Origin of the sequence: Sorangium sp. So ce281 (assembly GCF_051527395.1) — a bacterium.
Lineage (GTDB): Bacteria > Myxococcota_A > Polyangia > Polyangiales > Polyangiaceae > Sorangium > Sorangium cellulosum_B.
The window spans coordinates 2820967-2877801 of record NZ_CP150322.1 but is presented as its reverse complement, the minus strand read 5'-3'; the positions used below and the strand labels follow the sequence as shown (position 1 = coordinate 2877801).

General features: G+C 70.7%; 54 protein-coding genes and 1 pseudogene (1 of these 55 only partly in view). 26 read left to right on the top strand and 29 right to left on the bottom strand.

Annotation, left to right across the window (positions count from 1 at the left end; translation table 11 throughout):
• Positions 1-213 precede the first annotated feature (213 nt).
• From WMF27_RS11050 to WMF27_RS11040, 3 genes are all read right to left on the bottom strand, one after another.
• Positions 214-528 (bottom strand): hypothetical protein, encoded by a 315-nt coding sequence (locus tag WMF27_RS11050; RefSeq protein ID WP_437768897.1) that lies wholly within the window; start codon positions 526-528, stop codon positions 214-216.
• Positions 529-803: 275 nt separating this feature from the next.
• Positions 804-1508: a glutathione S-transferase family protein gene (locus tag WMF27_RS11045; protein WP_437768898.1), complete on the bottom strand. Its 705-nt coding sequence runs from the start codon at positions 1506-1508 to the stop codon at positions 804-806.
• Positions 1505-3040 carry an isochorismatase family protein gene (locus tag WMF27_RS11040; protein WP_437768899.1) on the bottom strand — a complete coding sequence of 512 codons (1536 nt, stop codon included), beginning with the start codon at positions 3038-3040 and terminating at the stop codon, positions 1505-1507. The genes WMF27_RS11045 and WMF27_RS11040 overlap by 4 nt, the downstream gene beginning before the upstream one ends.
• Before the next feature lie 719 nt (positions 3041-3759).
• Here WMF27_RS11040 and WMF27_RS11035 point away from each other — a divergent pair.
• The 4 genes from WMF27_RS11035 to WMF27_RS11020 all read left to right on the top strand — a co-directional run bounded on the left by WMF27_RS11035 (position 3760) and on the right by WMF27_RS11020 (position 8691).
• Complete coding sequence (locus tag WMF27_RS11035; protein WP_437768900.1) at positions 3760-4428, top strand: hypothetical protein; 669 nt, start codon at positions 3760-3762, stop codon at positions 4426-4428.
• Entirely contained in the window at positions 4425-5906 is a 1482-nt protein-coding gene (locus WMF27_RS11030; protein WP_437768901.1) for a calcium-binding EGF-like domain-containing protein, read from the top strand. Before WMF27_RS11035 ends, WMF27_RS11030 begins: the two co-directional genes overlap by 4 nt.
• Complete coding sequence (locus WMF27_RS11025; protein ID WP_437768902.1) at positions 5903-7906, top strand: calcium-binding EGF-like domain-containing protein; 2004 nt, start codon at positions 5903-5905, stop codon at positions 7904-7906. The genes WMF27_RS11030 and WMF27_RS11025 overlap by 4 nt, the downstream gene beginning before the upstream one ends.
• Positions 7907-8235: 329 nt before the next feature.
• Complete coding sequence (locus tag WMF27_RS11020; RefSeq protein WP_437769866.1) at positions 8236-8691, top strand: chemotaxis protein CheW; 456 nt, start codon at positions 8236-8238, stop codon at positions 8689-8691.
• Positions 8692-8707: 16 nt separating this feature from the next.
• Here the strand turns inward: WMF27_RS11020 and WMF27_RS11015 are convergent, their stop codons facing one another.
• The 4 genes from WMF27_RS11015 to WMF27_RS11000 form a co-directional block, all read right to left on the bottom strand.
• Positions 8708-9244: a hypothetical protein gene (locus WMF27_RS11015; RefSeq protein WP_437768903.1), complete on the bottom strand. Its 537-nt coding sequence runs from the start codon at positions 9242-9244 to the stop codon at positions 8708-8710.
• A 117-nt stretch (positions 9245-9361) separates the two neighbouring features.
• Positions 9362-9739, bottom strand: a complete 378-nt coding sequence (locus WMF27_RS11010; protein ID WP_437768904.1) for a hypothetical protein — start codon at positions 9737-9739, stop codon at positions 9362-9364.
• A 390-nt stretch (positions 9740-10129) separates the two neighbouring features.
• Entirely contained in the window at positions 10130-10489 is a 360-nt protein-coding gene (locus WMF27_RS11005; RefSeq protein ID WP_437768905.1) for an immunity 8 family protein, read from the bottom strand.
• A 162-nt stretch (positions 10490-10651) separates the two neighbouring features.
• Positions 10652-11035 (bottom strand): VOC family protein, encoded by a 384-nt coding sequence (locus tag WMF27_RS11000; RefSeq protein WP_437768906.1) that lies wholly within the window; start codon positions 11033-11035, stop codon positions 10652-10654.
• A gap of 467 nt (positions 11036-11502) precedes the next feature.
• Here WMF27_RS11000 and WMF27_RS10995 point away from each other — a divergent pair, with 467 nt between their 5' ends.
• The 3 genes from WMF27_RS10995 to WMF27_RS10985 all read left to right on the top strand — a co-directional run bounded on the left by WMF27_RS10995 (position 11503) and on the right by WMF27_RS10985 (position 17170).
• A complete protein-coding gene (locus WMF27_RS10995; RefSeq protein ID WP_437768907.1) occupies positions 11503-12123 on the top strand; it encodes a glutathione S-transferase family protein in 621 nt (206 codons plus the stop codon).
• Positions 12124-12188: 65 nt separating this feature from the next.
• A complete protein-coding gene (locus tag WMF27_RS10990) occupies positions 12189-15386 on the top strand; it encodes a DNA methyltransferase (RefSeq protein ID WP_437768908.1) in 3198 nt (1065 codons plus the stop codon).
• Positions 15387-16039: 653 nt separating this feature from the next.
• On the top strand, positions 16040-17170 hold the full coding sequence (locus tag WMF27_RS10985) for a hypothetical protein (RefSeq protein ID WP_437944131.1): 1131 nt from the start codon (positions 16040-16042) through the stop codon (positions 17168-17170).
• A 136-nt stretch (positions 17171-17306) separates the two neighbouring features.
• Here the strand turns inward: WMF27_RS10985 and WMF27_RS10980 are convergent, their stop codons facing one another.
• Entirely contained in the window at positions 17307-18110 is an 804-nt protein-coding gene (locus WMF27_RS10980; protein ID WP_437768910.1) for an alpha/beta hydrolase family protein, read from the bottom strand.
• Between the two features lie 120 nt (positions 18111-18230).
• On the opposite strand from WMF27_RS10980, the gene WMF27_RS10975 reads away from it, so the two are divergent.
• Both WMF27_RS10975 and WMF27_RS10970 read left to right on the top strand, forming a co-directional pair.
• Positions 18231-19202, top strand: a complete 972-nt coding sequence (locus WMF27_RS10975) for a lectin-like domain-containing protein (protein WP_437768911.1) — start codon at positions 18231-18233, stop codon at positions 19200-19202.
• A gap of 378 nt (positions 19203-19580) precedes the next feature.
• Complete coding sequence (locus tag WMF27_RS10970) at positions 19581-20933, top strand: endo-1,4-beta-xylanase (protein WP_437768912.1); 1353 nt, start codon at positions 19581-19583, stop codon at positions 20931-20933.
• A 225-nt stretch (positions 20934-21158) separates the two neighbouring features.
• Here the strand turns inward: WMF27_RS10970 and WMF27_RS10965 are convergent, their stop codons facing one another.
• From WMF27_RS10965 to WMF27_RS10950, 4 genes are all read right to left on the bottom strand, one after another.
• Positions 21159-22301 carry a hypothetical protein gene (locus WMF27_RS10965; RefSeq protein ID WP_437944130.1) on the bottom strand — a complete coding sequence of 381 codons (1143 nt, stop codon included), beginning with the start codon at positions 22299-22301 and terminating at the stop codon, positions 21159-21161.
• Between the two features lie 159 nt (positions 22302-22460).
• The gene (locus tag WMF27_RS10960; protein WP_437768914.1) at positions 22461-23693 is read right to left on the bottom strand and encodes a FecR domain-containing protein; all 1233 of its coding nucleotides are present in this window, start codon (positions 23691-23693) and stop codon (positions 22461-22463) included.
• Positions 23690-24388, bottom strand: a complete 699-nt coding sequence (locus WMF27_RS10955; protein ID WP_437768915.1) for an RNA polymerase sigma factor — start codon at positions 24386-24388, stop codon at positions 23690-23692. The genes WMF27_RS10960 and WMF27_RS10955 overlap by 4 nt, the downstream gene beginning before the upstream one ends.
• Positions 24389-24427: 39 nt before the next feature.
• Positions 24428-24757 carry a hypothetical protein gene (locus WMF27_RS10950; protein ID WP_437768916.1) on the bottom strand — a complete coding sequence of 110 codons (330 nt, stop codon included), beginning with the start codon at positions 24755-24757 and terminating at the stop codon, positions 24428-24430.
• Positions 24758-25129: 372 nt separating this feature from the next.
• Between WMF27_RS10950 and WMF27_RS10945 the strand changes: the two genes are divergently transcribed.
• Positions 25130-25702, top strand: coding sequence for a hypothetical protein (locus WMF27_RS10945; RefSeq protein WP_437944129.1), 573 nt, complete (start codon positions 25130-25132; stop codon positions 25700-25702).
• Between the two features lie 93 nt (positions 25703-25795).
• Here WMF27_RS10945 and WMF27_RS10940 read toward each other — a convergent pair whose 3' ends face one another.
• The 6 genes from WMF27_RS10940 to WMF27_RS10915 form a co-directional block, all read right to left on the bottom strand.
• Positions 25796-27094: a hypothetical protein gene (locus WMF27_RS10940; RefSeq protein ID WP_437768918.1), complete on the bottom strand. Its 1299-nt coding sequence runs from the start codon at positions 27092-27094 to the stop codon at positions 25796-25798.
• A 460-nt stretch (positions 27095-27554) separates the two neighbouring features.
• Positions 27555-28718: an NAD(P)/FAD-dependent oxidoreductase gene (locus tag WMF27_RS10935; RefSeq protein ID WP_437768919.1), complete on the bottom strand. Its 1164-nt coding sequence runs from the start codon at positions 28716-28718 to the stop codon at positions 27555-27557.
• Positions 28715-29440: a methyltransferase domain-containing protein gene (locus WMF27_RS10930; RefSeq protein WP_437768920.1), complete on the bottom strand. Its 726-nt coding sequence runs from the start codon at positions 29438-29440 to the stop codon at positions 28715-28717. The genes WMF27_RS10935 and WMF27_RS10930 overlap by 4 nt, the downstream gene beginning before the upstream one ends.
• 4 nt (positions 29441-29444) lie before the next feature.
• Positions 29445-30560 carry a type III polyketide synthase gene (locus WMF27_RS10925; RefSeq protein ID WP_437768921.1) on the bottom strand — a complete coding sequence of 372 codons (1116 nt, stop codon included), beginning with the start codon at positions 30558-30560 and terminating at the stop codon, positions 29445-29447.
• A 240-nt stretch (positions 30561-30800) separates the two neighbouring features.
• Positions 30801-31193 carry a hypothetical protein gene (locus tag WMF27_RS10920; protein WP_437768922.1) on the bottom strand — a complete coding sequence of 131 codons (393 nt, stop codon included), beginning with the start codon at positions 31191-31193 and terminating at the stop codon, positions 30801-30803.
• A 207-nt stretch (positions 31194-31400) separates the two neighbouring features.
• Positions 31401-32123, bottom strand: a complete 723-nt coding sequence (locus WMF27_RS10915; RefSeq protein ID WP_437768923.1) for an SAM-dependent methyltransferase — start codon at positions 32121-32123, stop codon at positions 31401-31403.
• 142 nt (positions 32124-32265) lie between these two features.
• Between WMF27_RS10915 and WMF27_RS10910 the strand changes: the two genes are divergently transcribed.
• From WMF27_RS10910 to WMF27_RS10900, 3 genes are all read left to right on the top strand, one after another.
• On the top strand, positions 32266-32520 hold the full coding sequence (locus WMF27_RS10910) for a hypothetical protein (RefSeq protein ID WP_437768924.1): 255 nt from the start codon (positions 32266-32268) through the stop codon (positions 32518-32520).
• A gap of 667 nt (positions 32521-33187) precedes the next feature.
• Positions 33188-34663 carry a glucuronyl esterase domain-containing protein gene (locus tag WMF27_RS10905; protein WP_437768925.1) on the top strand — a complete coding sequence of 492 codons (1476 nt, stop codon included), beginning with the start codon at positions 33188-33190 and terminating at the stop codon, positions 34661-34663.
• Positions 34664-34683: 20 nt separating this feature from the next.
• On the top strand, positions 34684-35763 hold the full coding sequence (locus WMF27_RS10900; protein ID WP_437768926.1) for a hypothetical protein: 1080 nt from the start codon (positions 34684-34686) through the stop codon (positions 35761-35763).
• Between the two features lie 61 nt (positions 35764-35824).
• Here the strand turns inward: WMF27_RS10900 and WMF27_RS10895 are convergent, their stop codons facing one another.
• Entirely contained in the window at positions 35825-36094 is a 270-nt protein-coding gene (locus WMF27_RS10895; RefSeq protein WP_437768927.1) for a hypothetical protein, read from the bottom strand.
• Entirely contained in the window at positions 36030-36653 is a 624-nt protein-coding gene (locus WMF27_RS10890) for a tetratricopeptide repeat protein (protein ID WP_437768928.1), read from the bottom strand. Before WMF27_RS10890 ends, WMF27_RS10895 begins: the two co-directional genes overlap by 65 nt.
• A gap of 697 nt (positions 36654-37350) precedes the next feature.
• Between WMF27_RS10890 and WMF27_RS10885 the strand changes: the two genes are divergently transcribed.
• Positions 37351-38316 carry a hypothetical protein gene (locus tag WMF27_RS10885; protein WP_437768929.1) on the top strand — a complete coding sequence of 322 codons (966 nt, stop codon included), beginning with the start codon at positions 37351-37353 and terminating at the stop codon, positions 38314-38316.
• A 424-nt stretch (positions 38317-38740) separates the two neighbouring features.
• The gene (locus tag WMF27_RS10880) at positions 38741-39154 is read left to right on the top strand and encodes an Imm10 family immunity protein (RefSeq protein ID WP_437768930.1); all 414 of its coding nucleotides are present in this window, start codon (positions 38741-38743) and stop codon (positions 39152-39154) included.
• A gap of 64 nt (positions 39155-39218) precedes the next feature.
• On the opposite strand, the gene WMF27_RS10875 is transcribed toward WMF27_RS10880, so the two are convergent.
• Positions 39219-39377, bottom strand: a complete 159-nt coding sequence (locus WMF27_RS10875) for a hypothetical protein (RefSeq protein WP_162143945.1) — start codon at positions 39375-39377, stop codon at positions 39219-39221.
• Between the two features lie 508 nt (positions 39378-39885).
• Positions 39886-40218, bottom strand: a pseudogene (locus WMF27_RS10870) (alcohol dehydrogenase catalytic domain-containing protein); the annotation flags it as partial.
• 136 nt (positions 40219-40354) lie between these two features.
• Here WMF27_RS10870 and WMF27_RS10865 point away from each other — a divergent pair.
• The 8 genes from WMF27_RS10865 to WMF27_RS10830 all read left to right on the top strand — a co-directional run bounded on the left by WMF27_RS10865 (position 40355) and on the right by WMF27_RS10830 (position 48542).
• Positions 40355-41257, top strand: a complete 903-nt coding sequence (locus WMF27_RS10865) for a haloalkane dehalogenase (RefSeq protein WP_437768931.1) — start codon at positions 40355-40357, stop codon at positions 41255-41257.
• On the top strand, positions 41254-42093 hold the full coding sequence (locus WMF27_RS10860) for an RNA polymerase sigma factor (protein ID WP_437768932.1): 840 nt from the start codon (positions 41254-41256) through the stop codon (positions 42091-42093). The genes WMF27_RS10865 and WMF27_RS10860 overlap by 4 nt, the downstream gene beginning before the upstream one ends.
• Positions 42094-42207: 114 nt before the next feature.
• Positions 42208-42573 (top strand): hypothetical protein, encoded by a 366-nt coding sequence (locus WMF27_RS10855; protein ID WP_437768933.1) that lies wholly within the window; start codon positions 42208-42210, stop codon positions 42571-42573.
• Positions 42574-42703: 130 nt separating this feature from the next.
• Complete coding sequence (locus tag WMF27_RS10850; protein WP_437768934.1) at positions 42704-43459, top strand: hypothetical protein; 756 nt, start codon at positions 42704-42706, stop codon at positions 43457-43459.
• A 4-nt stretch (positions 43460-43463) separates the two neighbouring features.
• Positions 43464-45047 carry an aldehyde dehydrogenase family protein gene (locus WMF27_RS10845; protein WP_437768935.1) on the top strand — a complete coding sequence of 528 codons (1584 nt, stop codon included), beginning with the start codon at positions 43464-43466 and terminating at the stop codon, positions 45045-45047.
• Positions 45044-45901: a class I SAM-dependent methyltransferase gene (locus WMF27_RS10840; protein ID WP_437768936.1), complete on the top strand. Its 858-nt coding sequence runs from the start codon at positions 45044-45046 to the stop codon at positions 45899-45901. Before WMF27_RS10845 ends, WMF27_RS10840 begins: the two co-directional genes overlap by 4 nt.
• Positions 45902-45939: 38 nt before the next feature.
• Entirely contained in the window at positions 45940-46170 is a 231-nt protein-coding gene (locus tag WMF27_RS10835; protein WP_437768937.1) for a response regulator, read from the top strand.
• A gap of 812 nt (positions 46171-46982) precedes the next feature.
• A complete protein-coding gene (locus WMF27_RS10830; RefSeq protein WP_437768938.1) occupies positions 46983-48542 on the top strand; it encodes an RICIN domain-containing protein in 1560 nt (519 codons plus the stop codon).
• Between the two features lie 64 nt (positions 48543-48606).
• Here the strand turns inward: WMF27_RS10830 and WMF27_RS10825 are convergent, their stop codons facing one another.
• The 6 genes from WMF27_RS10825 to WMF27_RS10800 form a co-directional block, all read right to left on the bottom strand.
• Entirely contained in the window at positions 48607-48903 is a 297-nt protein-coding gene (locus WMF27_RS10825; RefSeq protein ID WP_437768939.1) for a hypothetical protein, read from the bottom strand.
• 347 nt (positions 48904-49250) lie between these two features.
• The gene (locus WMF27_RS10820) at positions 49251-50531 is read right to left on the bottom strand and encodes an aminotransferase class I/II-fold pyridoxal phosphate-dependent enzyme (RefSeq protein ID WP_437768940.1); all 1281 of its coding nucleotides are present in this window, start codon (positions 50529-50531) and stop codon (positions 49251-49253) included.
• Positions 50528-52168, bottom strand: a complete 1641-nt coding sequence (locus WMF27_RS10815; RefSeq protein WP_437768941.1) for an amino acid adenylation domain-containing protein — start codon at positions 52166-52168, stop codon at positions 50528-50530. Before WMF27_RS10815 ends, WMF27_RS10820 begins: the two co-directional genes overlap by 4 nt.
• A 22-nt stretch (positions 52169-52190) precedes the next feature.
• Positions 52191-52952, bottom strand: a complete 762-nt coding sequence (locus tag WMF27_RS10810) for a hypothetical protein (protein ID WP_437768942.1) — start codon at positions 52950-52952, stop codon at positions 52191-52193.
• A 19-nt stretch (positions 52953-52971) separates the two neighbouring features.
• Positions 52972-53805 (bottom strand): GNAT family N-acetyltransferase, encoded by an 834-nt coding sequence (locus WMF27_RS10805; RefSeq protein ID WP_437768943.1) that lies wholly within the window; start codon positions 53803-53805, stop codon positions 52972-52974.
• A gap of 310 nt (positions 53806-54115) precedes the next feature.
• The gene (locus tag WMF27_RS10800; protein ID WP_437768944.1) at positions 54116-55054 is read right to left on the bottom strand and encodes a hypothetical protein; all 939 of its coding nucleotides are present in this window, start codon (positions 55052-55054) and stop codon (positions 54116-54118) included.
• Between the two features lie 125 nt (positions 55055-55179).
• Between WMF27_RS10800 and WMF27_RS10795 the strand changes: the two genes are divergently transcribed.
• From WMF27_RS10795 to WMF27_RS10785, 3 genes are all read left to right on the top strand, one after another.
• On the top strand, positions 55180-55305 hold the full coding sequence (locus tag WMF27_RS10795; RefSeq protein WP_437768945.1) for a hypothetical protein: 126 nt from the start codon (positions 55180-55182) through the stop codon (positions 55303-55305).
• A 302-nt stretch (positions 55306-55607) separates the two neighbouring features.
• Positions 55608-55868, top strand: a complete 261-nt coding sequence (locus tag WMF27_RS10790; RefSeq protein ID WP_437944526.1) for a DUF6194 family protein — start codon at positions 55608-55610, stop codon at positions 55866-55868.
• A 280-nt stretch (positions 55869-56148) separates the two neighbouring features.
• On the top strand, positions 56149-56580 hold the full coding sequence (locus tag WMF27_RS10785) for a Uma2 family endonuclease (RefSeq protein WP_437768946.1): 432 nt from the start codon (positions 56149-56151) through the stop codon (positions 56578-56580).
• A 42-nt stretch (positions 56581-56622) separates the two neighbouring features.
• On the opposite strand, the gene WMF27_RS10780 is transcribed toward WMF27_RS10785, so the two are convergent.
• A protein-coding gene (locus WMF27_RS10780) for a Uma2 family endonuclease (protein ID WP_437768947.1) crosses the window boundary here: on the bottom strand, positions 56623-56835 show its 3' portion. 366 nt of this gene lie beyond the right edge of the window; the window shows 213 of its 579 coding nt (coding positions 367-579); its start codon lies off the right edge, out of view; it ends in the stop codon at positions 56623-56625.

Sequence of the window (56835 nt, the reverse complement as noted above, 5' to 3'; positions counted from 1 at the left end):
CGCGCAGGATCGCGACGCGTCCTCGCCCCGCGTCCTGCCGCGCAGGGTGCAGCTTCAGTGCCAACGCCGCGACCCGCGCATCGTCTGGTTGGAGCGCGCATCGACGCGCCGCTCCGGCCCGATCCATGACAGCGACGTCAGAGCGCAGGCGCGCTCAGGTGAGCCATCCCTCGCGACGACCGCGCCGGCTCAAGCACCCTGAATCCATCGGAATCACGCGCTTGCGGAGCCGGGCGCCGCCCAGGTCAGGCTGTGGGTGACTTCAGGCAGGGCGGCGACCTCGCAATCGGCGCTCTCGTTCTCGACAGGGGTGTCGTCCGGACCCGCGCCCGAGCTCGAGCTCGACGTCGTATCGACGCCCGAGCTCGAGCTCGACGTCGTGCCGCCGCTGCTGGCCGCGCTCTCGCCGCCCGAGCCGCCGCCCGCACCTCCCTGCCCGGAGAGGTTCGGCTCGGGCTGCCCGCAGGCAGCGGCTGCGAGGCAAAGACCGAGGGCAGCGCAAGCGGCTCGAGTGGCAAGCGTTCGCATGGATGGACCTCCTGGAGCGAGCATAATCAACGTTCATCGGTTGGATTTGCACTCACCGGAACGGCAGCTGGCACCGCGGCGCAATAGGACGTTCAAACGCGCTTTCATGTCAAGCACAGGGTAGTGCAACCATTCAGCTCACCGCGCAACGGACGGCGGACGATCCTGTCCGATGAGTCCCGGTCGAATGACGGCTCTGGGAGGTTCAGTGATAATGGTCAACTTCAGCCCGGATGACGTGCCGCGTTCACTCCACGGCCAGCGGGGCGGCCGCGTTACGTCGCGGCGGCGAGCGCACGCGCCTGCGCGAACAGGTCGGGGCGCGCCCGGTCGTGGGACCAGCCCTCGGGGTACGAGGCCACGGCCGAGGGGCGATCGCGCACGCGGCGCTCGTAGGCGTCGAGCGCCGGATAACCGGCGAGCGACAGCCCGCGCCGCTGCATGTAGGCGAGCACCGGGTAGAACGCGCAGTCGGCGAGCGTGAAGGCATCCGAGGCGATGAACCGTGTCTTCTGGGCCCGCGCATCCCACAGCGCGAGCTCCCGCTCCACGCCCGAGAGCGCGCCCAGGATGGCAGCTCGCCGGTCCGGCGACACGGCCTCCGGGCCGGCCTCGAAGAGGCCCTCCAGCGGGTCGTAGACACACGCGGTGGCCTCCGACTCCTGCGCGAAGGCGAGCGCGCGGGCGAGCGCGCCGGGCTCGGCGAGCGGCGGGAGGAGCGGCGGGTCGGGATACCGCAGCTCGAGGTACGTCAGGATGGCCAGCGACTCGTTCATGGCGGTGCCGTCGGGCTCGACGAGCACCGGGGCCTGGCCGCGCGGGTTGAGGGCAAGGAACTCCGGGGTGCGCGTCTCGCGGGGCTCCCGCATCACGCGCAGGCGGCGCGGCTCGAAGGCGAGGCCCTTCTCGTGAGCCGCCATCAGGACGCGCCAGCTCGAGATCGAGCCGTTCACGAAATACACCGCGCGCCGAGCGCTCATCGGTCGCCTCCGGGCTCCTGCGACGCGCGGAGCGTGCGAAAATTGAGCGCCTCGAAGCCGGGGCGGTACGCGGCGACATCGAAGGTGGGGTCGATGTTCTCGGCGCGGAAGAGCTGCAACATCCGCTCTGCCTCGCCGCGCTCCGCCGCCTCGCGCTCCGGCGCGGGGACCGCGGCTCGGGCTCGGGCGCGCGCCTCGGCCTCGGCGCGCTCCGACGCGGGCGCGCCGACGCCCCAGACAGCGCCGGTCGCCGGATCGTGAAACGTGCCGATGTGCCGGAACGTGAGCGAGATGCGCGATGGCGACGCCGGGCCATCGCCATCGCCGCCCACGCCGCCCTCGCCCCCAGCGTCCCCCTCCTGCCGGATGGCGTGATAGAATCGGCGGTTCGTCTCCAGGTCCATGACGAGCAGCGAGCCGTGCGGCAGAGGGACCTTCTGGATGGCATCCCCGTCCTCGGCGCGCTTCGGCCGGAGCACCATGGTGCGCTGTCGTCCGAGCGAGACATTGACGATGAACGACGGGCGCACGAGGTCGAGCGTCTTGTCGGAGTGCTCGCTGATCCAGTCGCGCCCCGTGCGGTAGAGCTGGAGCAGGCAATGGTTGAGCGGGTGTCCGACGCGGCGCTCGACCTCCCTGCGAATGCGGTCGACGGCGGAGGTGAAGGGGCAGAGCTCGGGCTGCTCGTCGACCGGGTGCCGATAGAGCGGCATGGCGCCGTCGGGCGAGCGCTCGCCCTGGATCGCGACGAGGCGCGGCACCTCCCCGCCGCGGTGGCGCATCGTCGTCCAGGCGACCTCGCGCTCGACGGCGGCGAAGGCGCCGGCCTCCCCGGCGAGGCGCTCGTCGAGGGCGCCGCACCACAGCGCCGTCTCGCCCGCGCCGATGCCGGCGACGTGCACGGGCCCCGGTCCCTCGGAGAGCAGGTCGGCCCAGCTGCGGCGCCGGCCGCCGAGGCCCTCGATCTCGCGCAGCGCCACGGCGTGTTTGCCCGCGGTCCCCGCCGCGGTCGCGTCCCCGAGGATGTCGACGTCATAGCCGAGCCGGCGCGCGTCGCGGGCGGCGGCGAGGACACACACGTTGGTCGCGACGCCGCACAGGACCACCGCGGTCACGCCCGCCTGCGCCAGCCGGGCGTGCAGCTCGGTCTCTCGGAACGCCGAATACCAGCGCTTCTCGACGTGCCACTCTGCGGTCCCCGCCGGGCGCTCGGCGCGTAGCGGGGCGAGCGCGGGGAACAGCTCGGCGCCCCACGTGCCGCGGGCGCAGCACGCGCTGCCGGTGTGCGTCTGCCCGTGGAGCGCGTCCGGGGCCGCGTCGATCTCGCCGTAGGCCGACGTCACCCACACCACGACCCGCCCCTGCGCGCGCGCCGCGCGCGCGAGCCAGGCCACGGTCTGCGCGAGCTGGCGCGGATCGCAGTGGCGCTTCGAGAACGCGCCTCCCTCCGCGAGGAAGTCGTTCTGCATGTCGATGATCAGCAGCGCCGTGCGCGCAGGATCCTGGGAGGGCGCCCCAGCTCTCACATCCATCGTGTCCTGGTACCACCGGTCGGTCGCTCGGCCAAGCTCCGGGGCCTCGACGCGGGACGCGGAGCAGAGCACGCCTGGCAGAGCTCATCCGGGATCATCGAGGTTCCAGCGTCGAACAGGGCAGCGCGGGCATCCATGACGATCGAAGAGGTCGAAGCTGGGACTCGACAGCTCGTCGAGAGAGCCAACGACACGGATGTCGTGGTCTTCGCGAGGCGCGAGGCGGGTTTGCAGCAGATTCGCCGCTGGCTTGGCCCTTGCCTCAGCTCGCGCCCGAGCCCTAGGATGAGGAAGTGGTGAAAACCCGACGGCGGCGCACCTCGCGAAGGAGTGTCTTCTGGCACGTGCAGTGCCTCGGCTTGATCATGAGCGCGCGGGCGTTCGCTCAGGCCCCCGACTCGAGCGCCATGGAGCCCGCCCCCGCGCCCCCTGCACCGGCACAGCCCGCGCCCGCGCCGCCTCCACCGCCACAGCCCGCGCCCGCGGAAGCCCCGCCGCCCGCCCCCGCACAGCCTGAACCGGCGCAGCCCGCGCCGCCTCCTCCGAGCGCCGCTCAGCCGTATCCGTATCCGTATCCGTATCCGTATCCGTACCCGCATCCGTATACCTATCCATCCCAGCCTCACCCGCCCGGGCCTCCACCGTTCATACCCCCGCCGGCCCCCACCGCTGCCGCGCCGTCGAAGCCAGCGCCTCCGGCCAAGAGGAAGCCGCGGAGCGTGCCGTTGTCCGTGTTTCGCTTCGGCTACGGCGCCTACGGGAGCGGCACGCTGGACTTTCAGGGCCAGTGCGCCGGCACTTGCCCGCTGTCCTTGCGCTCCGGGCGGGAGGACGTCGACGATCACACGCCGGTGCTGCTCGGCTTCGATCTGATGTTCGGGCCTGAGCCTGTGAGCCTCGGGTTTGGCTTCTGGTTCACCACGGGCACGACCCTCGAAGGACGAGCGCCCACCGTGCCGGAGCGGGGCATCGGCTGGGAGTTCGCGACCCCCTTCATGCTCGGCGCCGCGCTCCCCGTGGTGGAGTCCCTCGCGCTTCGATTCGGCGCCTTCGCCGGTCCGGAGTTCCTGTTCGCGCACGACGGCAGCGCGCAAGGCAGGGACGGCGAGGCCTACGAGAGCTTGTGTGACGACTTGCGGGCCAGCGGGCAAGTCAGCGCGTGCGACGTGACCTATCCGACCCGCTTCAGCTGGATCTACGGGTTCCAGGTCGGCCCTGTCTTCCGCACGTCGCGCCTCAACACCATCGGCGCCGAGCTCCTTGTCCAGCATGTCGATTATCGCCTGTTCGGGATCGACGCGGAGGGACCGAGCTGGCGAGCGAAGCAGACGTACGACTACAGCGCGTGGAGGTTCTGGCTCATGGTCACCGTCGGGATAGGGAAATGACGTTGCGCTACCGGCTCTGGGCGACGGCCCTGGCGCTGGTCGTCGGGTGTGCAGACGACGGCGGCGAGGCCCCGCCGCTCGACTGCGGCGAAGGCCGCGTCTGCACCTGCGCGCCGGGAGACGACCGGCCCGAATGCAATCCGTGCCGGGAGGGCTACCGACCCGCGCTGATCGGGTCCGACTGTGTCCCGACCTGCAACGCCCCCGACGTCGACTGCGGTGAGTCCGGAGCCTGCGAGGAGACGGCTATCGGAGCTGCGTGTCGCTGCGATCCGGGGCACACGGGCGCCAGCTGTGAGCGCTGCGAGCCAGGGCTCACGCCCAACGCCGCCGGCCAGTGCGTCGCCGCGCTCTCGGCGCCAGCGCTGCTGACGCTGTCCGTCATCGGCTCCGAGCGCGTCCTCGGCGCGCTCGTCCCGCCCGACTGGTCGTTCCGCCCTCTGGCGAGCGTGCCGAGCACCGTGACGGACGTCGCCTATGACGCGGGCTCCGGTCGCGTGTTCGCGCTGAACGGCGGGCGCCTGGCGACCCTCGATCTCGCGTCCGGTGCGGTCATGGATCTCACGGACGCGGACGCCGATCTGGGGAGCGCGCTGTCGCTGGATCCAGCCGGAAACAGGGCGCTCTCCGCGTCGGCGGACGCCATTTATGAGATCGATCTCGAGACGTTCCAGGCCGAGGAGCTCTCCGCGGTAGGCGCTCGCGCGCTCGAGTACGACCCGAGCCGCGCGAGGATCCTCGGGCTGGACGAGGCGGGCGGGACCTTCGAGCTCGCTGATTCCGCGCCGGAGCTCGTCGGCCAGACGCAGGGCTCCGACTGGCTCGCCATGGCCTTCGATCCCGGAAGCGCGCGCGCCTACTTGCTCGGCAGCGAGGCGGAGAGCCGTGAGGACCGACTCCTGCGTTATTGCGCTGGAGTCCTCGCGCGCTTCGGCGCCGTCCCGGCGTGGCACGCGAACCTCGTCGTCGACGCCGGCGGCGGGACCGCGGCGCCGCTCACGCTGGCGTACGAGGGCGCGGATCCGGCGCTGATCGTCGCCGATCTGGGCACCCAGCCGATCGACGCGGTGACCATCGCCGTCGACCACCCCGACGCGGCCGTGTGTGTCGTCGACGACGGCGGCGGGGCGGCCGAGCTCGAGATCGCGCTGTCCGCGAGCCTCCGGGCCGGCTTCCTCCTGATCGCCGCGCCGGGCCGAGCGGTGAGCGTCGACGCGACGGCGCGCCCCGCCGACGCGAGCTACAGCTTCATCGTCCACACCGACGAGGGCCTCGGCGTCTCGGGGCCGATCGAAGGCATCACCGGGCACGACACGGCCTCGTGGGAGGCGCTGGCCCTCGACAGCATCACGAGCTTTCCCGAGCGGCGCGCCGCCACCCTCGCGCTGATGGACTGGGCGTCTCAGGCCACGCTCGAGGTTCGCCTCGCGCACGAGCCTGCGGGCAACGCGCTTGCGTGGGTAGCGGAGGTGCCATGAGGGCCCTGCGCGTCTCGTGGCCGCTCCTGCTCCTCTCCCTTCAGGGGTGCGAGGACTCGGTCTCGGGCTTTCTGAGCTGCGGCGTCGAGATGTGCAGCGCCCGGCAGGAGTGCGTCAGCTCGGCTCTGGGCCCGACCTGCGTGTGCACCGAGGGGTTCGTCGGCACCGAGTGCACGACGTGCGCGTCCGGTTACAAGCAGGTCGGCAACCGGTGCGCGCTCATCCCGCTCGACTGCGCTGTCAATCCGGAGCTCTGCGGTCCGCACGGCACGTGCGTCGCGACGGCCGGCGCAGACGAATGCACGTGCGAGGCGCTGTACGAAGGTCGCCTGTGCGATCAGTGCGAGAGCGGCTACCAGGACAACGACGCGAACGGCGACTGCCGCCCCACCTGCGCGGAGGCCCAGCTCGACTGCAAGGCGCCGAGCCGCTGCTCGGACGCGGGCGGCACCGCGCTGTGTGCGTGTCCGACGGGGTACACCGGGGACGACTGCTCGCGCTGCGCGCTCGGCTATCGGGACAGCGAGACGGGCTGCGTGCCCACGTGCGCCGCCTCCGGCTTCACCTGCAGCACCAACCAGATCTGCGTCGACACGGAGACGGGCGCCCGCTGCGAGTGCGCCGAGGGGTACGCCGGGATCGGCTGTGCGAGCTGCGCCGGAGGCTACCTGCAGGATGCGACGACGGGCGCTTGCCTGCCCTCCTGCGACGGGGCCGGCGTCCGCTGCGGCGAGCACGGGAGGTGCGACGATTCGATCGGCTTCGCGCGCTGCGTCTGCGTCCTTGGATACACGGGGGAGAGCTGTGACCTCTGCGCCGCGAACTTCGAGCAACACGAAGGCGGGACGTGCGGCCGTACGCCCACGGCGGGCGAAGCCCTGGTGATGGCGGGCTCCTTCGAGGGGCGTTCGGTGCTCGCCACGCTCGATCCGGGCTCGGGCAGCGCGCTGCCGCTGGTTGAAATCGAGATCACGGGGCTGTCGGGCGGCGCGACCCCACAGGCGCTCTTCGTCAACCGCGCCGGGTCGATCTCATCCTACTCGCTCGCGACCGGCGCCATCGAGGACGCCGTGGATGGCAGCGGCGCCGTGGGTCCGCTCGCCTGGGATGGGGCGACGAATCGGCTCTACGCGCTCGGTGGACCGAGGTCGTTCTCTCTGCTGAGCATCGATCCCGCCGCGAAGACGGTGGTGCCGCGGTTCGAGACGGGGCTGGCCGGGGCGGCGGATCTCGCCCTCGACGCCGCAAACCAGCGGGTGCTCGTGCTGCGCGACACCTTGTTCGCGGTGAGCCTCGCCGACGGCGCGCTGACCGAGCTCGCGCCGCTGCCCCCGGCCACGCTGGGCATCGAGATCGGCGCCGACGGCGCGCTCCTCGCGCTGTCGGCGACCGACGCGGACGAGGCCGCCGCCCGCGTGCAAGCCTGTCGCTCGACCGCGGCCGAGCTCGGCCTCGACGGCTACGCGGGCGCTACCGGCCGCTTCGTACAGCCGGACGCCGACGTGGACCAGGTGACCCTCGCAGCCGCGACGCCGGACAAGCTGGAGGTGCAAAGTTATCTGGGCCGAGGCGGCGACAGCGCCCCGCGGACCGTGCGGATCACCGCGGACAACCCCGACGTGTTCCTCTGCCTGGCCCTCGAGGAGGCGACCCTGGTCAGCGTGGCGGCCGGGGCGAGGTTTCGGGCGCTCGTCATCTACGCGGCGGACGACCCGATCGAGCTGCAGATCGAGGACGGATTCGCGGACGGAGCGGTGCCCCTCATCCATCTGGGCGGCTACGCTCCGGCCTTCACGCGCCCGGATCGACAGGACATCGTTGTCTACACACCAGAGGAGTGGGCCGCGCGCGGGCTGGCCGTCGATCCGCGCTTCCACCGCCCAGGGCCGGGCGTCCTGCACACGCTGGACGGCGCGTTCGCCGTGAGATCGAGCGTGCCCCTCTCGGGAGGCGTCATCCCCAGAGGGCCGCTGGCCCGCTGGGAGCCGGTCGCGCCATGAAGCGGGATCATCCATGACGATCGAAGAGGTCGACGCTGCGACTCGACAGCTCGTCGAGAGAGCCAGCGCTGCCCGGCCACTGCCCTGAGGCGACGCAAAGCGCGCCTGCTCTATCACCTCCGCCCCTGACGGCTCGCGCGCTTCGTTCTGACCACGGCGCACGTACGCCGCGCGGGCACGTCCACGTCGAACGCGACGACTGACCGCCTGCGCTCACCAGAGAACACCGTCTCCCGACCCATGGGAGCCCGGATCTCCGGCGTGTCCGCCCACGTCGTAAGCGGCCGTACAACACGCGTGCCTTTGTTGCGTCCCATTCCAAAGGGTCTCTGCACCTCCGCCGGCCACCTCCTGGAGCGCGGGTGCCGAGGATGCCGCGGGCCGTGCTCGGCGTGCTCAACCTGAGGGGCCGCGTGATCCCGGTCATCGCCCTCGCCGTCCGGCTCGGGCTCCCGGCGTCGGTGATCACGCGGCGGAGCTGCATCCTCATCGTCGAGACAGAGCTCGACGGCGAGCTCACCCGGATGGGCCTCTTCATCGACGCCGTGGACCTCGACGCGGCGGCGATCGAGCCGCCGCCGCCGTTCGGCGCGCGGGCCCGCCAGGGCCACCTCGTCGGCCTCGGCAAGGTGGGCGACAGGCTCCTTTTGCTGCTCGACATCGACCGGATCCTCTCGCCGGAGGAGCTCTTCGCGGCCGCGTCGCTCGAGGCCGAAGGCGGCGCCCGCGCGGCGCTGCCGGGCGCGCCGCCGCAGGGCGAGCCCGCGGGCGTCGGCTCATCGTGAGCGACAACGTTCGCGCTCAGCGGCGAGGTCGGTGCAGAGCCCCGGCCTCGTCGGCCGCCGCGGGTTGTCCGGCCACACCGACCGCCGCGACGCGCAGCTCGGACATCGCTTCGTTGTATGCAGGACTGCCGGGGGCGCAGAGCGCTACACTTCGCGGCCCCGACAACGGATTGCTCTCCAGCGCGCGGATGGCGCTGTCGATCGTGTCGAAGTGAGAGAACCACCGCCTCGCGGCTGCCACGACCCGAGGGGCGAGCAGCCGGAGGACCTCGGCCTGCTCCGATTCCGAGAGGCGAAACGACCAGGGGATGTCCTCCCAGTTGAACGAATGCCCCGGCTGCGTGCGGAACTGGCAATGCCAGGGAGCCGGATTGTTTCGGACGGCTTTGCGCAGCCCACAACCAAACTCGACCTGGAAGATGCCGGCCCGAGGGCAATGAAACCAGACGACGTCAACGAAGCACGGGCGAAGCCGCCACATGGCACGGCCCGGGTTGCGGAACCCGAGATCGACCAGCCGCGGGCCGACGAGCTGGGAGATCAGCCGCTTCACTTCAGCCCATGCAAGCATCGCCTCCCCTTTCCTGCCGAACGGGGCCTCTGCCGCGAGCGGGGACGCGTGCTCACCCTCTCATCGGCAGCAGGCCCAGGTCGTCAGGCGCTCCACCCGTCAAGTCTGTGGCTTCTGGCATCGCGGATCCCATCTTCGATCCTCTCTTCCGTCGAGGTCGGCTCTGACCTGCCCGGACTCGTCGAATTGCCAGGCTGAATATCCATAGAAGAACCACTTCTTGATCGGGATCGGTCGCATCTCGCGGAGCTCCTCCGGCGTGTGATGCCAGTGAGGTGGAATCACCGAGAAGAAGAGGTCGTTCGCGATTCGCTTCGCTCGAAGGGACATCGACAAGAAACAGTGCTTGACCGTCCCTCGCGGCGCGACATCGTCACAGTCCGGATGAGAGTAGAAGTACCGGACGCCTTGCATCACTTGCCCGACGTTGAGCGCCGTGTGCTTCGCGTACTCCTCCAGAAAGATTGTCAGCCTCATTTCTCTATCCTCGGACGAGCGGCGCAAAGAAGAACCGCCATGGCGCCAAGGTCGCCAAGGGAGAAGAAGAAGTGCCGTCCCGGCATTCTCCCCTCTCATTTCCCTGGTTTCTTGGCGCCCTTGGCGTCATGGCGGTTCGCTTCCCCCTCCGACTTCCCGCAGTAGTTCTGGGACCTCCCCCCGCACAAAATCTCACAGCCCGGCTCTGCGCCGCAAGGCCCAAATGGTGTCCAGCGCGGTCGCGTAGACGCGCCTGACACCGGCGGTGATCGCCGCCTTTCCGGGGGGCCGCGAGCGCCGGCTGGGCGGCCGGGCCGGAGGAGCCGCCGCGCGCGTCGAACGCCGGCGCTGCGGAGCGCAGCGGGGGCGAACAGGAGAGCGCGCGCCGTGTCACGGCTCCCGGTAGCTCTCGTACTCCCAGGCGAAGTAGCGCCGGAGGTTCTCGACGCAGGCGGGCCAGGTCTCGGCCTCGCAGGACGCGACGGTCTGCTCGAGCCAGCGCCAGAGATCGTCGAAGTCGTACCGGCGCATCACGAGCAGGGGGCGGGTGGCCAGGATGCCATCGCGCGCCTCCAGCCGGTCCAGCCCCGCGGGCGTGGCCACCCTGAGGGTGAAGGAATCCGCGCCCGCCCCCTTTCTGGGCCCGACGTCCAGCATCACGAGCTCGGCGAACGCGTCGGGATCGTCGGGCGCCCACGTCCGGAGATTGGGATGCCCCCAGACGCCAGCGGAGCGGATGACGAGCTTCATGGTCGGGGAAAGCGAAGAGCAAACCGGCCCTCTGGTCAAGGGCGTCAAGGGCGTCACGCGTGTTTCGCCGGTGAGGCGCTCGACTCGACCTGCGCGCGAGGCGTGGAGCGCGGAGCCGCGAGCGCCGAGGCGACCCCGCCGGCGGAAGGGACGCGTGCACGTTCAAGCGAGCGCGCTGACCATGACGTAGTAACCGTCCGGATCGCGGAGAGCGAACTCTCGGGTCCCGGTGGCCGGATTCGTCTGAGGCTCCTCCGCGAGCTGGCCGACAAGCGCTCTGGCGCGCGACAGCGCTTCGTCGAAATCATCCACCCGGAAGAAGAGCAACAGTCCATTGCCAGGCTCCGCTCGATCGGGGCTGAGCAGCGTTGGGTGCTCATGGTCTCCCCACTTGTGAAGACAAAGCAAGACCGTCCCGTCCGTGTCGAGGATCTGCCCGAAATAATCATGAGCAGGCACCGATGCTGGCTGACCGAAGAGCGATTGATACCAGTTGAAGCTGCGAGCCACATCAGCAACCCCAATGATTGTCCACGTGCGTTTCATCGGCTTCTCCTGCGGCCCAACGAGCGGTCGACTGGTCAACCGAAGCCGCGGGACCAGGTCTGTCCAGCTCGTCGCCTTCTGGGACCCCCTCACGAAAGATCTCACAGACCAGCTCTGCGCCGCAAGGCCCAAATGGTGTTCAGCGCCGTGGAGCAGCGCCGTCTGACGCCGGCCGCAGTCGCCACCGTTCCAGGGATCCGGGGGCGCCCGGAGGGGGCCACGGCGGACGCGCAGCCGGAGGCGTCGCACCGCGTCGCGCCAGCATGATACGCGGCCGTGGCATCAGCGGCATGCTGAGCGCGCACGGCGCCTCGCACGCGCGAGCTCGCTCGGGTGAAATCGAGGTGCCGCGCGAGGGGGAGCGCGAGGACCTCAGCCCTCGCTTGACCTCCGCGGGTCACCCGGGGACCATCCCCGCGGCTACCGGGACGGGTGCCGGGGGCACCGCCGATGGGAGGGAGCACCAGATGATCGACCTGTACACGTGGACCACGCCGAACGGCTACAAGCCCATCATTCTCCTCGAGGAGCTCGGGCTCGCCTACCAGATCAAGCCGATCGACATCGGGTCCGGCGCGCAGAAAACGCCGGAGTACCTGCGCATCAACCCCAACGGGAAGATCCCTGCGCTGCAGGATCACGACCCTCCGAACGGGCCAGTGACCGTCTTCGAGTCGGGCGCGATCCTCATCTACCTCGCCGAGAAGACGGGCAAGCTCTTGCCCGCGAGCGAGCCGGGCCGGTCGCGCGTCATCGAGTGGCTGATGTTCCAGATGGGCGCGGTGGGGCCGATGCTCGGCCAGCTCGGCCATTTCCGCAGCGCCGCGCCCGAGAAGATCCCCTACGCGATCGAGCGCTATCAGAACGAGCAGGACCGCATCTACAAGGTGCTCGATGGCCGCCTCGCCGAGTCCGAGTACCTCGCCGACGAGTACTCCATCGCGGATGTCGCCACGTTTCCATGGATCTCCATGGCCGCGCGCATGGGGGTAGACGTCGAGCCGTATCCGAACCTCGCGCGCTGGGAGAAGGCGATCAAGGCGAGGCCGGCGGTCACGCGAGCGTTCGCGGCGAAGATCAAGCCCTGAACGCCGCGCGCAGGTAGAACCTGCAGCAAAGCGCGCCGCGCTCGCGTACACTCCGGGCGCTCGGCATGGATCAGCCCGTCCCCGGGGACAGCAGGGCGCAGCAGGCAGACGTCGCGGGCGCGCTCGCGGATCGGGCCTTCGACGCGCTCGGTATCCTGCTCCGCGGCTTCGAGGACGCGGCCGAGCGCGACGGCGCGGGCGCGCTCGAGGACGCGCTCGCCCGCGGCCCGGAGCACCTCCACGGCGGCCTGCTCACCGCGATCCTCCGGCTCGTGTTCGTGCTGCACGCCGAGGACCGCGGGCTCCTGCCGGCCTCGGACCCGTACTACGCGGCGCACCTCGGCGTGCGCCCGCTCTTCCAGGAGCTCGCGGCGGAGCGCGGCGCGCGCCCGGGCGCGCAGCGGCGGCGCTTCCGGGCGTGGCCGCGGCTCGTCGCGCTGTTCCGCGCCATCTTCCACGGGCTCCGCCGCCCCGAGCTGACCCTGCCGGCGCGGGGAGGGCAGCTCTTCGACCCCGAGCGATACCCGTTCCTGGAACACGCGGCCCCGGCGGAACGCGCGGCGCCGGACGCCCCCGCGGCGCCGCGCGCGCCGTCGGTGGACGACGGCACGGTGCACGCGGTGCTCGAGCGGCTCCTCGTGCTCGATGGGCGCCCGCTGTCGTACCGGGCGATCGACGTCGAGCAGCTCGGCGGCCTCTACGAGGCGCTCATGGGCTACCGGGTCGAGCGCGCCGCCGGGCCGACGGTGTGCCTCCGGCCCGACAGGGTCTGGGTGGGCGCGGCCGAGGCGCTCGCGCAGCCGACGGCGCGGCGGGCGGCGTGGCTCGCGGAGCGGGCGGGCATCTCGCGGCGGGAGGCGGGGCGGCTCGGTGTGGCGCTCGCCGCCGCGGAGACCGCGGCCGGCGTCCTCGAGGCGCTCGGACCGCTGCGCGCGAGGGACACGGACGTGCTCGGGGCGGGGCGGCTGTTCCTCCAGCCGATCGCCGAGCGGCGGCGGACGAGCTCGCATTACACCCCGAGGAGCCTGTCCGCGCCGATCGTCGCGCGGACGCTCGAGCCGCTGCTCCGGCAGCTGGGCGAGGAGCCCGCGTCCGAGGCGCTCCTCCGGCTCGCGATCTGCGATCCGGCGATGGGCTCCGGCGCGTTCCTCATGGAGGCGTGCCGGTACCTGGCCGACCAGGTGGTGGCCGCCTGGACGCGCGAGGCCGCGCGCGGCGACGCGGCGGCGGCGGCGCGGCTCGCCCTGCCGGGCGAGGGCGCCGTGAGCCACGCGCGGCGGCTCGTCGCGCGGCGCTGCCTCTACGGCGCCGACAAGAACCCCTTCGCCGCGAGCCTGGCGAGGCTGTCGCTCTGGCTCGTGACGCGCGCGCAGGACGAGCCGTTCACGTTCGTCGATCACGCCCTCCGGCACGGCGACTCGCTCGTCGGCCTCGACCTCGCCCAGCTGCGCGGCTTCCACTGGAAGCCCGCGGCGCCGGCGCCGCCGTTCTGCGAGGCGATAGACGCCGCGGTGGCGCGGGCGCTCGAGCTGCGGCGGCGGCTCGTCGAGGAGGCGGACGAGGCGATCACCCGGGCGCGGCTGCTCGGCGACCTCGTCGTGGGGGCGTTCTTCGCGCACGAGAAGGACCGTGACCGGCTGAAGGAGCGCGACCGGCGGGCCGAGCTCGCGATCGCGTGGCTCCGCGGCGGCGGGCCGCCTTCGGAAGAGCTCCTGTCGATGCAGCGGGCGCTCCGCGAGGGGGCGCCCGGGGGGCCGCCGCCGCTGCCTGCGTTCCACTGGCCGCTGGAGCTCCCGGAGGTGTTCCAGGGGCCGCGCCCGGACGAGCAGGACGGCGCCCGCGCGCCGCGGCCGGCGCGGCTCGGCGCCTTCGTCGGGAACCCGCCGTTCCTCGGCGGGAAGCGGATCTCGACGGATCACGGCGAGCTCTACGCCGCGTGGCTCGAGCAGCTGCACGGCGCCACGAAGAACACCGATCTGGCCGCCCACTTCTTCCGCCGCGCGGCCGCGCTGCTCGGGCGCCGCGGGACGGTGGGGCTCATCGCCACGAACACGATAGCCCAGGGCGACACCCGGCGTTCGGGCCTCAGGCCGCTCGTCGAGGCGGGGGGCGCGATCATCTACCACGCCGTGCGCAGCGTCCCGTGGCCTGGAGACGCCGCGGTCCACGTCGCCGTCGTGCACCTCGCGCTGGGCATGTCGCCGGGCGACGGCGTGCCGCCGCCGCGGCTCGACGGCGTGCCCGTGGGCCACATCAACTCGCACCTGCGCGCGATGCCCGAGCGCCCCGACCCGCGCCCGCTCGGGGCCAGCCGGGATCTGTGCTTCATCGGCTGCTTCCTCCGGGGCGACGGCTTCGTCCTGACCGACGGCGAGGCGCGCGCGCTCTCCGCGGCCGATCCTGCGGCCGGCGAGGTGCTCCGCCCGTTCCTCGGCGGCGAGGAGGTCAACTCGTCCCCTTCGCACAGCCCGCACCGTCACGTGATCGACTTCGGCGAGCGCGGGCTCGCGGAGGCCGGCCGGTGGCCCGCGCTGCTCTCGATCGTGCGGACCCGGGTGAAGCCGGCGCGGGATCGCCTGAAGGGCACCGGCATCGACGCGGGCCACCGGGCGCGGTGGTGGCAGTTCGCCAACACGCGGCCCGAGCTCCGGCGCAAGATCGCGCCGCTCGAGCGGTGCCTCGTCGCGGCACGGGTGACGAAGCACCTGTGCTTCGCCTTCCAGCCCGCGGGCCGGACGTTCTCGGACCAGCTGTGTGTGTTCGCGATCGACGACCATGCGCGCTTCGCCGTCCTCCAGTCGCGCGCGCACGAGACGTGGGCACGGCTGCTCTCCTCGACGATGGGAGAGGGCCTCCGGTACGCGCCGTCGGACTGCGTGGAGACGTTCCCCTTCCCTCGCCCGGACCACCTCGCCGAGGGCGGCCGCGTCGAGGCCGCCGGCGAGCGCCTCTACGCGGCCCGCGCGCGTTGGATGCTGGCGTCGCGGCTGGGGCTGACGGAGACATACAATCTCATCAAGGACCCGAGGTGCAAGGAGCCGAGCATCGTCGAGCTGCGCGGCCTCCACGAGGAGATGGACCGGGCCGTCCTTTCGGCCTACGGGTTCGACGGCGTGGAGGTCCCCCCGTACGTGGAGCCCGCGACCCCGGGAGAGCGGCAGGCGCGGAGCGCGTTCGAGGACGCGCTGATCGACCGGCTGTTCGCGCTGAATGAGGCGCGCGCCGCGGAGGAGAAGCAGGCTGGAGCAGAGGGCGAGCCGTAGCCCAAGAAGCCTCAGCAGGCAGCGCAGGACACAGCCACAGCCGAATTATCTGGCGCAATGAGCACCTGCAGGCTTCAAGTTGAATCGGGACTCTCCCCGGCAGGTGTCGATACCCGCCTGGCTGAATTTCAATTGTCCGCGGAGCGTGTCGACCCCCTCCAGGTTGGATTTCAATTGTCCCTGGAGGGTATCGACACCCTCCAGATCGAATTTCAACTCTCCGGCAAGGTGTCGACCCCCCTCCGGGGAGAGCTTCAATTCTCCAGGCAAACCCGGCGCGTCGACGTCCGACGCTGTGGGCCAAACGCAAGCCCTGCGAGAGATCAAGAACCGCGCAGCACGCTTCCGGCGCCCGCACTCCCGACCGTTCCCCCAGCACCGCTTTCTTTCGCCCACATCACACGCACCCGCGGCCACACGTGCGCATAGCTGCGCCCAAGACACCGCGAGGGTCGATCGCCACCCCTCGTATCCTTGCTCGCGCTCGCGCCTGTCCGGCCGGTAGAGCATGGGGCGACTCTCACGCCGGCGCTGTCGCGCCGGGAGCTCGCGCGGCTGGAGCTGGAAATCAAGCAGCCTGGAGCGCTTCGGGTGGAGCGCCTCCCCCATTTTGGATCTCCAGCCAGGCGCGGGGAGTGGTAGTCTCATCGATCATGACAACACTTCATTTCGCGACGCGTTGCTGCGCTGTGCTCGCGGCGCTCTGGCTGCCCGTCATCGCCTGTTCATCGGGCGGCAACGGCAACACCACGGGGAATGGCGCGGTCGGCCAGGGTGCCGGCGGCGCCGGCGGCGGCAGCGTCAGCAGCGTCAGCAGCACCAGCACCGGCGACGATATCGGCGGCGAGATCGGGCTGACGAGCACGGGGCCGGGCGGCGAGCCGCCGCCCGACGCCGGCCACCAGACGACCTGCGACGACGCCGGCAACTGCACCTGCATCAACATCGCGTCGATCGGCCGCGAAGGCGTCTGGGGCCCGTGCAGCAGCGACAGCACCACGGCGCTCCAGGACTGGCTGAACACGCAGAGCACGGCCCAGGTCGACAACTACAACCGAGAGAAGCCCACGCTCACGGCGGAGTTTCTCGCCAAGTACGACGTGATCCTCCTCCAGTGGATGGTGACGAAGGGCGCCCAGAACGACGACGGGGCGCCGTGGCAGTTCACGCCGGACGAGGTGAACGCGCTCAAGGACTGGGTCAACGACGGCGGCGGCCTCATCGCGCTGAGCGGTTATCAGTGCGATGGGCAGGGATGCACCATCCACGACATCACGGCGACCAACCAGCTCCTCTCGTTCACCGACATCCAGTTCAACGCCGACGGCCTCCTGGATCCCGCGCGGAGCGGCTGCGCGAACTGCAACTGCTGGGGCGGCTCGCTGCCGCTCGGCGGCGACCTCCCCGTGGCCGTGGGCAACTGGAACCAGGACTCGCCGCTCGGCAGGAACATCCAGAGCGTGGGCGCCTACATCGCGCGCTCGATCAAATCGACGACCGCGACCGTCGACAGCACCGACGGCAGGAACAATTTCGCGGTGCACGAGGAGATCGGCAAGGGCCATGTCGTCGCGTTCGGCGACGAGTGGGTGACCTACTCGGGCCAGTGGCGCGGGACGGCCGCGTGCCTCAATCCGCAGATGTACACGGACCCGAACAGCCCCTGCTACGAGAGATCCGCGGCGCAGGTCTTCCAGATCTCGCAGTTCTGGTACAACGCGATCAAGTACGCGGCGTCGTCCGTCGAGTGCTTCACGATCGAGGACCCGGCCATCATCAATTGACGCCGCGCCGCGCCGCGCCGCGAGCGCGACGACGGCGGCGGCTCATCGGCTCATCGAGCGCGCCGCTCGTCGCGAAGGCTGGCCAGAAGGCGCAGCTCGGCATCGTAGACGCCTTCCTCGCTCGAGAAGAGGATCGTCACGGCGCCCTCGGGCGCGCGGCGAGGACCCGCGCCTTCAACCAGCCGTCGATCGCCAGGTCGATCTCCTCGAGCACGCTCTCCCTGGTCCGCCCCGCGGACTTGAGGAGATCGAGCGAGTGGTCGCCGCCCTCGATCACGTGCAGGCTGGCCCGCTCCCCGAGGCGCTTCAGGACGGGCCGGAGGAGCGCGAGATCACACAGCGGGTCGCGCGTGCCCTGAAGGAACAGGAGCGGCGCGGGGATCGCGGGCAGGTGCGCGTCCCGGAGCGGGGCGCGCGTGCCCGCGGGGTGGAGCGGATAGCCGAGGAACAGCAGCCCGTCCGCGCGGACGCCGCGGGCAGCGAGGAGCGACGCGATGCGCCCGCCCATCGATTTGCCGCCGATCACGAGGTGCTCCGGCCCGTGCTCGAGCGCCCTCTCGATCGCCGCCGCGAACGCCTTCTCGAGGAGCGGCTGCCGGTCGGGCGCCTTCCGGCCGAGCTCCTTGTAGACGAAATTGAAGCGGAGCACGGTGTGCCCGCGCGCCAAGAGCCGCCCGGCGACGTCGACCACGAGGGGCGCGTTCATGTCGTTGCCGGCGCCATGGCCGAGGACGACGGCCACGCCGGAGCGCTTCGCCCGCGTCCTCGGGACGTGGATCACGCCTGAGACAGGGCTGCTGTCGACGATCGGGATCGAGATGGAGCGCTCGGCCATGAGGCCCATCCATGCCATGGACCGGCGCCGCTCGTCGAGGCGCACGCCGGTCGAACGCCGGGAGAGGGCGCGGCGCGCCGTGCTCGGCAGGATCCCGACCTTCATCCCCCCGGATTCCTGGAGGTGCGATCGCCTCGATCTGGTAGGCTGCGGCGCATGCGGGCTGGCGCGAGGGTGTTCCGCATCATCCACGCGATCCGTGGTCGCGCCGAGGGTCGAGAGGACATGCCATCTTCACAGCCACTCCGCGCTTCACACGCGGCGGCAGGCGCAGGCCGGCGAGCGCGCGCAAAGGCCCTCTTCCTGCTCCCGGCGCTCGCCGCCGCCGTGTCCATGTGCGGCGGTCGGAGCGACATCCTCCTGGAGCCAGGCCCGGAAGCGCCAGTCCCCGACGAGCCGGGCCCCGACGAGCCGGGCCCCGACGAGCCAGGCCCCGACGAGCCAGGCCCCGACGAGCCAGGCCCCGGGTGTGTCCCGGCGCCGGAAGTGTGCGACCTCGTCGACAACGATTGCGATGGGCAGACCGACGAGGGCACGTGCCCCGCTGGAACCGCCTGCGGCGTGAGCCTCGCCGCGGACATGGCCTCACCGCCGGAGGGGTGGTCCTTCAATGGAAACGCCTTCTGGGATGCCGACAGGCGGTCTGGCGTGCTCACCGAGGCCAGACGCGGGCAGGCTGGCACCATCATCTACTGGAATCCCCTCGCCGCCGACGCCTTCACCGCGACGTTCGAGTTCCGCCTCGGCGACGGCGACGGGATGGGGTTCATGCTCCAGACGACAGGAGAGACGGCCGTGGGCGAGCCCGGCGGCGGCCTCGGCATGGCCGGGCTCGCCGGCTACGGCGTCGAGATCGACACCTACCACAACCTCGATTGCACGGATTCCAGCAAGAACCACGTGGGCGTGGACGACCTCACGCAGCGTTGCGACGCGGGCGTCCTCGGCTCGCTGAGCCAGGGGACGAGCGGCGTCGCGCTCGGCGACGGCGCGTTCCATACGGCGCAGATCGAGCTCAACCAAGGCAAGGTGAGCCTGATCATCGACGGCAAAAGCCAGCTCCAGGGGTTCTCCATCCCCGGCTTCCCCGTCGGGTCGAAGTTCTTTTATGGCTTCGCCGCCGGCACGGGAGACGCCACCGCGCGCCAGGAGATCCGGAATGTGAAGATCACGTTCCCCTCTCCCCGCTGCCTCTGAACGCCGGCGCCAAAGGACGTTTCGTCGCGCGATCGTCGAGGTCTGCGGCGACCTCCTGCTCGTTCCGGGGAGCAGGTGCGCCCCAGCAGCAGGTGCACCCCAGGAGCACGGCGAGCCGCGTGTGGGGCGCCCTACCGACTCGGTCTCGGGCGCACATTATCCCCATGTCAAAATTCTCGAACGGTCCTGGAATTCCCTTCCGGAGCCCCTTATCCTTCGGGTCCGCCTCGTGAAGCTGTATGCTTGGGAGACAGCGGCCGATATACTGCCGGTTCGGCACCACCTCGGGTGCCGCCCGCGCGCGACGTGGCCCCGCGGATGATCAAGGCACCAGGTCGCGTGAGTTAGTAAATACATTTTACTTTGGAGCATGCGAGCATGAGATCAGCACCCTTTACACTTCTCCTCTCGGCATTCCTGTGTGCAGCCGGCTGCTCGGACAGCGGTGACGGCAATGGAGACGAGACGACCGGCAGCGGCGGCGCGACGGGCGGCACCACCAGCGGCGGCACGACGAGCGGCAGCGGCGGCGGCGCGACGACCGGCAGCGGCGCGACGAGCGGCAGCGGCGGCGGCGCGACGACCGGCAGCGGCGACCCGACGAGCGCGACCAGCGGCGCGACGAGCGGCAGCGGCAGCGGCGGCGGCGCGACGACCGGCAGCGGCACCGGCGGCGAGGGCACGGGCGGCAGCGATGGCACAGGCGGCGGCGCCAGCGCCAGAGTCCCCGCGGCGAGCGCCAGCACGCTGAGGGAGGCCGGTGAGAAGGCGAACCCCCCGCTGCTGATCGGAGCGGCCATCTCCGGCGGTGGTCTCGGTAACAACGACTACAAGCGCGTCGCCGCCGCTGAGCACAACTACGTGACGGCGGAGAACGAGATGAAGTGGGACTCGCTCGAGCCCAGCGCGGGGAATTTCAGCTGGGGCTCCGCGGACAACATCGTGAACTGGGCGCGCCAGAACAACATGAAGGTCAAGGGCCACACCCTGGTGTGGCACAGCCAGCTGCCTAACTGGATGAGCTCCATGACCGGGAAGGCCAACGTCGAGGCGGCCATGCGCAGGCACATCACCCAGGTCATGGGGCACTTCAAGGACCGGCTCGACCACTGGGACGTCGTCAACGAGGCCGTCCAGACCGACAGCGACACCGGGGTCGGCAATCCCCGCATGAGGCCCACGGTGTTCTACAACCAGATCGGGCAGAACTACATCGACCTCGCCTTCCAGATCGCGAGAGAGCAGGATCCGAAGGCCAAGCTCTATTACAACGATTACAGCATCGACGCGCGCAACGACAAGGTCGAGTTCGTCTACAACATGATCAAGGGCATGGTCGATCGGGGGGTCCCGATCGACGGCGTCGGGTTCCAGATGCACATCGGTCCGCCGAACAACGAGGCCACTGGCGCGGATGTGGCGGCGAACTTTAAGCGCTTCACCGACCTGGGCCTGGAGGTGCTGATCTCCGAGATGGACATCAACCGCTGCGGCGGCGTGGTCACGGCGGATGAGCAGCTCGCGTACTACCACGACATCGTCGCGGCCTGCTTCAAGGAGCCCAAGTGCACCGCCATCACCTTCTGGGGGATCAACGACGGCAGGTCGTGGCTCAACAGCTGGAGCGGAGCGCTGTGCAACGGGCAAAGCTCGCAGTCGCTGCTCTTCAACGACCAGTATGGGAAGAAGGAGACCTACAACAGGGTGATGAACGCCCTGCTGGGCAAGTAGCATCCTCCGCGAGCCGCGGCGGCGACGGCGCCGGGGAACACCAGTTCACATTTTTAGAGAAAAAAAATTGAACAGGGAGGCGGGGAGATTGATGGGATTTTACTCCCCGTCTCCCCGCCTCCCTGTGAATCTTCTCGAATAACTCCGGGGATCCAGCCCTACGCCTGGCGATCTGCAGCGCGGAGCGCCTGGCGCCGGCGCGCCGGCGCCGGGGAGTTCACCGGCTCACTGCGGGATAAAGATCGGCTTGCACACCCCGCTCACGCACACGTCGCTGTCCGAGCAGCAGTCCGTGCTGGCCGTGCACTCCCCACCCGACTCCTTGCACTCGCCGCCTTCGCCCGGATCCTCACCTGCATCGCTGCCGCCGCCGCCGCCGGCGGGCGGGTCGTCGCCCTCACACGTCGGCGTGGGGCACGGCCCCGGCGTCACGGTGACCGTGTCCGACGGGTACTTGCTCGGAGAGGCATGCACGTAGCTGATGGTCGCGTCGCCGAAGCCCGCCGCGCCGAACGCCGAGGCGCTCACCCACACGTCGTACACGACGCGGTAATCCCAGTTCGGTGTCTCCGAATTGGGGGTGTAGTTCTCGTCCGTCTCCGGGGAGTCTTCGAGGTACCCGCCGTACCCGCACGCGTTGAGATCGCGGTCGAGCGAGGTGGTCGCCGCGACGACGGCGCCGGCGTCTCCGAGGAGCATCTTGCCGTCTCCGCCGAGCACGCCGAGCGACGCATACCCCGAGGGGCTCGCCTCGTCGGCCGAGAGATAGTCGACGTAGAAGTCGAGCACGAGCTCTCCCTTCCCGTCCGTCAGCTGGAACTGGGCCTTGTCGCTGCCCACGAGATCCTTGAACGTGTGGCCCCCGTGCCCCTTCGGCTTCGGCCCGTCGCCGGGCTTCGGGCCGCCGGGCTGCGGGCTGGCGGGCTCCTCGCCGCCGCCCCACCCGATGGCCGTCTCGCCATACGTGTTGTCGACGAACGCGGGGTTGAGCGTCAGCCGCACGTGCACGAGCTCCTCGCTCTCGGCGATCTCGACGACCCGCTCGACGAAGGCCATCGGGGTCGTCGGGTTGCTGTTCGTGTAATAACAGTCGACCTGGGCGGTCCCGTCCACGGGGACCCCCCGGGCGCTCGCGCCGCACGACAGCGGATCGAGATCCGCGGTGATGGAATCGCCGGCGCCCGACATGCCGGATCCCGGGAAGCTCGGCGCCGGCGCGCCGCCCTCGTCGTCCGAAGGGACGCAGTCTTCCCCGGAGACGATGCGACTGTCTGCGCCGCCTGTGCCCGATAGGGAACAGCCCGCGCCGAAGGCCGCGAACGACAACAGCCCACCACAGAACCACCCAGTCAACGCGAATGAACGCATCGGGATCCTCCCAATTCGAAAGCAAGCACGACCTGGAGCGCATCCGGCGAACCCGATCGCCGGCGCGATGATCTCCTCGATGAAGTGAAGGTCGCCGGAGGCGCCGGGAGCAGGCAGGGTTCGTCAAAAAAAAATCGAGACGGCCTCGCGCGCGGGCGCTCAGGGGCGAGCGCCGCCGGGGCGGGAGGCGGACGTGGCCTCCTCGCGCCCGAAGCCCTGCGGGTAGTCCTTGAGGTACCGGCGCGCCTCCGCCGCCGTCCGGTCCTTGTCGCCGAGCATCTCGATCGCGCGCAGGCGCTCCACGCGGGCGATCTCGGCGAGCGGCGAGTCCGGGTAGCGGCCGAGGAGGAGGTCGAGCCGCTCGATCGCCCGCCTCGGCTGCCCGCGCCGCCGCGCCGCCATCGCGCCCTGGAGCAGCTCGTTCTCGGCCGTGAGCGAGGCGCGCGACGGGGCCTGGCGCGCGTCGCGCGGCGCGCGCGGCTCCCCCGCGCCGCCCTCGCCGGCCCCGTCGCCCCTGCCGCCCTCGCCGGCGGCGCTGTCCTGACCGAGGTCGCGAGGCGGCGCCGGCGCGTCGCCCGGGCGCCCCTCGGCGGGCCGGTCCGACCGGCGCTCCTCGTCGCGGGACGACCACGTCTCGCCCGGGCTCAGGAAGCGCTCGACCTCGCCGCGGTGCACGGCGACCCGCCCTTCCACGACCGACACGCGCGTCTCGGCCGGCTCTCCCGCCGCTTCGGGCCGCCGCTCGACGGAGAAGCGCGTCCCGTGCACCGTGACCACGGCGTCCGACGTGCGCACCGACAGGCTCGTGCCTGGCGGCAGCGGCGGCACCTCGACGGCGATCCTGCCCTGCTCGAGGGCGACGACGTCACCCGCGCGGTCGCGCCCGGCGCCCGCCGGCGCGAACCTCACGCGCGTCGAGGGCCCGACCTCGACGGTGGCGCCCGTCGCGAGCGACGCCTTCGCCCGCGCGCCCTCGCCGGTCCGGAGCTCCTCGTCGCTCGCGAGCGGCACGAGGGCGAGCGACGGCGGCGAGCGGGTCTCGCCCCCGGCCGCGATCTCGACCGAGCCCTGGAGCGCCGTCACCTGCGCCGCGGCGGGCGGGGCGTCGCGCGCCCGGACCACGACGAAGACGCCGGCGGCCGCCGCGGTCAGGGCGGCGGCCAGCGCCGCCGCGGCGAGGGCGGCCCGCTTCCGCCCGGCGGCGCGGGCGCGCCGCTCCACCGCCTCGGCGGCGAGCTGGTCGATGCGGCCGGCGATCCGCTGCTGGAGGTACCTCGCCTGGACCCTGGGCAGCGGCGGCACCGGCCGCTCGACAAGCGCCCGCAGCGAGGCCTCCACGCCGGCCGCCGCGGCGCGATCCTCCGGGGTGGTCTCAACGTCGTCCTGCTTCATCGTGGCTCCTCGGGTCGAGCGGGGTCGCGTCGCGCCGCCGCCTCGGGTTCAAAGCGCGCCTGGAGCTCCCGCCGCCCCCGCGACAGCCGCGACTGGGCCGCGGCCACGGAAACACCGGTCAAGTCAGCGATTTCCTTGAGGGAATAGCCCATGGCGTGGAGCAGCAGCGCGGTCGCGCGGTCGCCGTCCATCGCCGCGAGGTGCCGGCGCAGGGCCTCGAGATCGCGCTGCGCGCTCACCTCGCGCTCGGGGTCGGCGCCCTGCGAGGGCGGCTCGGGCCCGGCGCCAGGCTCGGGCGACCCCGGCGTGCGATCGATGACCTTCCGCTCGCGCCGGCGGGCGCGCAGCGCGCTCAGCCCGACATGGCAGGCGATGACGGACGCCCAGCCCGCCAGGCTGCACTCCCCCGCGAACCGGCGTTTGGTAAGTGTGCTCACAATCTGTTCAAACGCGGCCTGCACGAGGTCGGCATGGTCCTGCTCGCGGCAACCCAGGATCCGGTACAGGGTCCGGTCGACGGCGGGCAGCAGGTGCTCGTAGAGCCGCAGGCCGATGCCTCGTTCGCCGCGCTGGAAGGCGAGCAGGATCTCCTCGTCGCTGGCGGGCGCGGGCGCGGGCGAGGGCTGGCCCCCGGCGCCCTGGGCGGAGACGAGCCTGAGCCGGCGGCTGGCGGGGTGTGGCTCGGCGGTTCCCATGCTCATGCACAGTAGCCGGTCCGCCCGAAAGCAGGCTGGTCAGAAGCTCCCTCTCGCGCCGAGGACTGCCCCCGCCGGCCTCGCCTCCAGCACCCCTGCGCTGACCCACCGCTGGCGCGCGCTGTTCCCGGCGTCGGCCCCTGCCGAGTCGCAGACTCCCGGGTCCCTGACCCCGATTTTGCTGCCACAGTGCTCCGCGATCACCCCCTTCTCGCCGAACACGAGCGCGCCTGTGATGCCGCCGACCACGAGCCCTGCCGCCCCGAGCCCGCCCGCCACGTAGACGGCCGCCCGGCGGGCTGCCGGGGCCGCCGGCGCGTCCGGCCCGACCGGGGCAGGCGCCGGCGCGATCCAGGCCGTGGCAGGCATCGGCGCAGCTCGGAAAGCTCCGGCACGGATCAGGTTCATTCTCCGCCGTCGCTTCACAGACTTCGAGAGGAACCTGTCTCACGCGTCCTTGGCACCAGTGGTCCTGCGAGCCCTGACGGTTTCTCCCCTTTCGGGTGCGTGTCTCGCTCGAGCGAACCGTCCTCTCCAGCTCCCGCTCGTCGCACGTAGCGTGCGAGTTCCCCGCACGGCTCGCTCCTGCTCCCTTCGTCTCGAGGGTTATGTCGTTCTCGTGATCGGGGGCTCGACCCAGCGCGGCGCCTCAGGCCGCCCGCGGGGGAGATGTGTCCTCGACTCGACGCGCGACCACGCGTGCGGCTGCCTTCGTGGTATTTGTCAGCGGAGGAGGCTCGAATGTTTCGAACAGCACAATTCGCCATCGCACTTTCTCTCGTGTTTGTCGGCTGCGGCTCGAGCGGCGTCAGCTCGGACGAGGACGCCCGGCGCGCCTATGAGGGGCTTGACGACTCGATTGACAAGGCGATCACGCTCGGTTTTCAAGGCTTCAACGCCGCCACGAGCGCGAATATCGCGCCGCAGACGGCGAATGGTGCGAGAACGGGCACGATGACCATCAGCGGGCAGGTCGATCAGGGTGCCTCGACAAACAAGACGATGAACCTCGTCGAGGAGCTCAAAGACTACTCCGATGACGGCGAGATTACCTACAACACGAACGAAACGCTGCCTGTGCTCTCGATGAAGCTCAGCAAGGTTCCGACCGGTACGCTCGAAGGGAGCCTCAACGGTCGCTTCACGATGACGGGCGCTCTCGAGGGCGACCTCACCCTCTCGCTCACCTTCACGGGTGAGCTGCAGCCGTCGCCCGTCGATGAGAGCGAGGTCGAGCGAAAGCCGGGGACGACGCACATCACGGGCACCGCCACGAGCGGCGACGGCAGGTACAACGTCGACCTGACGCGGTAGGTCAGCGGCTCCGGGGCAGCTCCTCGCCCGAGAGCAGGGCGACAGCCCTCAGCCGCGCGGGGCCCATCGGTGCTGAGGCGGTCGTGGGCCTGGTCATGAGCGAATGCGCGGCTTGGCGCACACGACCCTCGGCGGCAGGTCAGGAAGGTCGGGCGCCAGCAACTCGGCGATGCGGATCCCGTCGGATGCCGTCGCGGGGAGGATCGCGACGCCCCGGACCCGCGCGCGCGTGGGGTGGTAACGCAGGCCACGAGGCTCGTCGGGGCCGCTCCAGACCTCGGATGTCTTGCCGCTCGCGGTCCCCTCGACCTCGACGAGCGGCAAGCCCTCGGTCTCGGTGTGCTTGCGGAGCGCGCTCTGCAGCGCCGGCGTGAGTGATCTGCCGAGGTACACGACGGGCGACGTGCACGCGCTCGTGGCCGGACCCGGTGGCCAGTCGCCGACGGCCGGCGGATCGCGCTCGCGCCCTTCCGGATCGTGCCACCATGGAATCTGCACCTCGCCGAGCGTCAGGGGGACCTCGACGGGCGCGTTCGAGTAAACCTCGAAGCGAAAGGGCGACCGCGTCTCTCCCGCCGACGCATTGATCCAGAGCCGCTCGCCGGACGCTGCGACGCGCACCGGCCAGGCGCCGCCCGGCAGCGGCACAGCGCTCCACGCTCCTCCCCGCGGGCGGTGAAGCAGCTCCGGCCTGCGGAGAGACGGCGCGGCATCCGCCACCTCTCTTGTCACGACGAGCCACTGCGTCCCGTCGGCGGTACCCGCGCAGGACGCGATGCGTCCTTCCGGGAGATCCTGCTCTTCCCACCGACCCTCGCCCCACCGGAACAGCGCGTCGTGGGTGCACAGGTACGCCTCACCCGCCTCCGTGCCTGCGAGCTGCACGAGGCTCCACGGCGACTCGTCGTCGAGCGGAAGCGACAGCGGCATCGCCGGCCCGCGCCCCGGACCGAGCAAGAGCGCCGCCCTGTCGTTGAAGCTGTGGTCGCTTATCACCAGGAGCTGCCCAGCCGTCACCGCCGCCGCTTCATAGCGCTCCCAGCGCTGCGCGTCGTTCCCCAGCCGGGGATCGGTCGGGGGACCGCCGGCGGCATTCGCGGGGGCGCGCGACCAGCGAGCTCCGTTCCATGTGAAGAAGTGGCGCGGCATCTCCCAGGACTGACCCGCGGCCGAGAGCCCTGCCCGGACGTCCAAGATGGCACCGCGGGGGAGCGCGTCGGCTGTCGGCGTCGGCTGATCGGAGGGCAGCCGGAGGTCGGCGTCAGTTCTATACGGTGCGTCCCCGCGCAAGTTCCACCAGTTGATGTATTCCGGCAGGCCGGCGAGCCAGGCGGGATCCTGGCGCGCCTCGCGCCCACGAACGACGGCGAGCAGCGAGCGATCCAACAGCACCGCTCCTCCGGGGAACGGCGCCACCTCCACCTGGCCGACGGTCGATGTGAGGACCAGCGACAGCTGCGGCGGCCGCGGACCCGTCTCGCCGTGTGCGACAGGCGCCCGCCCTTCGGGAGCGGCGAGGGGCGGGCGCGCCGCCGGCGCCGCAGCGGCAGCGCGGAGCGCGCTCCGCGGCGGGTCGCGGGGTCCAGGCGGCGCAGCGCACGCGGCGAGCGCGAGCGAGGTGAGCGCAGCCCGGCACAGGCGCGCCGGCGACCGCGCCGAGGGAGCGTGGCTGGACGATGAAGGGCGTTCCGGAAGCAGCATGTCCGAAGCCGAGGATAGCCGCCCCGGCGGTCGTCCGCGAGGGCGCAGCACCGGCGCAGAACGGCCGTCGCTCGCTCATGGATGGCCTCCAGCACCTCGCGCAGGGCGCCTGACGAGCTTGTCCTCGAGCGCTGAGATCCGGGGTCGGGTGCTAGCGTGTCGCGCAGAGCGGCCCGCGCCCGCCCTGCAGCGCGGCGACGGGCAGCCCTCCGCGCACGAGCGCCGCCTCGGACACGCGCGTGCGCCCGGCCACGGCCGCCATGAGGGCCGGGCAAAGGCGCGCCGCCGCGCCGAGCGCCGCCTGGCCGGGCCGCCGCACGAGGCCGAGAGAGAGCGCGGTCGCGAGCAGCACCTGCCCGAGCACGTCGCGCGAGAGCCGGCGCTGGAACGCCTCCGCGCTCGCCCCTTCGAGGTACGCCGTGGTCGCGAGCCGCGCGCTGTGCAGCGCGATCGACATGCCGTCTCCGGAGAAGGAGGGGATGACCGCCGCCTGATCGCCGAGGCGCCAGATCCCGTCCGCGCGGCGCTGGACATGGCCGTACGGGATCGCCGAGAGCGCGAGCGGCCGCGCCCGGCACGGCTCCGCGCCCGCGAGCCGCGCGTCGAGGTGCGGCGACCCCTCGCGCATCGCGCAAAGGAGGCGGTCCCAGCGCTGCCCGAGCGCGGCGAAGCGGCGCTTGCGGACGAGGAGGCAGAGGTTCGCCCGACCGCCCTCGACCGGCTGCAGACCGGCATAACCGCCCTCGAACAGCACGAGCTCCACGTGCCTGTCGAGCTCCGCCGCCTGCCGCGGCGACAGCCGCCAGTGCAGCTTGAAGGCGACGAGATCGTCCTGCAGCCCGGAAGGCCGCCGCAGGCCCCGGACGTCGTGCTTGCCGGTCGCGAGGAACGCGGCGCGCGCCGCGATCGCGCTGCCGTCCTCGAGCCGCGCCCCCCAGCCCGCGCCCTCCCGCGCGAGCGCCTGGACCCGGACGCCCCGCCGGATCGACGCGCCCGCCGCGGCGGCGCGCGCGAGCAGCGCCTCGTCGAGCACGCGGCGCGACAGGCTGAGCGCGGGGAACGGCAGCGCGGCGGCCGCGACCCGATCGCGCTCGACCAGGCGCACGGCCTCGATGGGCACCGCGCCGAGCGCCCGCAGATCGAGCCCGAAGGACGCAAGGTAGAGCGCGGCCTCGCGCGACAGGAACTCGCCGCAGACCTTGTCCGCCGGGCAGGCCTCGCGCTCGATCAGCGCGACCTCGCGCCCCGCCTGCGAGAGGAGCAGCGCGACCGCCGCCCCGGCCAGGCCTCCTCCGACGACGACAGCGTCGTTCACGGGACCTTGAGCCTCCCGACGGTGAGCCGGAACGGCGCCCACCACCGAACCTCGACGGCGCGCGGATCGAGCCCGGCCTCGGCGATGAGACGGCGCCAGTCGCTCGCCGAGAAGGCGCGGGCGATCGACACCGGCCCATCGTGCTGCACGAAGCGGTGCCAGCCCGCGAGGCGCGAGAGGTGGCGGAAGAAGTGATAGGGCAGCGGGTGGCGGTGCAGATCGTTGATGAACCAGCCGAGCCGCGCCTTCGCGTCCATCCAGGCGAGGAAACGGACGACCGCCGGATCGGGGAGATGATGCGTGAAGAGCGAGCTCAACACGACGTCGATGCCGCCGGGCGGCTCGTAGGCGAAGGCGTCGGCGGTGACCCAGGTGATCGGCCGGCCCGGCGGGGTCGCCTCGGCGGCCGACCGGCGCGACCACGGGTTGAGGTCGACGCCGGTGAGCGAGACGGCGATGCCGCGCTCTCTGGCCCACGCGTCGACCCCCCGCAGCATGTCGCCGTGGCCGCTGCCGACGTCGATCACCTCCAGCGGCCGGTTCTGGGGCAGGCCGCGCGCGACGAGGCGCTCGAGGAACGCGAACGTCGGCCGGTGAGCGAGCGTCAGCCGGTTGACCTGCGCCAGATCGACGAGGCAAGCGCGGAAGTCCTCGAAGTCCACGGGCTGGGTATCCATCAGCTCGTCGAGCGTGGATCGATGCGAGAAGTCGAGGGCGCCCATCGGTCTAGGCCGTATGAAACAGCATCGTCTCGGCGGTCAAGCCTGGACCGAACGACATGGCGCATCCGCGCACGCCCGGCCGCGCGTCCGCGACGAGCGACTGCAGCACGAACATGAGGGTCGCCGAGGACATGTTGCCGAAGCGCGCGAGCACGTCGCGCGACGCCGCGAGCGCCACCGGCCCGAGCTCGAGCGCGCGCTCGACCGCGTCGAGCACCGATCGCCCGCCGGGGTGCACCGCCCAGAGGTCGATCTCGCCTGGCGCGGCGCCGTCGAGGATCGCGCCCGCGGCGGCCTTGAGCCCCCGGTCGATCGCGCCCGGCACGCGGCCGGACAGGAACATCTCGAAGCCGAGGTCGCGGATGTTCCACGTGATGAGCTCGCGCGTCCCGGGCACCACGACGGCGTGGAGCCGGTCGAGCGCGAGCCCGATCGGCTCGGCGCTGATCACGGCCGCGGCGCAGCCGTCGCCGAACAGGAGGAACGACAGCATCTGATCCATGGCGATGGCCTCCTGCAGGTGCAGCGTGCATAGCTCGACGTTCACCACGAGCACGCGCGCCCCGGGCGCCGACCGCACGATATGCCGCGCGAGCTTCAGCGCGTTGATCGCCGCATAACACCCCATGAAGCCGATCGTCGTGCGCTCGACCGATGGATCGAGGCCGAAGCGCTCGACGAGATCGAGGTCGATGCCCGGCGCGGAAAAGCCCGTACACGACGTCACGATGACATGGGTGATCCGGCGCGCCGTGGCCCCGAGGTCGAGGCCGGAGACGGCCTGCGCGGCGAGCTCCGGCGCGTGCTTCTCGTACAAACGCATGCGGTCTGCGGTCGTCGGGAAGCTGCCGCGCAGGTAGAACCGCCCCGCGTCGACCGAGGCGCCGCCCACCTCGACGCTCGGGGCCAGCACGGAGAACCGGTGTGAAATCTGCGCCTTGTCCGCCATCCGCCCGAACAGCACGCGGCTGCGCTCGTCGCTGAACAGCGTCCTCGCGAAGCGGACAAAGGAGGAGTGCACGTCGTGCGGCGGCACGGCCGTGGCAATACGGTTGATGTAGGCGGTCGCCGGCGGCCGTCCCTTCGCGTCCGAGCCTCGACAGGCATCGTCGCCGTGCACCAGGTCTCTTCGCGAGTCGTTAACATTGGTCACGCTCGCAAGAAGCAGGCATCGAGCATGCCACCTGCGGCGTTGCGCTGCCGACCGACGGAGGGAGAACGTGGCGTCCGCAACGTCGACCCTGTGTGGCCGACGAGCTCGCGCTGGATCGTGCGCGGGAGACGTCGGCCGTTGTCATGGCGGCGCCATCGTGAGCCGGTCTGCCGCCGTTCACGACGCCATGGTGCGCCCCGCTGCCTGTCAGCTCCCGAAGGCCGCGAACCGCCCCGTCCGCGCCTGGATCACCTCGTCGATCCAGCGCAGCAGATCCGCCAGCGGCGGCTGCTCCTGCGCCTCCCGGTGCCATCGCCGGATCTCGCGGCGCCCGGAGGGCGTCTCGATGTCGAAAGCGACCTGCGTCTCCCCGGGAATGCCCATTCGTTTCGACGCCGCGTCCACCGTCGCGGCAGAGCCCAACAACCCATCGAGCGCCGCCAGCTCCGACGCCGACAGGGGCTCCGGTCCCCGGTGGATCTCCTCCCCGAGCGCCTGGCCCGCGAGCGTCACGCTCCCCCGGACATCGACGCTCACCACCCACGCGCCGAACCGTCCGTTCGGGCCGTACGCCGCGCCGCCTCGGAAGACCATCTTCATGAGGACGAGCATTGTGCCCCGTCGAGCCGAAGCTGAACAGCGTGGAGTCGACGGCGTCCCGGCACCCCACAACCAGTACGGGAGAGCACGTCGGCCTGATGGATCCGAGTCATGTGTCCGCTTTCCGGGAGGCAGAGAGCAGGCCGTCGATGGTGAGCCGCCCGTCGACGGGCAGATCCGGCCGGCGTGTCGCCGCGTGTCGCCGCGTCACGCGCCGAGCGTGGACGGGTCGTAGCGCGTCACCCAGGTCTTGATTTGCAGCTCGCAGAAGATCAGGCAAGGCGCGATGAAGCCTGCCTGGGCCAGGAGCGCGAAGACCTCGGCGTCCGAGGCCGGCATCTTCAACGACGCCATGGCCTTCCGTCGTTGCTCCGCCGCCTCGGGCGGCCGCCCCTCCGCGAGGGCCCGCCGGTCCTCGACGGCGCTCAGCAGCGGATCGTCTCCAGTCCGACAGCCGATCACGAAGGGCGCCCCCGGCTTCAGGCGCCCGGCGACCTCCCGCAAGAGCTCGAGGCGCGCCTCATCGCCCGGGACGTGGTGCAGGACGCCGATCATCTGGGCGCCGTCGAACAAGGGCCCACGCGCGAGATCGCGCAGCTCGCAGGCATGCAGGCTCGTCCGCTCGAGGAGGCCATCCGCCTCGAGCTTCTCTCTCGCGACGGCGACCATCTCCGGCGAGGGGTCGACGCCCGTGAAACGAACGCCGGCCCCCGCGTAGCGCGCGAGCGGCTTCACCTCGCTCCCGGTCCCGACACCGACGATCAGCAGCGACGCGGCCTCCGTGTCGGGGAGCGCAGCGGCGATCACCTCGGCGATGACCTGCTGCATGACGCCATAACCCGGCCAGAAGCGGCGCACCTGGTCGTCGTAGCTCAAGGCTCGCTCGCGCCCGAAGTTCACCGCGTGTTTCCCGTGCTCGTCCGTCTTCATCACGCCTTCTCCTCGGCGGACGGTCGCCCGGACCGCCTCCAGCAGAGCCGTATCACCCTTCGTGCGGCCTCGACAGGGCGGGGGTTTCGATCCGATTGGCGGGGCTTTCTGTCGGCGCGTGGCCCTGCGCCGGCCTCACTTCATGTCCGCGCCCCTCGCCGTGCGCAGCTCCGACCTCCTCTGCACGATCCCGAGCAGCGTCGCCCAGCGCGCCCGCGAGCTCTTCGGGCTTCGGGTGTTCGCGCCCCCCTTCGAGCTGCCCGCCGCCCAGGTCGTCGCCGTGTGGTCGCAGCGCCACGACGACGACCCGGCGCAGCGCTGGTTCCGCGACCTCTTCTTCTCGGGCCGCGCCCTCTCGCCGCGCCTGCGGGCCCTGGTCCGAAGGGGCGCGGCTTGATCCGGGGATGTTCTAGAGCGATTTTCAGTTGAGCCTGGTACGAGCGTCGCAGAGCGGCGGTCACCCGCACAGGAGACGGGTCCAGATCGGCGTTTTCGGCGCGGAAGCGCACTCCAGTGCGCTGAGCACCGAAAACGTCGAGATGGGCCCGTATCCGACGCGGGTGACCGCCGCTCTAGATGGGATGAGGCATCCTCGGCGGGTGCGAGGGTGTCATTCTTGGCAGGGTAAGGAGTGCCACGAACATCGAGGAGCTCGACTCTCGTGAATCCATCGAAACAGCGAATCGCAGCGTGCGCCAGTCGACCTTGACGACCTGGCGCGGAGAGGGCTCGTGAGAGCTGCCTTCCCAATGCAAGAGCTCGTTCGGCGGCAGGCCGTCAACGCAGCGCACCGGCTGCACGTCCATGCGCATCTCGCAAGAATCGACATTTCGCAAGAGCCGAGAACAGTCCATCTGAGCGGTACGCGCGGCGCACGAACGTTACGAAAAGTAGCACAAAATCAGCTTGAAGATGACCGGCAAAGTGGGGAATAACATCGGCGGCACGCGCGGGTCGGGCCCTCGTCCGCCGTCCCATCGCCCGACCCCAGCGGGATCCTGTTTCACGACACCTCACGAGGAGCGCTCAACATGCGTCTACGCACTGCACGTCCCACGATCTCTTTGGCTTTGTTCGCAGTGCTGCCCTGGATGCTCGCCGCCTGCGGCGGCGAAGGCGGCTCGGAGGATCCCAGCGGTTCAGGAGGAAGCCCTGCAGCCAGCACGGGGGGCGTCGGCGCCAGCGGCAGCGGCACCGGAGGGACGCCGACGGGAACTGGTGGACCGTCCTCGTCGAGCGGTACCCCGACCGGGACGGGCGGCGACGTGACGACGGGCGAAGGCAGCACCGGAGGCGGGGGCCCGGCCGGAACGGGCGGAGCGCCGGGAACCGGGGGCAGCGGCGACGGCGGCAACGCCGGGAGCGCCGAGTGGGGCGAGGTGGAAAACCCTGGAGCCGGGTGCACCGTCGGACCGATGCCGAGCGTCGCTTCGCTCACCGCGAACTCGAAGCTGCCGGACCCGTTCAAGAAGATGGACGGCAGCCGCATCGCGAGCAAGAGCGAGTGGGCCTGCCGGCGCGAGGAGATCCTCCAGCAAGCGTACAAGTTCATCTACGGCGACAAGCCCGTCCCGGCGAAGGGATCCGTGTCCGGTACCGTGAGCACCAGCAGGATCACGGTCGAGGTCAAGGACGGCGGCGGCAGCGGCTCGTTCAACCTCACCGTGAACATGAACGGGGCGACGGCGCCCGCCCCGGCCATCATCGGCTACGGCGGCGTGAGCGGCATGCCAGTTCCGAGCGGCGTCGCGACGATCACCTTCTCCGCGATCGAGTCGACGGGCACCAGCGGCGCGAAGAACGGGCCGTTCTACAGCGTGTACGGCTCGGACCATCCCGCGGGTTACCTCACGGCACAGGCCTGGCAGATCAGCCGCGTCCTCGACGTCCTGGAGCAGAACCCCGGCGTCATCGATCCGCGCCGGGTGGGTGTGACGGGTTGCTCGCGCTGGGGAAAGGGTGCCTTCGTCGCCGGCGTGCTCGACAACCGCATCGCCTTGACCATCCCGGTGGAGTCGGGTCTCGGGGGCACGATTGGCCTGCGCCTCGTCGAGGTGCTCGATAGCTACAAGGACTCCGAATGGCCCTATCATGGCATCAGCTACGTCCGCTGGCTCTCGGAGGTGGCGCTCGGCCAGTTCACCACGGGCAACAACGCCGGGGCCGACAACACGAACAAGCTGCCCGTCGACATGCACGAGATGATGGGCCTCATCGCGCCGCGCGGCCTCTACATCGTGGACAACCCGAGCACCATGTACAACGGGCTCGATCGGAACTCGGCGTGGGTCACCGCCAACGTCGGCAAGATGATCTTCGAGGCGCTCGGCGTCGGAGACCACATCGCCTACACGGGCGCAGGTGGGAGCCACTGCAGCTGGCGCTCGCAGTACACTGCATCCCTCAACGCCATGGTCGACAAGTTCCTGAAGGGCAACAACGCCGCGGCGACGGGCAATTTCGCCACGGACCTGCCCAACAAGCCCAACCACCTGGATCACATCGACTGGACACCGCCGACGCTCGCCGGCGAGCTTTGATCCAGCGCGGAGGTAAACGCATGAACCCTAGTTCGTTCCTCTCTCTCGGGGTCGCCCTGGCCCTGACGCTGGGCGCTTGCGGCTCTGGCGAAGACGGTGACGCCACGGGCGGCACCGGAGGTGGTGGAGCCTCGGGCGGCGCGGTGGGCTCGGGCGGCCAGAGCTCCGCAGGAGGCGCCGGCGGCACGCCGCAAGAGACCGGCAGCGCCTCATCGGGCGGCGCCAGCGGCGGCACGACGTCGACCGGCGGCGCGGGGCAGAGCGGCAGCACCTCCAGCGGCGGTGGACCCGGAGCGGCCACCAGCGGAGCGACGGGGTCGGGCGGCGCTCCGGGTGGCGGCTGCACGCGCGAGCTCCTGGATGGCCTCCTGGACGACTACTTCGCCGCCCTCGCCGCCGGGGATCCTTCCAGCCTGCCCCTGGCACAAGGCGTGAAGTTCACCGAAAACGCCGTGCAGGCCGAGATCGGCACGACGGACTTCTGGAAGAACGCTGGCGAGGTGAAGCATTCGCAGCGTGCCCTGGATACCGAGGCGTGCAGCGTCGGCGCTCAGGCGGTGATCCCGGAAGGCGGGAGGGATCTTCCCGTCGCCCTCCGCATCAAGGTGGAAGGCTCGGAGATGACGGAGATCGAGACGATCGTCGTCCGCCCGGGCGACTACACGGCATCCTTCGCGGTCGCCTCGGATCCCGCCGCGATCATCGCCATTGCGGACGACATCGGCTGGCACGACGAGGTCCCGGAGGCCCAGCGGGCCACCCGGGAAGAGCTGACGAGCTGGATCGACAAGTACTTCCGCGCGTTCCCCTCCGGCGTCTGCAACGTCACGGGAGACTGCAAGCGCCTGGAGAACGGGGGCGGCAACTTCGCTTGCGGCGCCGCAGCATCCTGCAGCGCCGGCGATCCCGGGTCCGGCGGCGCCTTCATCCCGCGCGTCATCCTGGCCGACGAGGTGCGCGGCATCGCCATCGGTCTCACCATCTTCGACTTCATGACGGACGGGCATCTGGACATGCATATGATCAAGATGTCCGGCGGTCAGGTGCACGCCGTCCACGCCATCCTGCGCGACACGAACGGCATGTCTGGCTGGGAGTGACGGCGACCTCCCTCGCCGCTCGCGTCGAGTCCGGCCGCGACCCGATTCCCCTCTCCTCCCCTCATCTCGGCCCCGCCGGCCTCCCAGCGCCGGCGGCGGGCACGTCGAGCGGCACGGTCGTCGTGCAGGTCCCCGCCGCGACCTCCACCATGCGCCCGGCGAGCTTCACCCTGGCCGCGTCCCGGCCCCCCGCGCGGCTCAGCCGCACGAGCTCCCGGCCCGTCTTCGCGTCATAGAGGAGATCCTCGGTCTCGAGCCGCCCGGGGTCACACGCGCCGGCCGCCGCTTCGTCCGCGCTCTTCCAGGCGCGGCGCTCCGCCTCGACCGTCACGTGCACCACGTCGGGCCGGGCCCGCCTTGGCCCTGGCCGCGGCCGTGGGCGACAGGAGGAACGACCGGGCAAAGGCGGCGCGGGCCAGCTCGGCCTGGCCGCGCAGCTCGTCGAGCAGGCCGAGGTTGTACCAGATCTGGGCGGCGAGCTTGTCGTCGGGCCCGAGCTGCTCGGCGCGCTGCAGGTCGGCGGCGGCCGCGTCGAGGTCCGCGCCGAGGCGCATCCGGGCGTGGCCGCGCTCGGCGAGGGCGCGCGGCTCGTGCGGCATCGCGGCGAGCGCGCGGTCGAAGGCGGTGATCGCCTCGGCGTACCGGCCCTGGCGCGCGGCGGCGCGGCCCTGGCCGAGGATGCCGAGGTACGCCTCGCGATCCACCGGCGCCGCCTCGACGCGAGATGACCCGGGCAGCGCGGCGGCCGAGCCGCTGGGCGCGGGGGCGAGCTCCGCAGCGCCGTCCGAGGCGAGCGGGGCGACGGCCGCGTCGCTCGACGCAGCGGCCGGAGCCGCGGCGCCGGCGCCGGCAAGCGCCGAGGCGAGCGCCTCGGGCGCCGGCTGGAGCACGGCCGGGATCCAGCGCGCGGTCGCGGCCCCCGGACGCGGCGAGAACCAGAACGAGCGGCAGGGAACGACACACACGCATCGTGTCACCCAGGATAAACCGTGATGGGCCCGTCGAGGACGCGCCGGGCCAGGCGCCGACCCCGATCGGTGATGCCGCGGGCCCTTCACCGCGGGCGCCGCGACGGAGGGCGCTCCGCTGGGCCACACCGGAGCCGCCCCCGGCGGAGCTCCGCTAGCGCGACAAACGGGTTGAAACCCCAGCAAAGAGCAGGAATTTGAACCGCCACGCGCGCCAAGGACGCCAAGATTGTGTGTGTTGTTCTTGGCGTCCTTGGCGCCTTGGCGGCTCATTCTCGCTCGATCAACCTGCTCGGTGTCCTAGTACTACAGCCGTACTTGGTCCGAGGTGCGGCTGTAGACATCAAAATCGTCGAGAAATCCGTGCCCGTCCGCCCGTCTACAGCCGCAAGTGGACCGCAAGTACGGCTGTAGTACTAGCGCACGCCGTCGGGCGGATGCTCCGTTACCCCCGCCCCCTTGCCGCCTCGGCCGCCGCAGCCGCCGGCCCGGTCCGCCTCCCATCCGGCGTCGCTGGCCGCCTGCGTCCGCCATGGCGCCGCCACCCCCTGAGCTGGAGCTCCGCTCGCATATCCCCGGCGTTTCGTGCCGGCATGGGGCGTGCTCGAGGCCGAGCGTCATGCCGACGCTCGAGCACAACGCCCTCGTCGAGATGTTCCGCGAGCACCCGGAGCTCGCGCCCCGCTTGCTCGCGATGCTCCTCCACGTCGAGGTGCCGCCGCACGCCGCCGTCGCGGTTGTCGAGTCGTCGCTCGACCAGCTCATCCCGGTGGAGTTCCGCGCCGATCTGGTGCTGGAGCTTCGAGACGAGAGCGACGCGCTGGTGATGGCGATCGTCATCGAGGTACAGCGCGACGTGGACCCGGGCAAGAAGTACTCGTGGCCGGCGTACGTCGCGGTCGTGCGCGCCAGGAAGCGCTGCGGCACGATCGTCCTCGTGGTCGCGCCGGACGCCGGCGTGGCCGCGTGGGCGGCGGAGAACATCGACCTCGGCCTGGGCCGCGGCCACGTCGCGCCGCTGGTGCTCGGTCCGGCGGTGGTCCCCGAGATCACCGACCAGGCGGACGCGGAGAAAGAGACGGAGCTCGCGGTGCTGTCGGCGGTGGCGCACGGCAACGGGCCGAGTGGGCTCACCGTGGTGCAGGCGGCGCTGGCTGCCCTCGGCCGGCTCGACCAGGCGCACGCGATGGTCTATTTTCAGCTCATCTGGAACGGGTTGCGTGAGCCGATGAGGCAGGCTCTGGAGGCATTGGTCATGGAACGGCAGATCGAAGGCGAGGCGACCTTTCCCCCGTTCGTGCAGAAGCTCGTCGATCGCGGCAAGCTCGAGGGCATGCGTGAAGGCAAGCTCGAGGGCATGCGTGAAGGCAAGCTCGAGGGCATGCGTGAAGGCGAGCTCAAGGGCATGCGTGAGGGCGAGCTCAAGGGCAAGAGGGACACGCTGCTGCGGCTGCTTGCGCGTGCAGCGATCGTGCTCACCGAGGACGAGAGAGCGCGCATCCAGGCATGTACAAACGTCGCGACCCTCGACCGCTGGATCGAGAACGTCCTCGGGGCGAAGACGGCTACCGAAGTGCTCTCCTGAGGATGGACGGATTCGGCCCGACAAGGCGATGCGTCGGAGAGGCGGCGACTGCCGCGGCTGTTCGATGGATCTACCCTGTGGCGCTGGACAGCGCTTGGGCCTTGCGGCGCGGAGCCGAACCGTGAGATTTTCGATCGGAGGAGATCACGGACGGCGACCATCTGGATAGACCTGGCCCGGCGTCTTCGGTCGGCCAATCGACGGATGGTCAGAGCCCAAAAATGGTCCACTTCGCAGAACAGATGCCGCCCTTGTGCGTGTCGTACAGCCCGCTGCTCTGCCAGCCTTCGACTCGAGATGACTTCGAGCTAGCCACGTGCCCGCGCTGCAAGGTTCGGCACGTTAGCTTCCTGCCGGGGTGGGTACCCTCTTCAGACCGGGAGCTCGCGTCCTGTTACGCGACGACCACGGAGGCCAGACCCAGATGACCGCGCTCCACGCACGAGCCGGTGAAGCGCTCGCCGTCCCGGAGATGGACGCCTACGTCGTCGTGCTCGCGTCGTCGACCGACGGCGAGGGTGAGCGGATCGAGGTCCAGCGTCGGCTCGACCCGTTCGATGATCAGGACCGAGAGCTGGGGCAGGACACGTACTCCATTTCGACTCACACGGGCGCCACGACCTACGCTGGGATCGAGGCGTGCCGGCTTCGAGGGAGCACTCTCGAGCTGACGCTCTCCGCCGCCGCCGCCAAGGAGCTCGGTGTCGACCAGGAGGTCAACGTCACCCTCGACCTGGCCGACGAGGCGATCGCCCGGCTCTGGGACGGACTGCTGAAGATCTTCGAGCACGATCGGAACCAGCCGAAGATCCTCCGGCGTGAAGAGGGGGCCGGCTAACGAGGATCGAGGACCCCCTGGGCATCTTGCGTCGACATACCCCGCTCTGGAGGAGCTTTGCCGGTCAGCAAGAGGCGCCTGACCGGCACTTGCAGCCGACGGCGCTGCCGCGCCCCAGCGCCTGCTGCACCGTGTCGTCGACGTCCTGGTTGAGCTCCTGCCCCTTGTTGTTGGTGAAGTCCGCCTTGGTCTGCTCCCAGTCGCGGCGCAGCGCTTCCTTCACGCGCTCCCAGCCGAACGCCCTCTGCTTGCTACGAAGCTGGTCATGAACGGCGAGCGCGAGCAAGAGGAAACGGGGAGTTCGGCCTCTGGCCCGCCCGCGCGACGTCCAGAGAGGGTGGAGGCGAGCGACATCGAACGAGAGATCAGGGCACCGAGGCTGATCAACATCATCGACTGGACCGTCGAGCTCGTGGTCTTTCTCTCCATTCTGTGGGGCATCGTTTGGGTGCTCCTGCGAACTTGCAGCGTTGTTGACCAGAATACCGATCACGTTGATTTTTGGGGAATTCCGAGCGATCCGATGAAAGGATCGACAGATTCGGAGGGCCATGATCTCGTCCGCGCCGGGAGGTGCATGGAAGGAACGATCGTCGTCGCCAGGCGGTCAAGTGGCCGAGGCCCGTCTGTCCTGGTCAGGACCCTGCCGGTGCGCGGGTCGAAGACTTCGCGGCGCGTGACCCGTGGCGCTCGCGGAACGCATCGATCTCCCGCCGACGCAGCCGGCCCTCGTCGGCGACCGCGCGGGACAGGGCGCCGCCGAACACCCGGTCGCCAGGTGCGAAGCCGGTCACCCCGTCACCGACCTGGGCGGCGACTCCCGCGTAGTCGGTCCCGAGCCCGGCCGGCAGGCTCAAGCCGAACCGGACGGCGGTGTCCGCATCAGCGGTCATGAACCAGTCCATCGGGTTCAGCCCGGCCACGGTGACCCGAAGACGGACCTGTCCCGGTCCGGCCTGCGGAGCTGGAACCTCATGGATCTCCAGGACTTCGGGGCCGCCGAAGGAATCGAGCCGGACCGCCCGGCTCCTGCTCGTCGATAGCTGATCGCTCGGTTTTTGCATGCTTTCCTGCCGCTTGGCAGGTTCCGCCCTTCGCTGCGAGGAGGACGATTTCCGGTCACACGGACAGGGTTCCCCGTCTCGAACCGGAGAGACACGCTGGACGCCGCGCGCGTACGGCCAGGAAGGACGGGAACCTATGGGTACGAGCTCGAAGAAGAGAGTTTGCATCGAGGGCCACGAGATGGCCTATGTCGACCAGGGGATGGGCGAGCCGGTGGTGTTCCTCCACGGGAACCCGACGTCGTCGTACCTGTGGCGGAACATCCTTGGGCCGACCTCGGCGCGGCGTCGCTGCCTCGCGCCGGACCTCATCGGCATGGGCGACTCGGACAAGCTGCCGGAGACGGGCAGGCAAGCCTACGGGTACGCCACGCATGCGAGGTTCCTCGACGCCTGGTTCGACGCGGTCGTGCCTGCGGAGCCCGTCGTGCTCGTCGTGCACGACTGGGGGTCGGCGCTCGGCTTCGACTGGGCTCGGCGGCATCCGGACCGCGTGCGCGGCGTCGCATACATGGAGGCGATCGTCGGATCGATGCCGCTCGGGAAGTGGCCCGCGGCCGCGAGGGAGTTCTTCGAGGCGATCCGCTCGGATGCGGGCGAGGAGCTCGTCCTCGAACAGAATGTCTTTCTGGAGCGGGCCATCTCCGAGGGCAGCATGCTGCGTCCGCTCTCGGACGAAGAGCGCGCCGAGTACCGGCGCCCGTTCCTCGTGCCGGGCGAGGAGCGGCGGCCGACGCTCTCGTGGCCGCGACTGCTGCCCTTCGACGGAGAGCCGAAGGCGATCTGCGCGCTCGCCGACGCCTACGTCGCGTGGCTCACGGCATCGAGCGTGCCCAAGCTGTTCGTGAACGCGGAGCCGGGCCGCATCCTCACGGGGGAGCTCCGCGAAATCTGTCGCAGGTTCCCGAACCAGCGGGAGGTCACGGTGCGCGGCCTGCACTATCCTCAGGAGGACTCGCCGATGGAGATCGCCGACGCGCTCGCAGGCTGGCTCGATACCCTCGCTCCGCCGACGCGCGCGCAACCGGTGGCGTCATGAGCGAGGCGGCGCTCGACGCGCTGGCGATCCGCGCCCGCGCGGGCGACCGAGAGGCGCTCGAAGCGCTCGTGCGAGGCCTGCAGGATACGCTGTTCCGCCTCGCGCGCAGGTTCCTCGGCCACCCCGAGAACGCGCGCGACGCGACGCAGGAAATCCTCATCCTCATCGTGACAAAGCTCTCCACGTTCCGGGGCGAGAGCTCGATCTCGACGTGGGCGTACCGCGTCGCGTGCCGACACCTCCTCCGCGCACGCGCGACGCACCGCCGCCTGACCTTCGAGCAGCTCGTCGACGAGGATCTCGCCAAGGCGCCGAACGCCATCGGCGCGGAGGCGCTCGAGAGCGCCGAGGCGCGTCTGCTCGAGGAAGAGGTATTCCTCGGTTGCACCCAGGCGATGCTCCAGGCGCTCGACAGGCCGCTGCGCATCGCCTTCGTGCTCGGCGGCATCTGCGAGCTCGAGTCGGCCGACGCGGCCTACGCGCTCGGCATCACCGAAGCTGCCTTCCGCAAACGACTCTCCCGTGCGCGCGCGGCGCTCGACGCGTTCGTGTCGAAGCACTGCGGCGTCGCGAATCCGGCGAATTCGTGTCGCTGTGCGTTCCAGGTGAACCACAACGTCGCGCTCGGGCGTCTGAACCCGCGCGGCCTGCGTCACGCGAAGCCCACGGAGCGGACCTCTCTCGAGGCGCTGCAGGCCCTCGGCGAGATCCGCGCCGTGCGCCGCTCGCTTGAGCTCTACCGCGCGCAGCCCGCATTCACCTCCCCTGAGGACCTCGCCGCGCGGGTGCGGTCCATGATCGCGATCGGTCGCGGGAGCAGGATCTTCGATGCGTGAAGACGGCTGACGTGGGCTGATGTGACTGACGTGGACGCGGGCAGCGCGGGCAAGAGCATTTGATGTCGCTCACAGGCCGTGCAATCTTCGGCAGTGTCGCGCAGGCCTTGCCCCGTGAGCTCTCGTCCGGGGATCGACCCGCTCGTCAAGCCGGGAGGTGAGCGCACGCTGCGCGTCGGCGTGAAGGCGTTGCGGAGCGTGCTCGGCGCCGCAGAGGCCGTTGGGCTCGACGCTGGCGCGCTCGCCCGAGTGCACGGGCTCGCGCCGGAGGAGCTGCGCAACCCGGACTTCCGACTCTCCTATGGCCCCGCGCTCTCGCGGGGCGCGCCGCAAGCGTCCCGGGAGCGGATGGTCGCGCACGAGATGGACCGGGTGCTGCTGGAGCGGGCGGCGGCGCTTGTTCAGCCCGGCGCCATGACGGCGTGCGAGCGGCGCGCGGTGTCCAAAGCGCTGCGCATGGAGCGCCAGCGCCCGCGGTGAAGCTATGTCGACGACGGCCGGCGCATGTCCTCCGGCAAGTTGGCTTGCGGCAGGATGGTTGGTCGAGTACCTTGCGGGCAGCTCAACTCCGATGCTCTCTTCGACGAAGAGGGAAAGCGACGATCCGGAAATGGGAGCTGCCGAAGAGACCGTCTCGATCCGTGAGCCGATGTCGTTCGCGTTCGAGAGCGAGGCCGAAGCGGACGCCACGTGTCTCCTGATCACCTGGTTTGCGATCGTCGAATCGGCAGCGCTCGGCGTCCTCCCCGTCCTCCCGGCGCTCGACCTGGCGCGGGAGCGCGACGATCTCGGCTATCTCGAGTCGTTCTTCGAGCACGGTATCCGGCACCTCAAGGACGAGCAAATGCACGCCAACCTCTGGTGCAAGGCGCTCCTCGATTTCAGCCGCGCCTACCCCGACGTGGTCAAGCGCGCGCGCCTGCCGGGCTGGCTGATGAAGATGATGCTCCGCAAGGTCGCCGTCCCGCACGGCGTGCTCGAGTTCGCCGTCGATTGCCTCGCCTTCGAGGTGGTGATGAGCGCCTTCTACAAGGTCGCCGCGCCGCGCCTGTCGTACCCTCCGCTCGAGCCGGTGTTCCGGCGCCTCGCCAGCGACGAGGAGGCGCACACCGCGTACGACCTCGCCTACCTCGAGGGCTTCTTCGCCCGGTCGAGCCGGTCCGCGCACCTGCGCGCGACCGCGCGCTACTGGTGGCACACGGCGGGCGTGCTCGCCACGGTCGTGCCGCTGCTCCGGGCGCTCGATCGCCACAAGCCGCTGCCCCGCGGCTCCTTCCGGAAGGCGCTCGCCGCGCACATCCAGGAGTCGAGGATGCCGGGCTGCCGTCGCCTGATGCCCGCGCTTCTCAGCGGGCAAGCTGCGTAGTCCCATGGGCGAGATCGTCCACGATGGGTGGATTCACGGCGCCTCACCGCTGGACGGCGCCCCGCTGTGTCCCGTGCGGGTGACGACGGCCGACGGGATCCGGGACGTGGTCCGCCGCGCCCGGCAGGCGCAGGCGGCGTGGGCAGCGCGGCCGATCGCGGAGCGGGCGCGCCTCCTCGCCGAGGCAGGGCGCTGCTTGATGGGGAAGGCCGACGAGATCGCGGCGGAGCTCCATCGCGAGCTGGGCAAGCCGATGGCCGACGCGTACGGGGTCGATCTCGGCTCGACCCCCGAGGTCTTTCGCTACTACACGACGCGCGCCGAGGACTTCCTCCCGGCCGAGGACGTCGCGTTCAACCCGGTGATGTTCCCGCGGAAGAAGGCGCGGGTCGAGCGCCTACCGCACGGGGTGGTCGGCCTCATCATGCCGTGGAACTACCCGGTCTCCATCCCGGTGCACAACCTCGTCCCGGCGCTCCTCGCGGGCAACGCCGTTGTGCTCAAGCCGTCCGAGCACGCCGCCCGGACCAGCGCGGCGCTCGTCGGCGCCCTGTCGGACGCGCTGCCCGAGGCGCTGCTCGGCCTCGTGCAGGGCGGCGCCGAGGCCGGCGCGGCGCTCGTCGAGGAGGTCGACCAGATCGTCTTCGTCGGCGGCGTCGCGGGCGGGCGGGCGGTGGCGCGCGCCGCGGCGGAGCGCCTGATCCCGGCGCAGATCGAGCTCGGCGGCAAGGACGCGGCCGTCGTGCTCCGCGACGCGGATCTCGATCGGGCAGCGCACGGGATCGCCTGGGCCGGCTTCGTCAACGCCGGGCAGAGCTGCGCGGGGGTCGAGCGCGTCTACGTCGAGTCCGAGGTCTTCGACGCGTTCGTCGGGCGCCTCGTCGCCGTCGCCGAGCGGCTCCGCGTGGGCGACGACGGCACCGCGCCGGGCACGGTCGAGATCGGGCCGATGGCCACGCCGGCGCAGCTCTCGCGCGTCGAGGCGCACGTCAGCCAGGCGGTCGCGGCCGGGGCGCAGGTGCGCTGCGGCGGTGCGCGGCGTGGCAACTGCTACCTTCCGACGGTGCTCACCGGCGTCGACCCGTCGCTCGACCTGCTGCGCGAGGAGACCTTCGGGCCCGTGATCCCCGTCGTCGCCGTTCCGGACGCGGACGCGGCGATCCGCGCGGCCAACGAGAGCGCCTACGGCCTCACGGGGAGCGTGTGGACGCGCGACGTCGCGCGGGGCGCGGCGCTCGCGCGAGAGCTCCGGGTCGGGGTGGCGACGGTCAACAACCACATGTTCACGGCCGCGGCGCCGCAAGCCGTGTGGACCGGGCGCGGGATCTCGGGCTACGGCGTGCAGAACGGCCCGGCGGTCGTGCAGGCGATGACGAGGCCGCGGCTGCTCGCGGTCGACGAGAACACCGCGCCGCGCGAGCTCTGGTGGTTCCCCTACGACCGCGCGTTCTTCGATCTGGCGCGCGGGATGGTGCGCTCGCTGGGCACAGGACCGAAGCTCGAGCGGCTCTCGTCGGCGGCCCAGATGGTCCGCGGCGCGGCCAGGCGGTGGCTCGCGGCGTCGCGCTCCGGGGAGGAGCGCTCTTGAGCGGAGCGCGAGAGAACGCGGCGCTCGCCTGGAGCGCCTATTTCACCGCCGCGGTGTGGGCGTCGCTGGGCGTCCCGGGCGCAGCGCGCTTCGACACCCTGAGGGGGCGCGTCCTCCACCAGGCCGCGCGCTGGGGCGGGAGCATGCTCGGCCTGCGCGGCGACCGCAGCGTCACGAGCCTCCTGCTCGCCGCGCGCCACCTCGGCCTCGGCGCGCTGCTCGATGAGATCGCCCCCGAGCAGGTGGTCGAGCTCGCCGCGGGGCTGTCGCCGCGCGGGGCGGAGTGGGCAAGGGCTCGTCCGGTCGTGTACATCGAGGTCGACCAGGCCGCCGTGATCGACGCGAAGCGGCGTCTGCTCGAGCCCGCGCAGCCGCGCGGCGAGCTCGTCCTCGTCGCGGCGGACCTGCGCGAGGCCGACCTCGGCGAGGCGCTCGGCGCGGCGCTGCGCGACCGCCGCACGGCGGTCGTCTCCGAGGGGCTGACCGGCTACCTGGACGAGCCCGCGCTGCGCGGGCTGCTGCGGCAGGTGCGCCGCGTGGCGAGCCGCCTGAGCTCGTGCGTGGTGCTCATGGACTTCTACCTGCGCGACGGCGCCGCGGCCACGCCGGCGCGCGACGCCGGGGTGCCTGGGGAGGCATGGCTGCGCAAGCGCGCGCTCCGCGCGATGCTGCGCCGGGGGCTCGACGACCTCGAGCACCTGCGCGCGCTCGTGTCGTCGGAGGGCTTCGAGCTCCGCGCCGCGCACACGGCGCGCGACCTTGCGCTCCGGGCTGGCATCGCGCCGCCGCCGCTCGAACTGTTCGTCATCGCGGAGCTCGCGCCCGCGCGGAGCGGCGGCGACGCCGTACGGTAGCAGCGGTGACCGATCGGCGGGGATGCCGGCGGTGAAGGGTGAACACCGACCATCACGTGACCGGCTTCTTCACCGGCCCGACGCGGGACGCGATGATCACCGACATCGAAGAACGCAAGGCGCGCGTCAGGCTCGCAGGATCAGGGGAAGAGGCGCTGAGACTGCTCGATCTGGAGAGGCCGGACGTGCTCGTGAGCGATATCGGGATGCGCGGGATGGATGGCTACGAGCTCATCCGCGCCCGTGACTTGTCACGGTGCAACCCGTGACTTGTCACGGTGCAACCCGTGACTTGTCACGGTGCAACCCGTGACAGGTAGCGGCGCATCGATCCGCATTTCCAGCTCGGCCGTGCCTTTTCCGCACGGAGCGTGATGGCCGGACGACCCAGGCCATTGCTGAACCTGGCACGAGGCGTGCGAGGACCTCCGGGCAGCGGCCGAGGAGGACCGTCGTTCACGACAGCCGCGAGGCATCGGGCCTCCGGACGACGAGCGCCCCGGCAGACCTGGCAGCCAGCGCGCAGGCGACACGGCTGCCACGAGCCCGAGCCGCGCCGATCGTTTGGCTCACGGGCATCGGCGACAGAACCCGTGTGTCGATCTGCGTGCCACGAGCACCGGAGCGGAGCCCAAACACATTGACCGAAGCGATATCACCAATGAAGAATATCAAGGCTTCGAATGGCTTCCGCGAAATGGTAGACCTTGGGATTGTATGAAATCGCACGGGCGCGGTCAGCGCGCTGCTCGGTCTGGCCACCGTGGCGTGTAGCGCCGCGGATCCGAGCGACGGCTTTTCCGACGAAGCGCTCGGGACTGACGCGCAAGAAATCCGCTTCGGCACGGAAGGCGGCCGAGTCGGCGTCGTGGAGATTGGTACTGTACGCGCCTCCGGAGGCGCCGTTCAGGTCGAGCTGCTTGATCAGCGTAAGAGACTAGGAAGAGTAAACGCCATCCCGCGAACCGAGGCGTGAGCGGCCGCCGTTGGCCGCGCCTCCGCACCATGCGAGGCTTCCGATCCCGTGGACGCCACCAACACCGCATCAATATAGGGTAAAATCTTCCAAGGAGTTATGATCATGCTGCATTCTATGACCTTAGCCGGGCGCCGCGGGATCCGCATCGCCCTTTCCGCCCTTTCCGGCTCGTTGCTGGCCGGCGGGCTGCTGACCGGATGCCAAGTCACCGATGAAAACGGCTCCCCCGCCGGACCCGAGGACACCCTCGTTACCGCGGCCGCCATGACGAACACGGACTTCACCGACGGCAGCGGAAGAATCCGCATCCGGGTGAAGACCTGCGATCCCACCGCGGCTGCGACGACCAATTGCGCCTATTGCACCGCCGACGATGGCTGGGTCCGCATCGGGGGCGGCGCGCAGATCCTGGGGGAGAACAACCCCGGCGCCATGCTGCAGGCATCCTTTCCCAGCCCGAACTTCTTCACGGCAGCCAACGCCTTCGGCTGCACGGGCCCGGCGGGCCATTCGCCCCCGCGCCTCGGGATCGATGACAAATCGACCTGGGTGGTGAGGGCCTCCGGCGCGACCCATCAATTGCAGGCCTATGTCATCCAAATGCAGCTCGTCGATGCCGCCGGTACCGCCTTCACGCCCGCGGTCACCCAAGGCGTGGACTACGTGACAAGCGCCGTCAATCCCCCGTCCAATTACACCGTCGAGACCCCGGAGTCCTGGTTTTCCGACGATGGTTACTTCCTGATCGGCGGAGGCGCGCACGTCCTCAGCACCAACCCGGCCGACAGCATCACCGCCGCCACCGATGCGTACCTGGTGGAATCGCGGCCGGTGGACGGCCCGAACGGAAGGGCCTGGCGCGCCAGCGCCCGGGCCCGAAGCTCTCCGGCCCATGACAATCCGCTCAAGTCGTACGCGATCGGGGTGAAAGCCTGCCCTCCCCAGTGGGACAGCTGCTTCACCTATCCCATGATCAAGGAAATCACCGCGGCGGCGACCACCGGCTACGGCACCGCGACCTACACCATCAGCCCCTCCTGGGTGGGCTCGAGCGTGGGCGGCTATGCCCCCACCACGAGCTCGGGCGCGCGCTTCCTCGCCGATCTCATCCCCTTCGACGGAACCGCGAAAGGGTTCACCGTGCGCAGCAGGGATGACGGCACGGGGGGATCGGGGCAAACCCTCGGCTCCACCTTGGTGTTCGGCCATATCCACGGCCTGTATACATCCAATGCGGTGTTCTTTTTGCGCGGCGGGAATCCCGCCATCCTGAGCCGCCCCGCCGGAACAGATCCCCAATTGCAAGCCGCCTATTCCTCCGCCGATCAACCGGCGACCCGCTGGCACCTCGAAGCCTTCGGCACGGGCATCTTCCGGCTGCGGAACGGGAACCCCGATGGGGGCACGGAATGCGCCTACCGCGACGGTACGACTTCCAACGTGCGGGTCAAGGCCTGCGGGACCGGCAACGAATTCATGTGGACCGTCGTCGGCAACTCCCCCAGCTCGAGCGCGTTCAAACTGCAGAACGTGACCAATGGTCAATGCCTCGACGTCAACGGGAGCGCTACCCCGACCAATGTGGTCCTCAATCCATGCGTTACCACGGGCGATCCCATCTACCAATTGTTGTACGTAGACGATTACAATTGGCCCAATTGATCCCCTCGGTGGGACGCGGAGCATCGGGCTGGATCCAATGCCGGTCAGTTAAGCTCCCGCAACTTCAGATCGGCCGCTTTCGCGAGTAGTTGCTCATCTTGACCTTCACGGCGCGAGGGTACGATTGCTCAGTGCGGCGTGGGGGTAGGATGAAGCGCCTCAGATCCCGGCCCAGGGCGCGCAGGTGACCGGGGATGGCTCCGGGACGGGAGTCGACCGACCAAAGCCACTCGTCGCGGATGAGGCGCAGCGCCACGAGGAAATTGATGCGCGTCGGCGGCACGCGCGCCTTTGCGGCGACGCGCTCGATCTCCAGCCGGAGACCGCGCATCGCCGCCCGCTGCTCAAGCCACGTTGCCATTGTGCCTTCTCTCTCAGATCGATGCATTTGCCCCGGATCAGTATTCTCGGCGTTTTGGTGTTCGGGCACGGGTCATGTCGAGCCCTTGTTCCCGGGCGGCGTCGATGTCCTTTCCGAGCACGGACCCAGGTTGGATTTCGTCATCCCGTGGTCGAGGCGTAGCGCGAGCAAGTCGCCAGGGGGCTCGGTAAAGCCTATTGACGCAGTTCGCGCGGCCTTCGATCCGGCTCCTGGTCGTCCATGTGAACATCCGCTTGGTAGCCAGCGGCAAATCCCACCAGAGGATGATGCTATAGTCAGGCGTCGCGCGGAGGACGATGCGCTCCGGGGCGGGGAGGCGCGGTCGATCAACCGGCCTCTGCGGGGCGCAGCGGCGCGCCGATGCGCGTGAGGTAGTCGCGCACGCGGGCGAAGCCTTGGAGCAGGTGTTCGTGCACCTGCTCCTCGGTGTTGGCCGAGGTGATGGTGATCCTCAGCTCCTCCTTGCCCTTCGGAATCATCGGGTAGGGCCCGAGCGTCAGGAGCACGCCGGCGTCGAAGAGGATACGCGAGGCTTCGATCAGCCGCTCGTTGTCCCCGCACCACACGCTCACGATGGGAAAGTAATTGTCGTTGTCGACGTGGAACCCGAGCGCACGCAGCCCATCGACCGCGAGCCTGGTCAGCCGGTAGAGGCGGCGGCGGAGCTCGTCGCCGCGCGCCGCGTTCACGTGAATGGCGGCGAGCAGGGTGGCGAGCGACGCGGTCGGGCACGGCCCCGAGAGATCGTACGGCGTGGCGTAGGCTTTGAGGAAGGCCTTCGTCGTCTTGCTGCACGCGACGCCGGCGGCCAGCGACGAGAATGCCTTCGAGAAGCCGCCGACGTACATGATGCCGTCCGACTCGTAGCCGAGGCCGTGATGCCGGACGACACCGTTGCCGCGGAAGCCATAGGGCATCTCCGCGGTGGGCCGCTCGCCGACCACCCCGAAGCCGTGTGCGTCGTCGACGTAGACGGCCGCGCCATACTCCCTGGCGAGCGCCGCGAGCCGGGGCAAATCGACGTATTTGCCCGTCATGCTGTACACCCCGTCGACCAGGATTAGCTTCTTGGTGGCGGCGCGGTGCGCGCGCAGGTGCTCCTCGAGCCTGTCGAAGTCGTCCTGCGGAAAGCTCAAGAGCTTGCAGCCGCTGTCGCGGGCCATCTTGGCGGCCTGATACATCGTCATATGCCCGAACTTGTCCAGGAACATGACCCCGTCCTTGCCCATGAGCGCCGGGATCACGCCCACGTGGACCAGCGTCACGGTGGGCAGGATCAAGAAGTCCTCGGCGCCGACGAGGCGCGCGAGCTCCTCCTCGCCGCGGGCGTACAGGTGCGGGCTGGCCACGAGGCGGCACCAGCTCGGGTGCACGCCCCATTCCCGGAGCGCGGGCTCGACCGACGCGATGATCTCCTCGTCCAGGTCGAAGCCGAGGTAATTGCACGACGCGAAATCCGCGATCCAGCGCTCGCCGACGCGGATCATGCGGCCGTCGATCTGCGCCGCGTCGGCGTCGAACATCCGGCTCCGCTGCATCACCTCCTGGATGCTGGCGCGCTGGCTCTGGAGGTTCTCGCGGATGATCGCGTCAAATACGTTGTTCATCGCAGGCGCTCCGCCTGTGCTCTCCGAGTGCGGATGAGGAGCTGGCGGTCGACCTTGCCGGTGGATGTATAGGGGAATTCGCTCACAACGATGATCTCCCACGGAAGCATGTATTGCGGCAGCCGCCCCTCCAAGAAGCGCATCATGTCCTCGGGTCGCACCTGGGTCGCGCCCTCGCGCGGGAGCACGAAGGCGTGCAGCGTGCTGCCGTAGCTCGGGTGAGGGATGGGCACGACGACGGCCTGCGCCAGGTCGGCGTGCTCGGACAGCGCGGTCTCCACGTCGCCGAGCTCGACCCGGTGGCCGCGCGTCTTCACCATGTTGTCCAGGCGGCCATGGTAGATCAGCGTGCCGTCGGGGAGGCGTCGCCCGTAATCCCCGGTGCGCCAGAAATAGGCCGGGTAGGGGTGAAACGGGCTCGCGATCAGCCGCTCCCGGGTCAGCTCGTCTTTGCCGAAATACCCCACGCAGACCGTGCCTCCGCGCACCCATAGCTCGCCGAGCTCGCCCGGCGCGCACCGCCGGCCGCCCTCGCTGACCACCTCGATCTCCGTATCGTCGACCTCGCGCCCGATGGGGATCGGGGCGTCGCCTCGGGGCGGCTCGCGGACCCAGTGACACGTCACGATGTTGGTCTCGGTCGGGCCGTAGATGTTGGCCACGCGCGTGCGTGGCAGCGCGGCCATCACCTTGCGCAGAAGCGCCGGCGGAAAGGGCTCGCCTGCATACATGATCACCCGCAGCGGCACCGCGGCGTCGAGCCCGCCCTTCTCGAGCAGGGTTACGAACGTCGAGGGCGTAGTGTAAAGCATCGTGGCGCGCTCGTCCCGCAGCATGGCGACATACTCGCGGTGGCGCTGCGTCGAGCTCTTGCCCGCCTCGCGGGCCTTGCGCCGGTCCTTGATCAGGAGCGTCGCGCCGGCCGCGAGCGTGTTGAATACGTCGAAGACCGAGAGGTCGAAGTTCAAGGGCGCCCGCGAGGCGACGCGATCATGGCGGTCGATCTCGAACTCCGCGGCCATCCAGTCGACGAACGTCCGCGCGTTGCGGTGCGTGAGCATCACGCCCTTGGGCACGCCGGTCGAGCCCGAGGTGTACAGGATATAGGCGAGATCGTCCGACAGGATCGGCCGCCGCGGCGGCGCCACGGGCGGGAGCGAGAGGACCTCGGACCAGGCGACGAGCCGCGCGCGCGCCGAGGCCTCGGCGGACGCCGGCGGCTCTGCGCCGAGGAGCACCAGCGCCTCGACGCCGTCGCAGCGGGCGAGCGGCTCCCAGTCGGGATAGGCGACCGGATCGATGAGCAGCACGCGCAGCCGCGCGTCGGCGATGATGTCCGCGAGCCGCGCGGGCGGGGACTGCACGTCGAGCGGCACATAGGCGCGCCCGGCCGAGAGGATCCCGATCGCCGCCGCGACCGAGTCGCGGGTGACGGTGGCCGAGAGCCCCACGAAGCGGTCGTCTTCCCGGCACAGCGCGGCGCCGCCGCGGGCGCCGGCGGAGAGCAGCCACGCCACCTTGGCGACGAGCGCCTCGAGCTCGCCATACGTCACGTCGGCGCCCTCCTCGCGGATCGCCGTGCGCGTTGCGTGGTCCCGGAAGGCGCCCGCGAGCGCCTCGTGCAGCAGGTAGGTCATCGTTCCCTCGTGCTCGTGGCGGCTATCGCTCGTAGCGGTCGTCCATGGACGCGCGAAAGTCGCGCGGGCGGAACATGTAGCCTGCGGCAATGGGGCCGATCGCGACGGCGCGCGCGAGGGCGTACCCGACCGAGGCGAACATCCGCTCGAGGTGACCGCGCTCGTAGGCGAACGAGCGCAGCCCCTCGGCCGAGGTGAACAGCACGCCGCGATCGGTGGCCGAGGTGTCGAGCGCGGCGTACCCGTTCTGCTCGTAGTACGCGCGCCTGTGCCGCGTCGCCTCGGCCGAGGTCGCGAATCCCGAGAGGAACACGCGCGCGCCGGTCGCGGCGATCGACCGTACCACGCGCTCGGGGCGCGCCAGGCTGCCGAAGCAGTTGAACGGAAAGAAGAGCACGGTGACGTCCTTCCGCTGCGCCATGCCCTCGGCGGCCCAGAGGGCAACCAGGTCTTCGGCGGAGCCGACGTGGAGCTTGCGGCGCAGCGGCGAGGGCTCGCTCTCGCGAAGCCGGGACCGGCCCATCTCCACGAGCCAGGGCACCATGTCGAGCCCGTCGTAGTGCAGCCCCTGAACGAGCGCCCAGAGGAGATAGCGGCCGTAGCCGCAGCCGATCTCGAACAGGTGCTCGAGGGCCGGCTCGTCGCAGAGCGGCTGGGCCTCGGCGTCCAGGTAGGCCCTGACCGCCGGCGTCAGGTGCGCATCGACGAACATCCGCGCGCCCCCGTTGCTTGCGTAGAACTGCAGGACCGCAGCGTCCGTCGTGTCGAGATTCGTGCTGCTCATACGGCGTGGCCGGCGCATTCTACACCAGCGAGCGCCGCCAGTACGAGCGGGTGCAGACCCGCTGAAACCCTAGCTTCAGCACCGCGGGGTTCGAGTGGGCGCTCTTGGCGGCCGTCTGAAACGCGAAGCGGGCGCCCCGCCCGCGCGCGAACGCGAGGCCGTGGAGCATCAGAAACGCGTACAGCCCGAGCCGGCGATAGGCCGGGAGCGTGCCGCCCTCGGCGTACAGCGCGCAATCGCCGCAGAGGCCGACGACGCGCGAGGAGGCCGGCACGCCGTCGACCAGCGCAAGGAAGCAGTGCACCTCGACACCCGGGCGGCGCCGGACGCGGAGGTTCTGCGCGAGCTTGCGCTGGACTGCGTCGGGCAGCTCGTTGGACGCGCCATCGACGTCGATGAAGGCGGGAAAGAGGGGGTCGTCCGGTCCAGTGAGCCGCACGGCCCGCACGCGCTCGCTCGGGAGGCGGAGCGCGCCCTCGGGCAGGGCGCTGTCGGGCGCGGGGCCGCGCAGATCGAGCAGGTGGCAGTTCTCGGCTTCGCCCGGGATCTCGGCGTAGCCCGCCGCGGCGAGCTCGGCGCGCAGCTCGGGAGCGCTCTCGGGGTCGAGATAGACGGCGGGGGGCACGCCGCGCGCCGCATAGAAGGCCTCGATGGTCGCGAGGACGTCGGGACCGGACCGCGACACGGCCTGGGCGCAGTTGTAGTAGCCCGCGTCGGCGTCAGCCATGTACGTGAGCTGGTAGTCGTCCGTGTCGACCAGCTCGTCGTAGTACATCGCGGCCCAGACCGCGTTGTTGGCGCGGACGATGCGGTGGATCGAGGCGCTCCGGGGCGAGGTGCCGGCGGCGTCCATGTCACCCCAGATCTACCGCATCGGGCGGGCAGGAGGTCCAAGCGCTTTGATATAGCGTCTCCTTTCCAGGAGGGATGCGGATCGCGTAAGGTTCTCTATGTTAACCAGCGCGCGCAGCGTGGCCGTACGGTGAAACCGGTGATGCCGCGATCCCTTCACCGCGGGCGACGCGGCGGCGCAGGGCGCCCCGTTGGGTTACACCGGAGCCACCCTCTGCGGCGAAACAGGTGGAAGCGATGGAAATCGCTACCGTTTCCGGCGGCCGCTCGTTACCGACCGGTGTTTCTGGCGGGGTTTCTGACACGCGGAATCAGCGCAGGCGCAGCTGCACCCCCAGCATCCCCGTGACGCCGCCCTTCGGCAGCGCCGCATCGGGCTTCGGGCGGACGCGGAGGTCGGTCTGATGGATCCGCACGAACGCCTCGGCGCTCCCGAGGAGGGCCACGCTGCCCTCGGCCGGCCATACGAGGTCGATCGCCGTGCGCGTCCCGATGGCCCACCCGTGCCCTGTCTCTTCGGGCTTCTTCGGGTCGCCCGGGGAGGCGATCACCCAGTCGGCGGCGGCCTCGATCCTCGCCCGGACGAGCGCGTCGAGCGGCACGATGGGCGCGGCGAGGCCGCCGCCGCCCCCGAGCGCGAGCCACTGGACGGACAGCCCCGGGGCCGGCTCGCGCAGGGCCGTGGCATAGGACGCCTGGAGGGTCCCGAAGAACCCCGAGCGCCGGTCGAGCGCCGTGGCCATGACCCAGGCGCCGGCGCGGGCGGGTCCCGCAGCGCCGGCGGGGCCGCGATCGAGCCCATTGCCGATGAGCCCGCCGGCGGCGAGGAACCAGCCCAGCGGGCGCGGCGGCGGCGAGGCGGCCGCCGGCTCGATGCCGGCCGCCGCCGCGCCGGTCGGTTCGGGCGGCGCCGGGGCGCCGGCGCGCTCCGACGAAAGGGCCGCGACCAGCAGCCCCGCGGTGCGGTAGCGGTCGGGCAGCGGATCCTCCTCGCGGAACTCGATCTCGCGCGACGACAGCGTGCCTTCCGGGGCGCCGACGGAGGCGACGTCGACCCGCAGGCGGCGGTAGTCCGGGCCGTCCAGCCAGACGACGGCGAGCGCCCGGACGGGGGTCCCGGCGCGCTTCGGGTCGCCGAGCGCGCACCCGCCGCCGCCGGCGGCGCGGGAGCACGCCTCGATGAGGAGCGCCGGGAGCTCGCCATGCACGGCAGGGCCCGACGCGATGTCGACGACGATCGGGGCCGGCACGAGAATCTACCCGGGACCGACGCTACCGAGCGGGAGGGGCGAAGGCAAGCCGGCTCCGGCCGCCGCCGGGGTGACCGACCCCACGTCGAGGCGCAGGTCGAAGACGACCCGGCGATCGCCGCGGCGTGCTCGCCGAGCTGCGCGATCGGCTCCAGGTGGTCCGGGAGGAGTACGGCGACGAGGTCTCCGTCACGGTCCGCGGCACCCCGGAGGCGCTGGGCAAGCTCGCGGCGCGGCTCTCCGGCGGATGACAGCGCGATCCCGCTAGTCCCGACGAGCAGGTATCCACACCTGCTGCCGGGACCTCAGAGGAGGATCGGGTCGAGACGTTTCCCGAGGGAACTCGAGGCGAGCGGCGGCCGGGGCAGTCGTCAGGGGCAGGCCATCCTCTTGGGCCAGCAGAAGGCGCCGCAATGACAGTGAGGGCAACCTGTTGTCATGGGTGCATCCGAACGAAGCGGTATCGAAGAGCGCGCATGACTACGCCGTCCTCGTCGCCGCCGGGAGAGGCGTCTAGCACGGCGATGAAGCGGACAGGCTTCGCCCGACGCCCATCGCCTGGCCGCTCGACCTCGACCCACACATCTACTGGCAGACGCTCCCGCGGGATCGCCCGGGCGTCTTCCGGCTGAACGTCGGCGCCAGCAAGGAGACGTACCGCTCCTTGTTTGGCCCCCGCCGCTCTTCGGCCTCCCGATGGACGCCCTCACCGACCAGCACCACCCGCTCGACGATCTGCTCGGCGCATCCGCGCGCGATCTCGTGGAGCGCATCGACGGCGCGGCGACGAACATGGAGCGGCTGGCGACGCTGAGCGCGTATCTCCTCGATCGCGCCCGGGCGTGCCGCGCAAAGGGCTACCCGCGCGCGGCGTCTATCGTTCGAGGAGGCCGGCCCACCACGCCGGCGAGGTCGCGCGCGTCGATCTCGAGGCGGTCGGCGAGCTCGCGCGCGGGCAACGTCGTCGAAGGGCCCGCCGTAAGCAACCCGGGTGAGCTCGTCAGGCCCAGGCTCGCTCGCCTTCTGGTCGGTCGCAGTGACGTGTATGCGACGCCTGTGGTGCCCTCGAGAGCCGCCAGCGCTATCCTGCGGGCATGTCCGGAGCCGCTTCCGCCCGTCGCCTCGCCACCGCGGACGATCTGTTGGCCATCCCCGAGCGCGAGCGTTTCCACGAGGTCATCGGTGGCGAGCTCGTTCGCAAGGCCATGCCGAGCGGCCCGCACGGGCGCGCCCAGCTCCGGATCGGGAGCCGGATCAGCGGACCCTATGATCGGCGGCCCGGCGGCCGCTGGCCCGGAGGCTTATGGTTCGCGACCGAGGTCGAGGTCGAGCTGGAAACCCATGAGGTCTACCGTCCCGATGTGACGGGGTGGCTGCGCGAGCGCTTGCCGGAGCTGCCTCGGGAGGTGCCCATCCAGGTACGGCCGGACTGGGTATGTGAGGTGCTATCGCCGTCGAACAGCCGCAACGATCTGTTCAAGAAGCTCCGAACCTACCAGCGCTGCAAGGTGCCCCACTACCGATAGCCCGGCCTCGTGGCGAATACGGGCGCGCGGCCTCCGCCCACGTCAGTCGCCGGCGAGCTCGAACGCGCCTTCGTACACCGCGTCGATCGAGATGGTAGCGCCGTTCGCCAGCGTCAGCGTGTCGCCGGCCTCCAGCACCCGGTAGCGCCAGGAGCCATCCGCCTCGCGACGATAGTGCTCGACCCGCGGAGACGTCTGCGAAACGAGCACGTAGTCGGTCAGCGAGGCGAGCCGCTGGTACGCCGCCCACTTCTT

Coding starts and splice junctions, on each gene's coding strand:
- WMF27_RS11050 (WP_437768897.1), bottom strand. CDS start 528: ATGCGAACGCTTGCCACTCGAGCCGCTTGCGCTGCCCTCGGTCTTTGC.
- WMF27_RS11045 (WP_437768898.1), bottom strand. CDS start 1,508: ATGAGCGCTCGGCGCGCGGTGTATTTCGTGAACGGCTCGATCTCGAGC.
- WMF27_RS11040 (WP_437768899.1), bottom strand. CDS start 3,040: ATGGATGTGAGAGCTGGGGCGCCCTCCCAGGATCCTGCGCGCACGGCG.
- WMF27_RS11030 (WP_437768901.1), top strand. CDS start 4,425: ATGACGTTGCGCTACCGGCTCTGGGCGACGGCCCTGGCGCTGGTCGTC.
- WMF27_RS11025 (WP_437768902.1), top strand. CDS start 5,903: ATGAGGGCCCTGCGCGTCTCGTGGCCGCTCCTGCTCCTCTCCCTTCAG.
- WMF27_RS11010 (WP_437768904.1), bottom strand. CDS start 9,739: ATGAGGCTGACAATCTTTCTGGAGGAGTACGCGAAGCACACGGCGCTC.
- WMF27_RS11005 (WP_437768905.1), bottom strand. CDS start 10,489: ATGAAGCTCGTCATCCGCTCCGCTGGCGTCTGGGGGCATCCCAATCTC.
- WMF27_RS11000 (WP_437768906.1), bottom strand. CDS start 11,035: ATGAAACGCACGTGGACAATCATTGGGGTTGCTGATGTGGCTCGCAGC.
- WMF27_RS10995 (WP_437768907.1), top strand. CDS start 11,503: ATGATCGACCTGTACACGTGGACCACGCCGAACGGCTACAAGCCCATC.
- WMF27_RS10990 (WP_437768908.1), top strand. CDS start 12,189: ATGGATCAGCCCGTCCCCGGGGACAGCAGGGCGCAGCAGGCAGACGTC.
- WMF27_RS10985 (WP_437944131.1), top strand. CDS start 16,040: ATGACAACACTTCATTTCGCGACGCGTTGCTGCGCTGTGCTCGCGGCG.
- WMF27_RS10980 (WP_437768910.1), bottom strand. CDS start 18,110: ATGAAGGTCGGGATCCTGCCGAGCACGGCGCGCCGCGCCCTCTCCCGG.
- WMF27_RS10975 (WP_437768911.1), top strand. CDS start 18,231: ATGCCATCTTCACAGCCACTCCGCGCTTCACACGCGGCGGCAGGCGCA.
- WMF27_RS10970 (WP_437768912.1), top strand. CDS start 19,581: ATGAGATCAGCACCCTTTACACTTCTCCTCTCGGCATTCCTGTGTGCA.
- WMF27_RS10965 (WP_437944130.1), bottom strand. CDS start 22,301: ATGCGTTCATTCGCGTTGACTGGGTGGTTCTGTGGTGGGCTGTTGTCG.
- WMF27_RS10960 (WP_437768914.1), bottom strand. CDS start 23,693: ATGAAGCAGGACGACGTTGAGACCACCCCGGAGGATCGCGCCGCGGCG.
- WMF27_RS10955 (WP_437768915.1), bottom strand. CDS start 24,388: ATGGGAACCGCCGAGCCACACCCCGCCAGCCGCCGGCTCAGGCTCGTC.
- WMF27_RS10950 (WP_437768916.1), bottom strand. CDS start 24,757: ATGCCTGCCACGGCCTGGATCGCGCCGGCGCCTGCCCCGGTCGGGCCG.
- WMF27_RS10945 (WP_437944129.1), top strand. CDS start 25,130: ATGTTTCGAACAGCACAATTCGCCATCGCACTTTCTCTCGTGTTTGTC.
- WMF27_RS10930 (WP_437768920.1), bottom strand. CDS start 29,440: ATGGGCGCCCTCGACTTCTCGCATCGATCCACGCTCGACGAGCTGATG.
- WMF27_RS10920 (WP_437768922.1), bottom strand. CDS start 31,193: ATGAAGATGGTCTTCCGAGGCGGCGCGGCGTACGGCCCGAACGGACGG.
- WMF27_RS10915 (WP_437768923.1), bottom strand. CDS start 32,123: ATGAAGACGGACGAGCACGGGAAACACGCGGTGAACTTCGGGCGCGAG.
- WMF27_RS10910 (WP_437768924.1), top strand. CDS start 32,266: ATGTCCGCGCCCCTCGCCGTGCGCAGCTCCGACCTCCTCTGCACGATC.
- WMF27_RS10900 (WP_437768926.1), top strand. CDS start 34,684: ATGAACCCTAGTTCGTTCCTCTCTCTCGGGGTCGCCCTGGCCCTGACG.
- WMF27_RS10885 (WP_437768929.1), top strand. CDS start 37,351: ATGCCGACGCTCGAGCACAACGCCCTCGTCGAGATGTTCCGCGAGCAC.
- WMF27_RS10880 (WP_437768930.1), top strand. CDS start 38,741: ATGACCGCGCTCCACGCACGAGCCGGTGAAGCGCTCGCCGTCCCGGAG.
- WMF27_RS10865 (WP_437768931.1), top strand. CDS start 40,355: ATGGGTACGAGCTCGAAGAAGAGAGTTTGCATCGAGGGCCACGAGATG.
- WMF27_RS10860 (WP_437768932.1), top strand. CDS start 41,254: ATGAGCGAGGCGGCGCTCGACGCGCTGGCGATCCGCGCCCGCGCGGGC.
- WMF27_RS10850 (WP_437768934.1), top strand. CDS start 42,704: ATGGGAGCTGCCGAAGAGACCGTCTCGATCCGTGAGCCGATGTCGTTC.
- WMF27_RS10845 (WP_437768935.1), top strand. CDS start 43,464: ATGGGCGAGATCGTCCACGATGGGTGGATTCACGGCGCCTCACCGCTG.
- WMF27_RS10830 (WP_437768938.1), top strand. CDS start 46,983: ATGCTGCATTCTATGACCTTAGCCGGGCGCCGCGGGATCCGCATCGCC.
- WMF27_RS10825 (WP_437768939.1), bottom strand. CDS start 48,903: ATGGCAACGTGGCTTGAGCAGCGGGCGGCGATGCGCGGTCTCCGGCTG.
- WMF27_RS10820 (WP_437768940.1), bottom strand. CDS start 50,531: ATGAACAACGTATTTGACGCGATCATCCGCGAGAACCTCCAGAGCCAG.
- WMF27_RS10815 (WP_437768941.1), bottom strand. CDS start 52,168: ATGACCTACCTGCTGCACGAGGCGCTCGCGGGCGCCTTCCGGGACCAC.
- WMF27_RS10810 (WP_437768942.1), bottom strand. CDS start 52,952: ATGAGCAGCACGAATCTCGACACGACGGACGCTGCGGTCCTGCAGTTC.
- WMF27_RS10805 (WP_437768943.1), bottom strand. CDS start 53,805: ATGGACGCCGCCGGCACCTCGCCCCGGAGCGCCTCGATCCACCGCATC.
- WMF27_RS10785 (WP_437768946.1), top strand. CDS start 56,149: ATGTCCGGAGCCGCTTCCGCCCGTCGCCTCGCCACCGCGGACGATCTG.